The organism is Candidimonas humi (assembly GCF_019166065.1).
GTDB lineage: Bacteria > Pseudomonadota > Gammaproteobacteria > Burkholderiales > Burkholderiaceae_B > Candidimonas > Candidimonas humi.
This window is the reverse complement of record NZ_JAHTBN010000011.1, coordinates 56,004-111,918: the sequence shown is the minus strand read 5'-3', so window position 1 is coordinate 111,918 and position 55,915 is coordinate 56,004. Positions and strand designations below refer to the sequence as shown.

Annotated in this window: 50 protein-coding genes (1 of these 50 running past the window's edge); 22 read left to right on the top strand and 28 right to left on the bottom strand. The window is 66.2% G+C overall.

The features are described from left to right. Positions 1 to 268: 268 nt before the first annotated feature. Entirely contained in the window at positions 269 to 1,171 is a 903-nt protein-coding gene (locus tag KVP10_RS18760) for a LysR family transcriptional regulator (protein ID WP_217966265.1), read from the top strand. A 118-nt stretch (positions 1,172 to 1,289) separates the two neighbouring features. Here KVP10_RS18760 and KVP10_RS18755 read toward each other — a convergent pair whose 3' ends face one another. Continuing rightward, positions 1,290 to 2,273: a Bug family tripartite tricarboxylate transporter substrate binding protein gene (locus KVP10_RS18755; protein ID WP_217966264.1), complete on the bottom strand. Its 984-nt coding sequence runs from the start codon at positions 2,271 to 2,273 to the stop codon at positions 1,290 to 1,292. Between the two features lie 393 nt (positions 2,274 to 2,666). Here KVP10_RS18755 and KVP10_RS18750 point away from each other — a divergent pair, with 393 nt between their 5' ends. Next, a complete protein-coding gene (locus KVP10_RS18750; RefSeq protein WP_217966263.1) occupies positions 2,667 to 4,265 on the top strand; it encodes an AMP-binding protein in 1,599 nt (532 codons plus the stop codon). A 55-nt stretch (positions 4,266 to 4,320) separates the two neighbouring features. Here the strand turns inward: KVP10_RS18750 and KVP10_RS18745 are convergent, their stop codons facing one another. Further along, positions 4,321 to 5,214 carry a LysR family transcriptional regulator gene (locus tag KVP10_RS18745; RefSeq protein WP_217966262.1) on the bottom strand — a complete coding sequence of 298 codons (894 nt, stop codon included), beginning with the start codon at positions 5,212 to 5,214 and terminating at the stop codon, positions 4,321 to 4,323. Positions 5,215 to 5,317: 103 nt separating this feature from the next. Here KVP10_RS18745 and KVP10_RS18740 point away from each other — a divergent pair, with 103 nt between their 5' ends. Beyond that, complete coding sequence (locus KVP10_RS18740; protein ID WP_217966261.1) at positions 5,318 to 6,493, top strand: acyl-CoA dehydrogenase family protein; 1,176 nt, start codon at positions 5,318 to 5,320, stop codon at positions 6,491 to 6,493. Positions 6,494 to 6,496: 3 nt separating this feature from the next. On the opposite strand, the gene KVP10_RS18735 is transcribed toward KVP10_RS18740, so the two are convergent. The 4 genes from KVP10_RS18735 to KVP10_RS18720 form a co-directional block, all read right to left on the bottom strand. After that, complete coding sequence (locus KVP10_RS18735) at positions 6,497 to 7,219, bottom strand: GntR family transcriptional regulator (RefSeq protein WP_217966260.1); 723 nt, start codon at positions 7,217 to 7,219, stop codon at positions 6,497 to 6,499. 128 nt (positions 7,220 to 7,347) lie between these two features. After that, the gene (gene tcuA, locus KVP10_RS18730; RefSeq protein ID WP_217966259.1) at positions 7,348 to 8,847 is read right to left on the bottom strand and encodes an FAD-dependent tricarballylate dehydrogenase TcuA; all 1,500 of its coding nucleotides are present in this window, start codon (positions 8,845 to 8,847) and stop codon (positions 7,348 to 7,350) included. A gap of 10 nt (positions 8,848 to 8,857) precedes the next feature. Further along, positions 8,858 to 10,306 (bottom strand): MmgE/PrpD family protein, encoded by a 1,449-nt coding sequence (locus KVP10_RS18725; RefSeq protein WP_217966258.1) that lies wholly within the window; start codon positions 10,304 to 10,306, stop codon positions 8,858 to 8,860. Next, positions 10,303 to 11,313 (bottom strand): tripartite tricarboxylate transporter substrate binding protein, encoded by a 1,011-nt coding sequence (locus KVP10_RS18720; protein ID WP_217966257.1) that lies wholly within the window; start codon positions 11,311 to 11,313, stop codon positions 10,303 to 10,305. The genes KVP10_RS18725 and KVP10_RS18720 overlap by 4 nt, the downstream gene beginning before the upstream one ends. Positions 11,314 to 11,569: 256 nt before the next feature. On the opposite strand from KVP10_RS18720, the gene KVP10_RS18715 reads away from it, so the two are divergent. After that, the gene (locus KVP10_RS18715) at positions 11,570 to 12,973 is read left to right on the top strand and encodes an MmgE/PrpD family protein (RefSeq protein WP_217966256.1); all 1,404 of its coding nucleotides are present in this window, start codon (positions 11,570 to 11,572) and stop codon (positions 12,971 to 12,973) included. A 112-nt stretch (positions 12,974 to 13,085) separates the two neighbouring features. Then, a complete protein-coding gene (locus tag KVP10_RS18710) occupies positions 13,086 to 14,471 on the top strand; it encodes an MmgE/PrpD family protein (protein WP_217966255.1) in 1,386 nt (461 codons plus the stop codon). 134 nt (positions 14,472 to 14,605) lie between these two features. Here KVP10_RS18710 and KVP10_RS18705 read toward each other — a convergent pair whose 3' ends face one another. Continuing rightward, positions 14,606 to 15,571 (bottom strand): tripartite tricarboxylate transporter substrate binding protein, encoded by a 966-nt coding sequence (locus KVP10_RS18705; protein WP_217966254.1) that lies wholly within the window; start codon positions 15,569 to 15,571, stop codon positions 14,606 to 14,608. Between the two features lie 59 nt (positions 15,572 to 15,630). Further along, entirely contained in the window at positions 15,631 to 16,791 is a 1,161-nt protein-coding gene (locus KVP10_RS18700; protein ID WP_217966253.1) for a mandelate racemase/muconate lactonizing enzyme family protein, read from the bottom strand. Positions 16,792 to 16,960: 169 nt separating this feature from the next. Between KVP10_RS18700 and KVP10_RS18695 the strand changes: the two genes are divergently transcribed. Then, on the top strand, positions 16,961 to 17,893 hold the full coding sequence (locus KVP10_RS18695) for a LysR family transcriptional regulator (RefSeq protein ID WP_217966252.1): 933 nt from the start codon (positions 16,961 to 16,963) through the stop codon (positions 17,891 to 17,893). Between the two features lie 82 nt (positions 17,894 to 17,975). On the opposite strand, the gene KVP10_RS18690 is transcribed toward KVP10_RS18695, so the two are convergent. Further along, complete coding sequence (locus KVP10_RS18690; protein ID WP_217966251.1) at positions 17,976 to 19,376, bottom strand: MFS transporter; 1,401 nt, start codon at positions 19,374 to 19,376, stop codon at positions 17,976 to 17,978. 201 nt (positions 19,377 to 19,577) lie between these two features. Between KVP10_RS18690 and KVP10_RS18685 the strand changes: the two genes are divergently transcribed. Then, positions 19,578 to 22,082, top strand: a complete 2,505-nt coding sequence (locus tag KVP10_RS18685) for a heavy metal translocating P-type ATPase (protein ID WP_217966250.1) — start codon at positions 19,578 to 19,580, stop codon at positions 22,080 to 22,082. A gap of 21 nt (positions 22,083 to 22,103) precedes the next feature. After that, complete coding sequence (locus tag KVP10_RS18680) at positions 22,104 to 22,613, top strand: cupredoxin domain-containing protein (protein WP_217966249.1); 510 nt, start codon at positions 22,104 to 22,106, stop codon at positions 22,611 to 22,613. A gap of 35 nt (positions 22,614 to 22,648) precedes the next feature. Here the strand turns inward: KVP10_RS18680 and KVP10_RS18675 are convergent, their stop codons facing one another. Next, complete coding sequence (locus KVP10_RS18675; RefSeq protein ID WP_217966279.1) at positions 22,649 to 23,353, bottom strand: IclR family transcriptional regulator; 705 nt, start codon at positions 23,351 to 23,353, stop codon at positions 22,649 to 22,651. Between the two features lie 258 nt (positions 23,354 to 23,611). Here KVP10_RS18675 and KVP10_RS18670 point away from each other — a divergent pair, with 258 nt between their 5' ends. Continuing rightward, positions 23,612 to 24,577: a Bug family tripartite tricarboxylate transporter substrate binding protein gene (locus KVP10_RS18670; RefSeq protein WP_217966248.1), complete on the top strand. Its 966-nt coding sequence runs from the start codon at positions 23,612 to 23,614 to the stop codon at positions 24,575 to 24,577. 47 nt (positions 24,578 to 24,624) lie between these two features. On the opposite strand, the gene KVP10_RS18665 is transcribed toward KVP10_RS18670, so the two are convergent. The 6 genes from KVP10_RS18665 to KVP10_RS18640 all read right to left on the bottom strand — a co-directional run bounded on the left by KVP10_RS18665 (position 24,625) and on the right by KVP10_RS18640 (position 30,485). Next, on the bottom strand, positions 24,625 to 25,659 hold the full coding sequence (locus KVP10_RS18665; RefSeq protein WP_217966247.1) for an amidohydrolase family protein: 1,035 nt from the start codon (positions 25,657 to 25,659) through the stop codon (positions 24,625 to 24,627). Positions 25,660 to 25,856: 197 nt separating this feature from the next. Then, positions 25,857 to 26,813, bottom strand: coding sequence for a tripartite tricarboxylate transporter substrate binding protein (locus KVP10_RS18660; RefSeq protein WP_217966246.1), 957 nt, complete (start codon positions 26,811 to 26,813; stop codon positions 25,857 to 25,859). Positions 26,814 to 26,921: 108 nt separating this feature from the next. Then, positions 26,922 to 27,836, bottom strand: a complete 915-nt coding sequence (locus tag KVP10_RS18655; protein ID WP_217966245.1) for an SMP-30/gluconolactonase/LRE family protein — start codon at positions 27,834 to 27,836, stop codon at positions 26,922 to 26,924. 24 nt (positions 27,837 to 27,860) lie between these two features. Further along, the gene (locus KVP10_RS18650) at positions 27,861 to 28,781 is read right to left on the bottom strand and encodes a hydroxyacid dehydrogenase (protein ID WP_217966244.1); all 921 of its coding nucleotides are present in this window, start codon (positions 28,779 to 28,781) and stop codon (positions 27,861 to 27,863) included. Then, positions 28,778 to 29,467 (bottom strand): 4-carboxy-4-hydroxy-2-oxoadipate aldolase/oxaloacetate decarboxylase, encoded by a 690-nt coding sequence (locus KVP10_RS18645; protein ID WP_217966243.1) that lies wholly within the window; start codon positions 29,465 to 29,467, stop codon positions 28,778 to 28,780. The genes KVP10_RS18650 and KVP10_RS18645 overlap by 4 nt, the downstream gene beginning before the upstream one ends. A 43-nt stretch (positions 29,468 to 29,510) precedes the next feature. Next, positions 29,511 to 30,485, bottom strand: a complete 975-nt coding sequence (locus tag KVP10_RS18640) for a Bug family tripartite tricarboxylate transporter substrate binding protein (RefSeq protein WP_217966242.1) — start codon at positions 30,483 to 30,485, stop codon at positions 29,511 to 29,513. 223 nt (positions 30,486 to 30,708) lie between these two features. Here KVP10_RS18640 and KVP10_RS18635 point away from each other — a divergent pair, with 223 nt between their 5' ends. The 5 genes from KVP10_RS18635 (at position 30,709) to KVP10_RS18615 (ending at position 35,310) form a co-directional block, all read left to right on the top strand. Next, entirely contained in the window at positions 30,709 to 30,915 is a 207-nt protein-coding gene (locus KVP10_RS18635) for a SlyX family protein (RefSeq protein WP_217966241.1), read from the top strand. Positions 30,916 to 30,980: 65 nt separating this feature from the next. Further along, positions 30,981 to 32,138 carry an ATP-grasp domain-containing protein gene (locus KVP10_RS18630; RefSeq protein ID WP_217966240.1) on the top strand — a complete coding sequence of 386 codons (1,158 nt, stop codon included), beginning with the start codon at positions 30,981 to 30,983 and terminating at the stop codon, positions 32,136 to 32,138. A gap of 290 nt (positions 32,139 to 32,428) precedes the next feature. Continuing rightward, positions 32,429 to 33,337 carry a TauD/TfdA dioxygenase family protein gene (locus KVP10_RS18625; protein ID WP_217966239.1) on the top strand — a complete coding sequence of 303 codons (909 nt, stop codon included), beginning with the start codon at positions 32,429 to 32,431 and terminating at the stop codon, positions 33,335 to 33,337. A gap of 72 nt (positions 33,338 to 33,409) precedes the next feature. Next, complete coding sequence (locus KVP10_RS18620) at positions 33,410 to 34,381, top strand: tripartite tricarboxylate transporter substrate binding protein (RefSeq protein ID WP_217966238.1); 972 nt, start codon at positions 33,410 to 33,412, stop codon at positions 34,379 to 34,381. Between the two features lie 224 nt (positions 34,382 to 34,605). Next, a complete protein-coding gene (locus KVP10_RS18615) occupies positions 34,606 to 35,310 on the top strand; it encodes a GntR family transcriptional regulator (protein WP_217966237.1) in 705 nt (234 codons plus the stop codon). Between the two features lie 101 nt (positions 35,311 to 35,411). On the opposite strand, the gene panB is transcribed toward KVP10_RS18615, so the two are convergent. Further along, positions 35,412 to 36,233, bottom strand: coding sequence for a 3-methyl-2-oxobutanoate hydroxymethyltransferase (panB, locus tag KVP10_RS18610; RefSeq protein WP_217966236.1), 822 nt, complete (start codon positions 36,231 to 36,233; stop codon positions 35,412 to 35,414). A 174-nt stretch (positions 36,234 to 36,407) separates the two neighbouring features. On the opposite strand from panB, the gene KVP10_RS18605 reads away from it, so the two are divergent. Beyond that, positions 36,408 to 37,247, top strand: a complete 840-nt coding sequence (locus tag KVP10_RS18605; protein WP_217966235.1) for an aldo/keto reductase — start codon at positions 36,408 to 36,410, stop codon at positions 37,245 to 37,247. Between the two features lie 137 nt (positions 37,248 to 37,384). Then, positions 37,385 to 38,566 carry a 2-methylaconitate cis-trans isomerase PrpF gene (gene prpF / locus KVP10_RS18600; RefSeq protein WP_217966234.1) on the top strand — a complete coding sequence of 394 codons (1,182 nt, stop codon included), beginning with the start codon at positions 37,385 to 37,387 and terminating at the stop codon, positions 38,564 to 38,566. On the opposite strand, the gene KVP10_RS18595 is transcribed toward prpF, so the two are convergent. Beyond that, positions 38,563 to 38,859, bottom strand: a complete 297-nt coding sequence (locus KVP10_RS18595) for a type II toxin-antitoxin system RelE/ParE family toxin (protein ID WP_217966233.1) — start codon at positions 38,857 to 38,859, stop codon at positions 38,563 to 38,565. The two genes, prpF and KVP10_RS18595, sit on opposite strands and share 4 nt — an antisense overlap. Then, the gene (locus KVP10_RS18590) at positions 38,856 to 39,149 is read right to left on the bottom strand and encodes an antitoxin of toxin-antitoxin stability system (protein WP_217966232.1); all 294 of its coding nucleotides are present in this window, start codon (positions 39,147 to 39,149) and stop codon (positions 38,856 to 38,858) included. The genes KVP10_RS18595 and KVP10_RS18590 overlap by 4 nt, the downstream gene beginning before the upstream one ends. Before the next feature lie 199 nt (positions 39,150 to 39,348). Between KVP10_RS18590 and KVP10_RS18585 the strand changes: the two genes are divergently transcribed. The 3 genes from KVP10_RS18585 (at position 39,349) to KVP10_RS18575 (ending at position 43,137) form a co-directional block, all read left to right on the top strand. Further along, entirely contained in the window at positions 39,349 to 40,431 is a 1,083-nt protein-coding gene (locus KVP10_RS18585) for a LysR family transcriptional regulator (RefSeq protein WP_217966231.1), read from the top strand. After that, positions 40,428 to 41,852, top strand: a complete 1,425-nt coding sequence (locus tag KVP10_RS18580) for an NAD(P)-binding domain-containing protein (RefSeq protein ID WP_217966230.1) — start codon at positions 40,428 to 40,430, stop codon at positions 41,850 to 41,852. Before KVP10_RS18585 ends, KVP10_RS18580 begins: the two co-directional genes overlap by 4 nt. A 94-nt stretch (positions 41,853 to 41,946) precedes the next feature. Further along, the gene (locus KVP10_RS18575; RefSeq protein ID WP_217966229.1) at positions 41,947 to 43,137 is read left to right on the top strand and encodes a CMD domain-containing protein; all 1,191 of its coding nucleotides are present in this window, start codon (positions 41,947 to 41,949) and stop codon (positions 43,135 to 43,137) included. 109 nt (positions 43,138 to 43,246) lie between these two features. Here the strand turns inward: KVP10_RS18575 and KVP10_RS18570 are convergent, their stop codons facing one another. Continuing rightward, positions 43,247 to 44,239: a Bug family tripartite tricarboxylate transporter substrate binding protein gene (locus KVP10_RS18570; protein WP_217966228.1), complete on the bottom strand. Its 993-nt coding sequence runs from the start codon at positions 44,237 to 44,239 to the stop codon at positions 43,247 to 43,249. 310 nt (positions 44,240 to 44,549) lie between these two features. Here KVP10_RS18570 and KVP10_RS18565 point away from each other — a divergent pair, with 310 nt between their 5' ends. Beyond that, positions 44,550 to 46,070 (top strand): DNA recombination protein RmuC, encoded by a 1,521-nt coding sequence (locus KVP10_RS18565; protein WP_217966227.1) that lies wholly within the window; start codon positions 44,550 to 44,552, stop codon positions 46,068 to 46,070. A gap of 112 nt (positions 46,071 to 46,182) precedes the next feature. Here KVP10_RS18565 and KVP10_RS18560 read toward each other — a convergent pair whose 3' ends face one another. The 7 genes from KVP10_RS18560 to KVP10_RS18530 form a co-directional block, all read right to left on the bottom strand. After that, positions 46,183 to 46,890 carry a GntR family transcriptional regulator gene (locus KVP10_RS18560; protein ID WP_217966226.1) on the bottom strand — a complete coding sequence of 236 codons (708 nt, stop codon included), beginning with the start codon at positions 46,888 to 46,890 and terminating at the stop codon, positions 46,183 to 46,185. A gap of 1 nt (position 46,891) precedes the next feature. Further along, positions 46,892 to 48,586: a thiamine pyrophosphate-binding protein gene (locus KVP10_RS18555; RefSeq protein ID WP_217966225.1), complete on the bottom strand. Its 1,695-nt coding sequence runs from the start codon at positions 48,584 to 48,586 to the stop codon at positions 46,892 to 46,894. A 157-nt stretch (positions 48,587 to 48,743) separates the two neighbouring features. After that, on the bottom strand, positions 48,744 to 49,061 hold the full coding sequence (locus KVP10_RS18550) for an NIPSNAP family protein (protein ID WP_217966224.1): 318 nt from the start codon (positions 49,059 to 49,061) through the stop codon (positions 48,744 to 48,746). A gap of 80 nt (positions 49,062 to 49,141) precedes the next feature. After that, positions 49,142 to 50,095: a 2-hydroxyacid dehydrogenase gene (locus KVP10_RS18545; RefSeq protein ID WP_217966223.1), complete on the bottom strand. Its 954-nt coding sequence runs from the start codon at positions 50,093 to 50,095 to the stop codon at positions 49,142 to 49,144. Between the two features lie 10 nt (positions 50,096 to 50,105). Beyond that, on the bottom strand, positions 50,106 to 51,062 hold the full coding sequence (locus KVP10_RS18540) for a Bug family tripartite tricarboxylate transporter substrate binding protein (RefSeq protein ID WP_217966222.1): 957 nt from the start codon (positions 51,060 to 51,062) through the stop codon (positions 50,106 to 50,108). Positions 51,063 to 51,140: 78 nt separating this feature from the next. Continuing rightward, a complete protein-coding gene (locus KVP10_RS18535) occupies positions 51,141 to 52,040 on the bottom strand; it encodes an SMP-30/gluconolactonase/LRE family protein (protein ID WP_217966221.1) in 900 nt (299 codons plus the stop codon). 51 nt (positions 52,041 to 52,091) lie between these two features. Beyond that, positions 52,092 to 52,823, bottom strand: a complete 732-nt coding sequence (locus KVP10_RS18530; RefSeq protein WP_217966220.1) for an RraA family protein — start codon at positions 52,821 to 52,823, stop codon at positions 52,092 to 52,094. 204 nt (positions 52,824 to 53,027) lie between these two features. On the opposite strand from KVP10_RS18530, the gene KVP10_RS18525 reads away from it, so the two are divergent. Together KVP10_RS18525 and KVP10_RS18520 are read left to right on the top strand one after the other, a co-directional pair. After that, entirely contained in the window at positions 53,028 to 53,822 is a 795-nt protein-coding gene (locus tag KVP10_RS18525) for an IclR family transcriptional regulator (protein ID WP_217966219.1), read from the top strand. Between the two features lie 95 nt (positions 53,823 to 53,917). Then, entirely contained in the window at positions 53,918 to 55,159 is a 1,242-nt protein-coding gene (locus KVP10_RS18520) for an NAD(P)/FAD-dependent oxidoreductase (RefSeq protein WP_217966218.1), read from the top strand. 41 nt (positions 55,160 to 55,200) lie between these two features. Here the strand turns inward: KVP10_RS18520 and KVP10_RS18515 are convergent, their stop codons facing one another. After that, on the bottom strand, positions 55,201 to 55,915 hold the 3' portion of the coding sequence (locus tag KVP10_RS18515) for a sulfurtransferase (RefSeq protein ID WP_246600834.1). Its footprint extends 170 nt past the window's final position; only the last 715 of its 885 coding nucleotides appear in the window; the start codon falls outside the window, past its right edge; its stop codon occupies positions 55,201 to 55,203.

Genomic DNA, 55,915 nt, shown 5'->3' with positions numbered 1-55,915 from the left:
AAAAGAAGCAGGGCCCCGCCGCCATGCGGGGCGGCTGCAGGCGGCGCCGGCGCGCCTTGAATGAAGGCTGGCGTTGCGGCCGGCCTTCATGCATGGACCGCCGCTATCGGCCGCCGCGTCGGGGCCGCAAGCCCGCTACAGTAAAATGCCTGCACCTTTCGCGGCCGCGGTTCGGCAGTGTGCGGATGCCGCTGGCTTCCGCTGCGCGTCCGGCCCGCGGGATGGCGGGGCGGCTTTGCCGCTCTCTAGCGCCCGTACCGGGGCAGACATGAGAAACCTGATCCGAAGAATCGACCTGACGACACTGCGCCTGTTCGTGGCCGTCTGCCAGGAAAAGAACATCGCCCGGGCCGCCGAGCGCGAGTGCATCGCGCCCTCGGCGGTCAGCCGGCGCATCGCCGAGATCGAGCACAGCATAGGCCTGCCGGTGATCCATCGCGAGTCGCGCGGGATCTCGGTCACTCCCGTCGGGGAAACGGTGCTGCGCCACGCGCAGGACATCATCGCCAGCATCGAGCGCCTCACTGCCGAACTGACGCAGTTCGAGACCGGCGCCAAGGGGCGGGTGCAGATCGTCGGCAATCTGTCGTCCATCGTGCAGTTCCTGCCCGAGGACCTGGCCGCGTTCCAGCGGGTCTTTCCCGATGTCGACATCCAGCTCGAAGAGCAGACCAGCCACAATGTGTTGCGCTATGTGGAAGAGCAGGATTTCGACCTGGGCATCTGCAATATGATCCCCGGCGTCGAGCGCCACGAACACCTGCCTTATCGCACGGACCACCTGTTCCTGATGGTGCCGCGCCAACATCGCCTGGCGCAGATGCCGGCGGTGCGCATGGAGGATTTCCTGGGCGAGAGCTTCGTGGGCCTGGGCGACGAGGCGGCGCTCACCCGCCTACTGTCGCAGCAGGCCGAGGCGCGCGGCGCGACCTTGCACGTCAAGATACGCGTGGGCAGCCTGGATGCGCTCTGTCGCATGGTGCACGTGCGGCTGGGCATCGCCGTGGTGCCGCAGCACATCGGCGAGCTCTATATCAATACGCTGAATGTGCGGCTGGTGCCGATCCAGGAAGACTGGGCGGTGCGCCGGCTGGTGGTGATCTTCCGCCAGCGCGAACGCCTGTCGGCTGCCGCCGCGTCGCTGCTGAATTTCCTGACCAGCCGCGAGTAGCGACGGCGCTGCAGTCTGGCCCGGCGGCCAGGCCTGCCGCTGCCGGGCGGGCATGGGCCGGGCTTGCTGCGGGGCGTTCCGCGCCGGGCGCGGGCTCTTTTCGCCCCGGTGCCTGGGCTTATTTCTGCACCAGGTGCAGCGCCTGGATGATGGGGCCGTAGCGCTGCGCTTCTTCATCTATCATCTGGCGGAATTGCGCCGGCGTGCCGGGCAGCGGCCTGAACGACAGTTCGTGGAAGCGTTTCAGCACTTCGGGATCGTGCAGTGCCGTGTTGACCGATTTGTTGATTCTGTCGACGATGGGCTGCGGCGTGCCCTTGGGCACCGCGATTCCCGCCCAACTGCCGCTGTCGAAGCCCTTGTAGCCGAGTTCCGAGATGGTGGGCACGTCGGGCAGCGAGGGCGCGCGTTCCTTGCCGGTGACGGCCAGGGCGCGGATCTTGCCGGACTGGATGAAGGGCAGAGCCGGGCCCACCGCGACGATGCCTACGCCGATCTGGCCGCCGGCCAGGTCATTGAGCATATTGCTGCCGCCGCGATAGGGGATCTGCGTAGCCTGGAAGCCGAAGTGCTGGCGGACTTCCTCGAAGGTCAGGTGCATGGAGGTGCCCACGCCCGGGCTGCCGTAGCTGAGCTTGCCCGGATTGGCCTTGGCATAGGCCACCATGTCCTTGAATGTCTTTGCCGGCAAGGCCTTGCCGGCCAGGATGACGTGCGGCGCGATGCTGATCGCGGCGACCGGCACGAGGTCGGCGACCGGGTCATAGGAAAGATTGGGCGTCAGGTACTTGGCGATGGCGAAGTTGCCGCCATACTCCAGCAAGGTATAGCCGTCGGGCTTGGAGGCGGCGACCTTGGCGCCGCCCACGTTGCCGCCGGCGCCGCCGACGTTTTCCACGATGATGCTCTGGCCGAGGTTCTTGCTCATGGACTTGGCCATCAGCCGGGCCAGGAAATCGAACTGGCCGCCGGCGCTGAAGGGCACGACCAGGTGGATGGGCCTGGAAGGATAGGCGTCGTCCGCGGCCAGGGCGGGCGCTGCCGTGCACAGGCCGATCAGGCCGCACAAGGCGAGGCGCGAGGCTAGGGTTGGGATCTTCATATAGGGGTCTCCTGTGGTGTGGATGCGCTTCGACCCGGAGCGCTCAGGATCCGGTTTGTTGTTCGAGCGTACGGCCTTATTTTTAGCCCGGCTGGGCCGGGCGTCTGATTCCGCTGCGGCGCGACCCGATAACCGCGTGGCATGAGGACGCGAATATACGCGCAATCGACATGCGGCATGCCGGCCGCGCCGCCCGGGCCGTGCGATTTCGGGGCGGGAGGCTGTTGCTTGCGACAGGCCGGCGGCCGATCGCCTGTGGACCATGGCCTAGGATTCGTGGCTCGCCGCGCCGCCGATAACTTCGCGGCATAGGAATCGCCGAAAGCGTTATCCCGTCGGTGGCGGCCAGGCCGCACCATAGCATCCACATTCCCTAGCTCGAGGCCTGACTCCATGAATCAAGGACGCTTCATCAGCCGCAATGCGCGGTACTGGCGGGACCATACCGCCATCATCTTCAACGATATCCGTATCAGCTATGGCCAGCTCGACGCGCGCTCGAACCGGCTGGCCAGCGCCTTGCTGGGCCTGGGCCTGGCCAAGGGCGACCGCGTCGCCATCCAGGCCTGGAACCGGCCCGAGATCATCGAGCTGGAATGCGCGCTGTACAAGGCGGGCCTGGTCAAGGTGGCGCTCAATGCGCGGCTTGCGCCGGCCGAGCTGGTGGAGACCGTCAATAACGCGGATGCGCGCGTGCTGCTGATCGACCGCGCCCACATGGACAGCGTGATGGCCGTGGCCGGCGAGCTTCCCGGCATCGAACACATCGTCGTCATCGGCGCGGCCTACGGCCAGGACGAAGGCCGCGCGCAGCTTCCGGCGCTTGCCCCGGGCCGGCGATCATATTCGTATGAAGGCCTGCTGGCTGCGGCCGCCGACCACAATCCCGATGCCGAGATGCAGGCCGACGACCTGGCGGTGCTGCATTTCACCTCGGGTTCGACCGGCAAGCTCAAGGCCGCCATGCAGACGGTGGGCAACCGCCTGGCCTCGCTGCGCAAGGTGGTGATGGGCCGGATGCGGGCCGACCCGGGCGATGTGCTGGCCCTGGCCGGCCCCATCACCCACGCCAGCGGCATGTTCATGCAGCCGTTCCTGTTCCAGGGCGGCACCATCCTGCTGCACGAGCGTTTCGACCCCGAGCGTTTCCTGGCCGCCGCGCAACAGTACCGCGCCAAGTTCACGTTCATGGTGCCGACCATGGTCAATATGCTGATCACGCACCCGTCGCTGCATCGCTACGACCTGAGCGCGCTGCGCCAGATCTCGTACGGCGGGGCGCCGATGGCGCCGGCGCGCATCCGCGAGGCCTGGGAGGCCCTCGGGCCGGTGCTGGCGCAGGGCTATGGCGCGGGCGAGACGACCGGCGGCATGGTGATGCTGAGCAACGCCGATCACGGCCGCGCCATGCAGGCCAAGCCCGAGCTGCTGCAATCCTGCGGGCGGCCCTTCGGCGAGACCGAGGTGCGCCTGCTGGACGACCGGGGCGTGCCGGTGCCTGACGGCGAGATCGGCGAAATCGCCGTGCGCGGGCCCGACGTGTTCGCCGGCTACTGGCGCGAGCCGGAACTGAGCGCGCAGGCGCTGCGCGACGGCTGGTGCCATACCGGTGACCTGGCACGCAGCGACGAGGAAGGCTATCTGTACATCGTCGACCGCAAGAAAGACATGATCATTTCCGGCGGCTTCAACGTCTACCCCACGGAAGTCGAGCAGGCGCTGTACCAGCATCCCGCGGTCTTCGAGGCCTGCGTGTTCGGGGTGCCCGACGATATGTGGGGCGAGTCGGTCAAGGCCGCGGTGGTGCTCAAGCAAGGCGCCTCGGTCGACGCGGCGGCCCTGGCCGCCCATTGCAAGGCCTTGCTGGCGGACTTCAAGAAGCCCCGGTCCATCGAGATCCTGGACGAACTGCCCAAGAATTCCAACGGCAAGATATCCAGGAAAATGCTCAAGGACCCGTACTGGACCGGGCAGGACAGGCGCGTGGGTTGACGCCGGCGCCGGGCCGTCGGCCCCAGCAGGCAAGCCCGGCAGGCAGGCCCGCGGCCTAAAGTGCGGGCTTGTTCTGGTGCAGCATCTCGATGAAGCGCAGCGCCAGGGGCGACAGGTACGAGCCGCGGCGCGTGGTAATGCCCATGCGCCGCGGCCAGGATGCCTCGCGCAAGGGGATCACCCGCAGCCCGCGGCTTTCGGGGCGTTTCATGGACGATTCGGTGGCCACGGTCAGCAAGTCCGAGGCGCGCACCATGCTGACCATGGAAAAGCTGGTCGAGCTGGATTCCACCACTACATTGGGCGGCGGCAGGCCATGCTCGGTAAAGCGGGCGTCGATGTTGCGCCGCGCCACCACCTTGCGGCCGGGCAGCAGCCACGAGGCTTGCGCCAGGTCGGCCAATTGCAGCTTGGGCTGCAGGAACAGCGGGTGGCCTTCGCGCGCGATCACGTGCAGGTTGTCGGAAAACAGGGCCTGCTGATCGAAGTCGGGGTCCGACGGCGTCTGCTGGGCGCTGATGCACAAGTCCAGGTCGCCCAGGCGCAGGGCCGCGAACAGCCTGTCGTTCAGGCCTATCGTCACCAGCACGCGGGCCGCCGGGCGCTGTTGCAGCAGCAGGGCGCAGGTGGTGCCGAAGTAGTCGGCGTAATTGGGCGGCACGCCCACCCGCAGCATGCCGACCTTGCCCAGGTGCAGGTCGCTCGCTTCCCTGACTGCCTGGTCCATGGCGAACCTGACTTCGCGCGCCCTTTCGAAGAAGGCCTGGCCCACCGTGGTGAGCACCATGCCCTTGGGCGTGCGCTCGAACAATTGCAGGTTCAGTTCCCGTTCCAGCCGCTGCACGCCCTTGGTAAGCGCCGGCTGGGTCTGGCCCAGTTGTTCTGATGCGCGCCCCACATGCCCGGTTTCGGCAACGGCGAGAAAATAATTCAGGTCCTCCAGGCGCACGGCATTCCTCTGCGTTATCAGAATCTTCGCAAGAATAATCCGCCAATCGAAGCGGCCCTGTCAACATGGGGCCATTCGTACCGATCAATGTCCGAGGCGACTCATGAACCTTAATCACGCGGCCGCAGATGCGGAACTGCAGTCCATCCGGGAAAGGCTGCACCAGTACATCACCGAAGAGCTCATCCCTTTCGAACGCGCCAGCGGCTTCACCTACGAGGACCGCTATTCCAAGGAAACCGTGCGCACGGTCTGGCAGCGCTGCCGCGAGCTGGGTTTCTATGGCCTGCAGGTGCCGCCTGCGCTGGGCGGCAAGGGCCTGGGGGTGCAGGACTTGTGCGTGCTCAAGGACGACGTGGCGGCCTCGGGCGCCATCTTGTTTCCGCACATATTGGGCGACTGGGGCGGCCCGTCGCGCATCGGCAACCTCATCAAGTACGCCACGCCCGACCAGGTCGAGCGTTTCATCCTGCCGGTGGTGCGGGGCGAGATGGGCACGTGCTTTGCCATGACCGAGCCCGAATCGGGCTCGGACGCGGGCAGCATCCGCACCCGCGCGGTGCTCGACGGCGACGACTATGTGATCACCGGCCGCAAGCATTACATCAGCGCCTCGGCCTTTGCCGATTATGCGATCACCATGTGCGTGACCGATCCGGACAAGGGCACCGACGGTATCTCAGCCATCCTGGTCGAACTGGACCGGCCGGGCGTGTCGCTGACCTACGATTGCCTGCCCATGACCGGGCAGCATGTCGACGCCGATATCGAGTTCGACCATGTGCGCGTGCCGCGCGCCAATCTGCTGGGCAAGGAGGGCGAGGGTTTCAGGACGGCGATGGGCCGCATCAGCGTCAACCGCCTGCTGCATTGCCCGACCATGACGGGGCTGGCCCGCCAGGCCTACGAAATGGCGCTGGACTATGCAGGGCGCAGGCGCCAGTTCGGCGGCCCCATCAGCCGCTTCCAGGCCATCCAGCACATGCTGGCCGACATGGCCACCGGCCTGTATGCCTGCACCAGCATGATCATGGACGCCGCGCGCAAGGCCGACGCAGGGCAGGACATCCGCAAGGAGGCCTCGATGTGCAAGCTGTTCGTGTCGGAAAAGTGCTTCGAGATCGCCGACAAGGCCATGCAGATACACGGCAATGTGGGCGTGACCAAGAATCATCCGGTGGAATTCATCTTCCGCCGCTTGCGGCTGTACCGCATCGTGACCGGAACCAGCGAAATCCAGCGCAACACCATCGCCAAGGCGGTGCTGGCGCAGGCCTAGCCCTTATTGGTCTTCCGTCGCGTGGTCGATCGAGCGCAGGCGGCTGCGGCGCTGCACTTCTTCGCTCAGCAGCTCGTGCCGCAGCCGGGTGCGGGCGCGCAGCGCGTTGCGCACGTGGCGCACGGCGATTTCTTGCGCGGCATCGGCATCGCGGCGGGCGATCGCCTCGCTGAGCTCGCGGTGTTCGGCCACGACTTCCTCGCGGCGTTCCTTGATGACCAGGGTGGAAACATTGCGATAGGCGGCCAGCGTGTCCGCGGTCTGCAGCAGGAACTTGAGCAGCAACTGGTTGTGGGCGGCGTGATAGATGACGTTGTGGAAGCTGCGGTTGTGCTCGAACATGCGGCGCGGGTCGTCGCTGAATTCGGCTTCGGCCTGGCTCAGGTGCAGCAGCGTTTCGATTTCGGCATCGGTGGCGTGCTTGGCCGCCATGGCGGCGGCCCCGCCCTCGAGCAGTTGGCGCACTGCGTACAGTTCCTGCAGCGCGTTGTCGTCGATGGACGCGACCACCAGGCCGCGGCGCGGGTGCTGGCGCAGCAAGCCTTCGTTCTCGAGCCGGCGCAGGCCCTCGCGGGCCGGCGTGCGGCTGATGCCCAGCCACTCGGCGACCTTGTATTCCGATACGCGTTCGCCCGGCTTGAGCTCGTTGGCCAGGATGGCTTCCCGTACCGATTCGTAGGCGACGTCTCCCAATAGCAGGTTCGCGCCGCTCACTTTCTTTATCATTGATATGGATCCGCGTTATTGATCAGGGCCAGTGCCGGCACGAACCCGCGGCGGCCGCTGCGTCGTCCCGGCACTGGTATTTTACGCCGCCCCGGCGCCGCGGCCTCCCTGCGTATCGCAAATCCGTATCAGGCGCCGCCCATGGCCGCCTGCCCGGCCCCTTGCCCGGCGATGCGGCCGAACACCGCGCCCGAGACCAGGCCGGTGCCGCTGGGGTAGTTGAAATAGAACAGCCCGCCCACCATTTCGCCGGCGCAGTACAGGCCGGGCATGGGTACGAGGTCGACATCCAGCACCTGGCCCTTGTCCGGATCTATGCGCAGCCCGCCGAACGTGAAGGTGATGCCGCAGGTGGTGGCGTAGGCATGGTAGGGCGGGGTGTCGAGCGCCTGGGCCCAGTTCGACTTGGGCGGCTCTATGCCCTGCGTGCAGCGGCCGTCCTTGATGGCTGGATCGAACGGGACGTCGCTGCGTATCGAGGCGTTGTAGTCCTTGATGGTCTGCAGCGCTGCGCCGGAATCCACGCCTTCGAGGCGTTCGGCCAGCTCTTCCAGCGTATCGGCGGTGACTTTGGTGATCATCTTCACGCGGTATTCGGAGCGCAGCAGCTTGTTGATCTTGGAGTCGAACACCTGCCAGGCGAACTGGCCGGGCTGCTTGAGCAGCTCGCCGCCGTACTTGGCGTAGGTGAACGAGTGGAAATCCAGGCCTTCGTCCACGAAGCGCTTGCCCTTGGCATTGATCAGCAGCCCGAAGATGTAGCTGTGCTTCTGGAACTGGTCGCCGACGTTGACGTCGCCGAATTCGGGCGCGTTCAGGTCCCAGCCCGTGGCGTGGCAGCCCGACCAGTTGCCGTAGGGGGCGGCGCCCGCGTCCAGCGCCATCTTCAAGCCCTCGCCCTGGTTGAAGCGCGAGCCGCGCACCTTGGCCAGTTCCCAGCCCGTGCCCAGGTAGCGGGCGCGCATCTCGGGATTGGCCTCGAAGCCGCCGCAGGCCAGCACCACCGACTTGGCGCGAAAGACGACGGGGCGGCCGGCCTGGTTGGCGCGCAGGCCGACGATGCGTTCGTCTTCTATGATCAGCGAGCGGGCCCGCGTGTTGTAGTGGATGTCGATGCCGGCCTTGGCGGCGGCGCGATCCAGGAATTGCACCAGTCCGGCGCCGCCGCCGGACACTTCGATGGGCAGCCGGCCGAAGAACTTGCGCCGGCCGTCGACCAGCACCGATTGGCGGCCGTAATTGGGCACGAACTTGACCCCTTTCGAGCGCAGCCAGGTCATGGCCTGCAGGCTTTGCGTGACCAGGATTTCCGAGAGCTGGGGGTCGGTGCGGTAATTGGTCAGGCGGAACAGGTCGTCGAAGAATTCGTCGGTGGTATTGGTGAAGAAGTCGCTGGTGGCGACTTCTTCATCGGTCAGGTCGGTGACTTGTTTGAGGTCGTCCACCGATGAATACGCGAAGCGCATGACGCCGCCGGCAAAGCGGCTGTTGCCGCCCGATTCGTCTTCGTTCGCGGCTTCCAGCATGGCGACGCGGGCTCCAGTGTCCCGGGCGGCCAGCGCGGCGCACAGTGCCGCGTTGCCCTTGCCCACCACGATCACGTCGTACTGATGAGTCTGCTGTTCCAATTCAATTCCCTCATATTTCTATAGTTGCGCCGGCTATCAGCGCGGTGATCTCGCCCATGCGGGGCAGGGTGTGAAAATGCTCGATCGCCTGGACAATGCCGGCCACGGCTTGCGCGCGCAGCACGCCGTCCGCGCACAGGCGGAATTTCTCGCGCAGGCGCTCGGCGGGCAGCGGATTGGCCGAGGTGCGGCCCAGGGGCTGGTCGACTTGCGCGGCCAGCTTGCGGCCGTCGGCGAGGGTGACCTGGACCCAGCCGCCGAAATGATTGGCGGGCGCGAATCCGCCCACGCCTGTATGGTCGTAGGCCTGGACGTGGATGCGCGGCAGCAGCGCGCGCACCCGCGGCTGCAGGTATGCGCCGTCCTTGAAGTCAGCGACGCCGATATGGCCGTCGGCCAGCGCGCGCGCCAGCACATATTGCAGGCTGAACTTGGCGTCCAGTTCGCTGGCGGGGTCGGGACGGTTGGTGTGCTGCAGGCGGCGGCTGTGTATGGCGGCATCCACGCGGGCCACGGCTTCGGGCGCCAGCTTGTGGCGGCCGACCAGTTCCAGCATGGCGTCGATGGCGGGGTGAGTGCTGCCGCAGCACGGGTATTGCTTGATGGCGATGCCGGGTTCGATGATGTCCAGCGGATCGGCCCAGGCTTGCAGCGCGCGTTCGGTGTCATAGGTGCCGGGGCCGTTGAACACGTCGAGAAAGCCCTGCTTGTGCTCGAACACGGTGTCGGTGTTGGCGGTATAGCCGCTGGCCGCCAGGCGCGCCGCGTACAGGCCGTTGCGCGCGCAATGGCCTACGTGCAGCGGCTTGGTCATGGTGCCGAAGTTGGCCTTGATGCCTGATGCGAAAGAGGCCGCCAGCGCCAGCGCCGTCGCGGTTCTTTCGCCGTCCAGGCGCAGCAGCCGGGCGCAGGCGGCCGCGGCGCCGAAGGCGCCCAGCGTGGCGGTGGGGTGCCAGCCCTTGGTGTAGTGGTGAAAATTGACGGCCAGGCCCAGCTTGGTCTCGGTCTCGAAGCCGACTATATAGGCATGGGCGAATTCCAGGCCCGAGCTGCCGAGCTGTTCGGCCAGGGGCAATAGCGCCGACAACACCGGCGCGGAAGGGTGGCCGCCCATGGTGTTGTTGCAATCGTCGAAATCCAGCGCGTGCGAAGCGGCGCCGTTGATCAGCGCTGCGTCCAGCGTCGCGGTGCGGCGCGGCGTGCCCAGCACCAGGGCCGGGCCGCTGGCGCCTTCCAGCGATTTTTCGGCCAGCGCGGCGGCCGGCTCGTGGCTGCCGGCCAGGGTGACGCCCAGCGTGTCGAGCAGGCCTGTGCCGGCCCAGTGCAACGCTGCTACGGGCAGCGGCCGCGCGGGGAAGGCGGCGATGCGCTCGCCCAGTTCGCGCGCCAGGCCGGCAGGCTGCACGCCGCTTTCCTGCGGCGCGCTTTCCGTGCCGCGTTCTTGGTCCATGACTGTCATGTGTGGATCCCCAGCTGGGTGATGAGCTTGCGCCATTTCTCGACCTGGGTGCGGATATGGGTCGCGAATTGGGCCGGACTGCTGCCCACGGGCTCAGAGCCGTCGGTGCTCATGCGCGCGGCAATATCGGGCAGCTTCAGCGTGCGCACGATCTGGTGGTTGATTTTCTCGACGATGGCGGCGGGGGTATGGGCCGGGGCCAGCATGCCGTACCAGTCCGTGACTTCGAAGCCCGGCACGCCGGCCTGGCTCATGGTCGGCAGTTCGGGCGATGCGGCCGAGCGCTTGGCCGTGGACACCGCCAGCGGGCGCAGGCGCCCCGCGTGCAGCATGGCATTGGCCTGCAGCCGCGTGCTGAACAGCATGTCGATTTCGCCGCTGACCACTGCGGTCATGGCGGGCGAGCCGCCTTTGTACGGCACATGGGTAAGCGGGATCTTCGCCATCGACGAGAACAAGGCCCCCGACAGGTGGCTCAGGCCGCCTATGCCGGAAGAGCCGTAGGTCAGCGGCTTGGCCTTTTGCGCGGCGCGCTGGCGGGCCAGGGCGATCAGGTCGGCGACGTTCTTGACCGGCAGCTTGGGGTTGACCACCAGCAGATAGGGCTGCGCGGTGATCTGCGTGATGGGCGCGAAGTCGCGCAGCAGATCGTAGGGCAACTGGTGGCCCTGCAGGGTGACGTTGACGGTGGCGCTGGCGGTGATCATGCCCAGCGAATAGCCGTCCGGCTCGGACTTGGCGATGAGCGCCAGGCCTATGGTGCTGTTGGCGCCGGGGCGGTTCTCGGGAATGATCGATTGCTTCCAGGTCTCGGACAGTTTTTGCGCCACGGCCCTGCCGATGATGTCGGTGCCCCCGCCGGGCGCGAAAGGGATCACCAAACGTACCGGGTGCGAAGGGTAGTGCGCTGCGGCGTCGGCGGCGCGGGCGAATGCGGCCGGCGCGGCGCCGGCCAGCATGCCCAGGCCCATGCCGAGGCGGTTGAACTGTCTGCGGCTCTGATTCATAGGCTTGGTCTCCTCTATATGCCTGGCGAACCCCGTTGCGCGGGCAATGGCCCTGGCGACATTCGAATGCCTTGCTGCGGGTTCGCTGAAAAATAGAATACCATAGTATACTGTTTTGAAGCGAGCCTATTCCGGCGAGCCGGGCCCATACTGTTTGCGCGAGAATCGGCAGTTGCATGCGTACGCCGATGTGGGCCGGGCGCGGCCCGTCCGTTTTTTTATTCCCCGGGCAAATCCCTCAATTCCCGACCGAGCCATGACTGCACATACTTCGATTTCCGCCAATCCCTACACCCGCGGCATTGCCGAATTCGTTTCCGGCCTGCACTACGAAGCCATACCGTCGCAGGTGCTGGACCGCATCAAGCTGCTGATGCTCGACTCCCTGGGCTGCGCTCTTTACGGCGCCGATCTGCCGTGGACGCGCATCATGCAAAAAACGCTGGGGGCGGTCGATTCCACAGCCCGGCACGTGGTCTGGGGCACCGGCCTGAAACTGTCTTCGCCCCATGCGGCGCTGGCCAACGGCACGCAGGTGCAGTCCTTCGAACTGGACGACGTGCACCGCCAGGGCGTGCTGCACGTGGGTGCAGTAGTGCTGCCGGCACTGGTGGCCATCGCCGAGGGGCACCGCAAAATGGACGGGCGCGAATTCCTGGCCGCGGCCGTGGCGGGCTATGAAATCGGCCCCAGGGTGGGGCTGTGCATGGGGCCGGAACACATTGCCCAGGGCTGGCATTCCGGCGCCACGCTGGGCGTGTTCTCGGCGGCGGCCGGCGCCGCGCGCGGCCTGGGGCTGGACGCCGAGCGCACGGTGCACGCGCTGGGCATCGCCGGCACGCAGTCCAGCGGCCTGATGGCGGCGCAGTACGGTGCGATGGTCAAGCGTATGCACGCCGGGCGCGCATCGCAAAGCGGCCTGTACGGCGCGCTGCTGGCCGAGCAGGGCTTTACCGGCATCGTCAATGTGCTGGAAAGCGAGTACGGCGGCTTCTGCAGCACGTTCTCGCGTTCGCACGACCGCTACAAGCTGGACGAACTGACCGCCGGCCTGGGCCAGACCTGGCAGACCATGGGCGTTGCGCTCAAGTTCTATTCCTGCGTGGGCAGCAATCACAGCACGCTCGACGCGGTGCGCAACATCCAGGCGCAGCGCCCCTTCGGCGAGGCCGACATCGAGAAGATCGTGGTGCACGGCTCGCAGGTCACCATGGACCATGTAGGCTGGAAGTACGAGCCCCAGGGCCTGACTTCGGCGCAGCTCAACCTGCCGTATTGCGTGGCCACCTGGCTGCTGGACGGGGACTGCTTCGTCGACCAGTTCACCGAAGACAAGGTGGCCGATCCCGAGCGCATGCGCGTGGCGGAAAAAGTGCAGGTCATGCACGATGCCGAGATCACGTCCAAGGGCTCCAAGTACCGCCACATGGTGCGGGTCGAGGTGTTCTTCAAGGACGGCGCGCGGCTCGAGAGCACGGTCGAGGCCGGCCGCGGCAACGAGAGGAATTTCGCCAGCCAGGCCGACGTGGTCGAGAAATTCGACAAGCTGGCCTCGCATGTGCTGCCGCAAGACCGGGTCGAGCGCATCCGCGACTGGATGCTGAACCTGGAGCGCCAGGCCGACGCGGGCGAACTGGCAGGGCTGCTGGCCGGGCGTTGACGCCGAATCCGCGGGATCATGCACGTGCCCGCGGGCGCGTCATGGCCCCCGCTTCGATATTTCGGCTTGCTGTCCATTAAAGCCTGCTGTCCATTAAAAGGAGGGCTCTTGCTTGAGCACTGCCGCATCGAACACCGAAAAAGACGATACCGCCGCCCTGCGACTGGCGCGCTTCGCCGCCGGCTTGCGACTGGCGGACGTCCCTGCCGAAGTCCGAGCGCGCGCGCGGGCCTGCATTGCCGATGCGCTGGCCTGCGCCGTCTACGGCAGCCGGTTTCCCTGGAGCGCGGCGACGGCCGCCTATGCGCGCCGCTACGGCGGACAGGGGCCCTGCACATTACTGGATAGTGGGCCTTCCGGGTCGGCGCCGGGCGTCGCGGCCCCGGCCGCCGCTTTCGCCAACGCCTGCTCGGCCCATGCCTTCGAGCAGGACAGCCTGCGCTTCCCGGGGGCGGGCGTGCATCCCGGCGCGGTGCTGGTGCCGGCGCTGGCCGCTGCCTGCCAGGAAACCGGCGCGAGCGGCGAGCGCGCCTTGCTGGCCTTCGTCGCGGCCTGCGAAGTGCTGTTCCGCATCGGCGCGGCCAGCCGCCACAGCAGCGAGGCCCTGGGCTTTCATGCGCCGGGCCTGACCGGGCCTTATGGCGCGGCCGTCGCCGCCGGCCTGATCTATGGGCTCGACGCCGAACAACTGGCGCATGCCCTGGGCATCGCGGGCTCGATGTCGGGCGGCCTGCTGGCCTTCACCAAGGCGCGCCGCGGCGCCACGGTCAAGCGCCTGCACATGGGCCGGGCCAGCGAGGCCGGCATCGTCGCGGCGCGCCTGGCCTCGGAAGGCTATGGCGGGCCCGAAACCATCTTCGAAGGCCGCTACGGCTTCCTGGACGCCTATTGCCGCGAGGCCGCGCCGGCGCTATTGACCGACGGCCTGGGCAGCAACTGGGAAACCCTCAAGATCTGCATCAAGCGCTATCCCTGCCATGTCACCGCCCAGCCCACCATGCAGTGCCTGCGCGGGCTCATGGCCGAGCACGGCTTCGGCGGCGAGGACGTGGCGCGCCTGGAACTCGAATGCAGTCCCAAAGTGGCCAGCCACCACGACATACGCGAACCGGGCGATGTCATGAAGGCGCAGTACAGCGTGCCGTTCTGCGCGGCCCTGGCGCTGTATCGCGACCCCGAGAACCCCGATTCCTTCGACGAGTCCGCCTTGCGCGACCCGGGCATAGCCCGGCTGTGCCGGCAACTCGAGCTGCGCAGCGCCACGGACCTGCCCACGGCCTGGAGCGCCCGCATCGCTATCGAACTACGCGACGGCCGCCGCCTGCAGGCCCAGGCCGAAGGCTTCAAGGGCATGCCCGGCACGCCCTTGTCGGACGACGAACTGGAGCATCGCTTCCTGCTGCTGACACACTCCGCCCTCGGTGCGGAGCCGGCGGCCGGCTGGTACGCCAGGCTGGCCAAGCTGGAGGCGCAGCCGGGGTTTCCGATGCCGGCTTGAGCGCCGTTATGGTGTGCGGTGGCGCGGCGCAGGGTGCCGCCGCCACGAGGCCACATTCGCCTGCTACGCGCCGAGCCGACATGATCCCGGGCGCGGCTTGATCCTTGGCCCTTGGTGCCGGCCCGGGATTCGATTTACTTCTCCAGCCCGATATCCTTCAGGAACTTGCGCCGCGAAGCGACTTCCTCGGCGACATGGTGCTGCATCTGGTCCACGCTCAGGTGCAGCGGCGATTGGACGTTGCTCTTCATGAAGGCCTTCCAGGCTGGGTTGGCTTCGACCTTGTCCATGGCCGAGGTGAGCCTGTCGATCACGGGCTTGGGCGTCCCGGCCTTGACCATGACGCCGCGCCACAGGGTTTCGACTACGTCGTATCCCTGCTCCTTGAAGGTCGGGACATCGGGAAAGTAATCGTCGCGCCGCGGCGTGCTGATGGCCAGCAGGCGCAGGTCGCCGTTGCGCAACTGGGCCAGCGCCGAACTGGGCGTGATGACGGCGGCGTCCAGGACTCCGCCCATCAGGGCGAGCACGGCCTGGTTGCCGCCTTGAAAGGGAATCCAGACGCTCTTGAATCCCGCGGCCTGTTGCAGCTTGTAGAAGACGAACTGGTGGAAGCCGGCCGCCGCGTAGCCCCCCACATTGACCTTGCTGGACGGATTGCGCAGCGCCTTCACCAATTGCGCCAAGTTGTGGAACCTGCTGTCTTTACGGACGACGATGGCCGAAGGTTCTGCCTGCAGGCCCCGGATGAAAATAAAGTCGCGGGGAGTGAACTTGGATTTGCCCTCGGCCATGAGGAAAGAGGTGGAGCCGGTAGCCGAGACCACGGTGTAGCCGTCGGCCGGCATGCTCATCGCCGCGGCCATGCCCACGGCGCCGGTGCCGCCCGGCTTGTTCTCGACGATGACGGTCTGTTTCAGTTCGTCGCCCATGAACTTGGCCAGTGTGCGCATCATGAGGTCCAGGGGCGAGCCGGCGGCCGAGGTGCAGATGAAGTGTATGGGCCGATCGGGATAGCGGGCATAGCTGGGGGTGCTGTAGATCAACAGTGCGGTGGCCAGCAACAGTAATCGGGTAAGGGCAGCACGGAAATATTTCATGTTTGTCTCCTCGCGGATGGGGTTGATCCCGTGTTCGTGTGGCCGCACGGCGCCAGGATTCAGAATTCGCCCGCGGTCTCGTCTTCGCTCATGCGGAATGTGCGTGCCGGGTATTCCTGGCCGGGACGCGCCCGGACGGCCTCTTCGATGACGTCCAGCCCCAGGCCGGGCTCTTGCGGCAGGGTGATGTAGCCATTGACGGGAACCAGAGGGTTACGGGTCACGACGTGGCCGAATTCCTCGTAGGGCAGGAAGTATTCGGTCAGCGTGAAGTTGGGCATGCAGGCGGCCGCGTGCACGGTCGCCGACAGCGACAGGGTGGTGGAGTTGTAGTTGTGCGGCGATACCGCGACCATTTCCACCTCGGCCGCCGAGGCGATCTGCATCAGTTCCAGTATGCCGCCGCAGTTGGATACGTCGGGGTTGATGATGTCCACGGCCCGTTGCCTGAACAGGCGGCGGAAGTCGGCCCGGCCATACAGCGCTTCGCCGCTGACCACGGGAATGGGGCTGGCGGCGCGCACCTCGGCCAGTGCTTCCATGTTCTCGGCTTGGCAGGGCTCTTCGAACCAATAGGGCTCGAACTCGGCCAAGGCGCGGGATAGCGCTATGGCGTGCATGGGCGCCAAGCGCCGGTGGATATCCAGCAGCAGGTCTACATCCGGGCCCACCGCAACGCGCACCGCGCGCAGCACCTGCACCGCGTGCCGGATATGTTCCTTGGGCACGTAGGTGCGCCAGGGGCGCGGCAAGGGGTCGAATTTCATGGCAGTGAAGCCGGCCCGCACGACTTTTTCGGCGGCGCGGGCGAAATCCTCCGGCTTGTGCATCTTGTAGCTCCAGCCGTTCGCATAGACGCGGATCTTCTGGCGGCATGGCCCGCCCAGCAGGTTGTAGACCGGCTGGTTCGTCGCCTTGCCGGCCAGGTCCCAGAGCGCTTGTTCGATGCCCGACACTGCGCACCAGTATTCCAGCGATGCGCGACGCTGGGCATAGTCGTCGAAGGCGATCTGCACGAAATGGCGGATGTGGAAGGCGTCGCGCCCTACCAGGTACTGGCCCAGCGCTTCGACCTGGGCCGCGATGGCCCGGTCGCGGTCATACTGGCTATAGGCTTCTCCCCAGCCTACCAGGCCGTCTTCGGTTTCGATCCTGACGAAGACCAGGTTTTTCCTCCAGCCGGGGTGGACGACGAGGCATTCGACTTTGACGACTTTCATGGTTGCAGTGTCCTGGCTTTGATGTTGCAGGCCTTCGGATGAAGGGGCTCGAAGCCAATATATGCAGCGCAGGCAATGATGTAAATGAGATAATCCTGCTATAACTCGATGCCATATTTGATATATATAAGAGAGGTATCCCAGCGTGTCCGCCCCATCGGGAAAGCCCATGCAGCGACGCCACATCGAGGCCGTGGTCGCCATTGCCGATCATGGCTCGGTGCATCGCGCAGCCGCCGCGCTTGGCATGCCTCAGCCCGCGCTGTCGCGCCTGTTGGCCGAGGCGGAGGCGCGGCTGGGCGGGCGCCTGTTCGATCGCTCCGTGCATGGCAGCAAGCCGACATTGCAGGGCCGCACGGTATTGGCCCAGGCGCGCTTCGCGCTGCACAGCATGCAAAGACTGGATCACGCCATGGATGCCAGCGGGCCGGTTGTGAGGCTGGGCTGCATACCCAGGGCCATGCATACGCTGATGCCCCAGTTGCTGACTCGCCTGTATCGACCTGCGGCGCAGGATGCCGGGCGATACGGCCAGCGCGCCATGCGCATCAGTGTGGTGGAAGACAGCTCCATGCGGCTGTTTGCCGCGCTGCGCGAAGAAGCCCTGGATTTCGCCGTGATGCGCCATGAATCCGGCCCGTCCGGCATAGGCAAGGAATTTGCAGTCGAGCGCCTGTACGACGAGCGGCCGCTGATCGTATGCGGCCGGGCCAATACGGCGCTGGGGAACGGGCCGGTCGCGCTCGCAGACCTGGCCGATCACGAGTGGATCCTGCCTTCGTCGCAAACCACGTCGCGCGCCATGCTCGAGCGTTTCTGGGCCCGGCATCGGCTGCCGGCGCTGCGCTCGGTCATCGAGACCCGGACCTTCGAGTCCAATCTGGGGCTGGTAGCCGAAACACCTTTTATTTCCGTGGTTCCGGAATTCATCGCGCGCCGCTACGAGCGGCTCGGCCTGGTGCGAGTCCTGGACGTGCGGCCGGCCTTCCCGGCGAATCCGGTCATGCTGGTATGCAGCCACGAGGCGCGCGGCGACGAGGTATTGGATCTGTTCCGGCGCATGGTGCACGAGGCGGCGCGCGGAGCCCGCAAAAAGCCCTGAGAAGACGGCCGCACCCGGGTTCGATAGGGTCGGGAAGACCGTGGCGGCGCCCCAGGTCGCCGATGGCTCCGGCGCGGCCCGACTATGCCGGCTCGGTATCGCCCGCCATGGCGCCGCGGCGCCGCGACAGCCACGCCAGGATGGCGACGGCCAGCAGGTTGCAAGCGGCACTGGCCAGGATGGGGACGGCGTAGCTGTGGGTCAGGTCGTAGGCGTATCCGGCCGCGCTTGGGCCGATCAGGTTGCCGAAGGCGACGCTGGTGTACAGGATGCCGATCAGGCCGCTGATATTGCGCCCGCCGAATTCGTCCATGACCAGGGCCGGCAGCAGGGCTACATAGCCGCCGTAGCACACGCCGAACAGCAGGGCGAACAGGAACAACGCCCACATCGAGGTCGAGGCCAGCCATATGAGCAGGGCCAGCGCCATGCCGGCCAGCATGGCCAATAGCGCGGGGCGGCGGCCCATGCGATCGGCCACGCCGCCCAGGAAGAAGCGGCCGGCGGTGCTGCCCACGCCGATGGCGCCTATCAGCAATACCGCGGCCGATTGCGCGATGCCGTGGTCCTGGGCGTAGGGCACCAGGTGCACGAAGGGCACGAACAGGCCGAAGGAACTGAACAGGCAGGCGGCGTACAGGGCGATGAAGGGGCGGGACCGGAGCGCGTCGCGTATCGAGGCGCCCGGCACGATCGCGGCTGTCCGATGCGTTGCCGGTGCGCCATGGGTGGATGGGCCGGGATGATCGGAATGATCGCCGAGCGCGGAGTGATCGGCAGGCACTGAATGAACGGCCGGCGCGGAACGGGAGAGTGACGCTGCGGGCGGGACGGGTGTAGCGGCTGGCGGCGCCGGATCGCCATCGGGCTGCAGTCCGCGGCTTCGCGGCGAGTCTTCGATCAGCAGCGCCATGCCGGCCCCTAGCACCACGGCGATGACGGCCAGCACCATGTAGGCGCCGCGCCATCCCGTCAGGGGTATCAGCAGGGATACCAGCGGCGGCATCACCAGCGTGCCCACGCCTATGCCGCTGACCGCCAGCCCCGACGCAAAGCCGCGGCGCCTGACGAACCAGCGCTGCACGGTGCCCATGGCGGGCACATAGGCGCAGCCTACGCCCAGCCCCACTCCCAGGCCATAGCCGAGGTAGACCTGTGTCAGGCTGTGCGCCATGCCGGCCGCAGCCAGCCCCGCCGCGGTGAGCAGCATGCCCAATGCCGCCAGGCGCCGCGCGCCCCAGCGGTCGGCCAGCGGCCCGCTGATCATGCCGAAGCCGAAATACAGGAATCCCGCCAGCGCGAACACCAGCGACACCGAGCCGCGCGTGGCGTCGAAGTCGCGCTGCAAGGGCTCGACGAAGGCGCTGAACGAATAGGCGCAGCCGAATCCGACGAAGGTGACGGCAAAGCCGGCGGCGACCACCAGCCATCCGTAGAACAAGCGGGGCTGCGGTTGTGCTGCAGTGGGCGAGGGCTGGTGCATGCGGCGGCGCGGCGGCTATATGGGACGGCGATGAGGGAAATAAAGCAGGGGCTGGAGCAAATATAGCCCAGGCGGGGCCGCATGCGGACGGCCGGAGATTCCGGACAGCATGCAAGAAGGCTTGACCTTAACATTATGGGAAGCCTTACAGTATCTTCAATCATAGGCAAGCCGCGGGCCGTGGGCCCGCAAAATACCGAAATGACCCAAACTCCGAATATCGCCGCCGGCCACCTGGATGGACCGGATTCCGCGGCCCCCGGCACGGCCGCCAGTATCCCTGTGCTGGGCATGAGCTGCGCGTCCTGCGTGGGGCGCGTGGAGCGCGCGCTCGCGGCCGTGCCCGGGGTAGCGCGGGCCAGCGTCAATCTGGCGCGGGAACGCGCCGACGTCTCCTTGTCGGACGCCGCGCAGTTGCCCTCCGCCATTGCCGCTGTGGAGGCCGCGGGCTACGAAGTGCCGCGGCAGTCCATGGAACTGGCCGTCGCCGACATGAGCTGCGCGTCTTGCGTGGGGCGCGTCGAGCGGGCCTTGTCCGGGGTGCCCGGCGTGACCGGCGCCGCCGTCAACTTGGCGACCGGGCGGGCGCAATTGCAGGTGCTGCCCGGAACTCAGGCCGACGCATTGCTGCGGGCGGTGGCGCGCGCCGGCTACGAGGCGCGCGTGCTGGGCGATGCCCCCGGGCAGCAGGACGACACGCAGGCCCGGCGCGCGCGGGAACAGGCCGGGCTGCGGCGTGCGCTGATCCTGGCGATCGTGCTCGCGCTGCCGGTGTTCCTGGTCGAAATGGGCGGCCATCTCTTCCTTGCCTGGCATCATTTCATCGAGGCCACCATTGGACGCCAGGCGAGCTGGGTGGCGCAGTTCGTGCTGACCGGCCTGGTGCTGTTCGGCCCGGGCTGGCGCTTTTTCCGTCACGGGATTCCGGCCTTGCTGCGCGGAGCCCCGGACATGAATTCGCTGGTGGCCTCGGGCACCCTGGCGGCATTCCTGTATTCGTCGGTCGCCACCTTCGCGCCGGGTCTGCTGCCGGCCGGCACGGTGCATGTGTATTACGAATCGGCCGCCGTCATCGTCGCCTTGATCCTGCTCGGCCGCTACTTCGAAGCGCGCGCCAAGGGGCGCGCCTCGGCGGCGATCGAGCGCCTGCTGGACCTTCAACCGCGCACGGCCCGCGTGCTGCGCGACGGCGAGGCGCACGACGTGCCGATCGCCGAAGTGCGCAGCGGCGATCTCGTCCAGGTGCGCCCCGGCGAGCGGATCGCCGTGGACGGCGAGGTCGTGGAAGGCGCGAGTTTTGTCGATGAATCCATGATCAGCGGCGAGCCCATGCCGGTCGAGAAGGGCCCGGGCGCGACGCTGGTGGGCGGCACGATGAACCAGAACGGCGCCTTGGTTTTCCGGGCGACGCAGGTGGGAGGCTCCACCATGCTGGCGCAGATCATCCGCATGGTCGAACAGGCGCAGGGCTCCAAGCTGCCCATCCAGGCCTTGGTCGATCGCATCACCATGTGGTTCGTGCCGGCGGTGATGGCCGCGGCCTTGCTCACTTGCGTCGCGTGGCTGGCCTTCGGCCCCACGCCGTCGCTGGGCCTGGCGCTGGTCAATGCGGTGGCGGTATTGATCGTCGCATGCCCCTGCGCCATGGGCCTGGCTACTCCCACGTCCATCATGGTCGGCACCGGCAGGGCGGCGCAGCTCGGCGTGCTGTTCCGCAAGGGCGAGGCGCTGCAACTGCTGGAAAAGACCAGCGTGCTGGCGGTCGACAAGACGGGCACCTTGACCAAGGGCCGGCCCGAACTGACCGATCTGCTGCCCGCATCCGGCTTTGACCGGCAGCGGGTCCTGGCGCGGGTCGCGGCCGTGGAAGCGAAATCCGAGCATCCGATCGCCCGCGCCATCGTCGCCGCGGCCCGGGCCGAGGGCATTGCCGTGCCCGAGGCGCGCGATTTCGCGGCGGCTGCGGGCATGGGCGCGGGTGCGCAAGTGGATGGCGAGCGCGTGGATGTCGGCGCCGACCGCTACATGGCGCAGTTGGGCCTGGATGTGTCGGTCTTCGCCGAGGCGGCGCGAGGCCTTGGCGAGCAAGGCAGGACGCCGCTATACGCCGCCATCGGCGGCCGGCTGGCCGCGATGCTGGCGGTGGCCGACCCGCTCAGGGACACCACGGCGCAGGCCATACGCACGCTGCATGGCCTGGGCCTGAAGATCGCCATGGTCACGGGCGACAACCGGCGCACCGCGCAGGTAATTGCATCGCAGCTGGGCATCGACGAGGTGGTCGCCGAAGTGCTGCCCGCGGGCAAGGTGGATGCCGTGCTGCGTCTCAAGGCGGGGCACGGCGCGCTGGCCTATGTGGGCGACGGCATCAATGATGCGCCCGCGCTGGCCGCGGCGGACGTGGGCCTGGCCGTGGGCGGCGGCACCGATATCGCCATCGAGGCAGCCGATGTGGTGCTGATGTCGGGAGACCTTGACGGCGTGGCCGCCGCCATAGCGCTGTCCAGGGCCACCATGCGCAACATCCGGCAGAACCTGTTCTGGGCCTTTGCGTACAACGTGGCCCTGATCCCGGTGGCCGCGGGCGTGTTGTACCTCTTCGGCGGCCCGTTGCTGTCGCCGGTGTTCGCCGCCGCGGCCATGGCGCTTTCCAGCGTGTTCGTGCTCGGCAACGCATTGCGCCTGCGGCGTTTTTCTTTTCGATGATCGATGATGGGAGCTTGAACCATGCAAAAGACCTTGTCTATCCGAACCTTGGCAGCCTTGTCCCTGTTGCTGCTGGCGGGTGCGGCACAGGCCGCCGGCGGCGCGGCCCATGAAGCGGGGCCGGCGGCCAAGCCGGGCATGCACGAACATGCACACGAGTCCGGCGCCGGCCGGCCCGGCGATCCGGCGCGTGCGGACCGCACGATAGATATTGCGATGCGCGACAGCATGCGCTTCGTGCCATCCAGCCTGAGCGTCAGGCCCGGCGAAACCGTGCGCCTGCATGTCGTCAACGAAGGCAAGCTGCGCCACGAACTGGTGCTCGGCTCGATGCACGAATTGCAGGAGCATGCGGCGATGATGCGCAGCATGCCCGGCATGAAGCACGAAGAGCCCAATGCGCTGTCGCTTGCTCCCGGCAAGCAGGGCGATCTGGTGTGGCAGTTCGGCAAGGCCGGAACCGTGGATTTCGCCTGCCTGGAGCCGGGCCATATGGAAGCGGGCATGAAGGGCGCGATCAGCGTGCGTTAGGCACAGGCCGATCCCCCTTCCCTTGCCGGCGTCGCTCAGCGGGACAGGGTCACCGCGCGCTTGCCTCCCAGGGCTATGGATAGCTGGTTGGCCTTGCCGACCAGGGTTTCGGCAAAGGCCTCGAGTTTCTTCTTGGGCAGGCGGGCGATCGGGCCCGAGATGCTGATCGCGCCCAGCAACTGCCAATTGACCCCGTATACCGGCGCCGACACACTGGCTACATCGGTGTCGCGCTCACCCAGGGAAATGTAATAGCCCTTGCGCCTGATGCCGTCGAATTCGGCGCCCGGCGTGCCCGTGAAGGCGAGTATCACCTTGCCGGGCGAGCCCTTTTCCAGCGGCAGGACCTGCCCGACGCGTATGTGGAAGCGGATTGCCTGCGGCCCTTCGACGCGGTACAGGCATATGCGGGCATTGCCTTCGCGCACGAAGAACGTCGAGCTTTCGCCCGAGAGCTTGGACAGTTCCTGCAGGACGGGTTCGACCGAGGCCGTGACGTCGAAAGACGCCTGGTAGCGGGCGCCCAGCCATCCGGACGCGGGCCCCAGGCGCCACGCGCCGTCTTCGCGATAGACCAGGTATTGATGCGTCGCCAAAGTACGGGCGATGCGCAGCACGGTGGTCTTGTGCAGGCCGGTGCGGCGGCTGAGCTCGGCCAGCGGCAGGTAGCCGTCCTGTACGCCGAAGGCTTCCAGCAGCCCTATCGCCCTGTTGACCGAGATGACGCCCGTGTCTGCCATGTCTTGCGATTTGTCTTTCACGCCTTATTCCTTCGGCGGCTTGCGATGTCTACGAGCCATCGCGGCACCACGCGCAGTGTATTTCAACAGAAGAAACAGCATTGTATGCAGCAAAACATAATTTTATAGTCGTTCGCGGCGAATAAATAAAGCATGTTTGTGCGTCGCCTGGCCGCCTACGGCGCGCTCGCGTTACGCGCATGGCCGGGCGGCGGGTGTGCGCCGGAAGCTATAAATTTTCCTCAGGAGGAGTGTTTGATGAAATCGATATATCTCGCGGCCGCGTCGGCCCTGGTTCTGGCCGGGACGGCATACGCCGGCAACGCAAGTTATCCCGCCAACCCCGTGAAGGTCATAGTCGGCTTCAGTGCCGGAGGCCCCACCGACGTGGTGGCGCGCGCTTTTGCCAATTTCGCCAGCCAGCAGGCGGGGCAGAGCTTTATCGTCGAGAACAAGCCGGGCGCCAATTCGACGATTGCCGCCCAATATGTCAGCCAGGAAAAGCCGGACGGCTATACGCTGCTGCTGGCGGCGACCAATCTCACCACGACGCCCGCCCTGTACGGGAAAAGAATCAAGTTCGACGTCGAGAAATCGTTCGCCCCGATTTGCGCTTTTGCCAAGAGCCCTACCGTGCTGGTGGTGGGGCCCTCGCTGCCCGTCAATAGTTTGCGGGACGTAATCGCCCGGGCGAAAAAGAACCCGGGCAAGTATTCGGTGGCCTCGCCGGGGGTCGGCAGTTCGGGGCATTTCGCCATGGCCAAGTTCGAGGAAATCACCGGCACCAAATTCAATCACATCCCTTACAACGGCGCCGCGCCGGCGATTACGGCCCTGATGGGCGGACAGGTGGACATGTCGTTCGCCACCCTGGGGTCCGTGTTGTCCCAGTTGAAGTCCGGCAAGCTCAAGGTAGTGGCGGTGGCGTCGGCCAAGCGGCTGAAGTCCCTGCCCAAGGTGCCGACGTTTGCCGAAGAGGGCATCAAGAACTATTCCGAGGACGCATGGTACGGCCTGCTGGCCCCCGCAGGAGCCCCGCCGGCTGTATTGTCGACCTTGGAAAAATACGCCCGGGGATTCCAGGCCGATGCGCAGATGCGCCAGAAGCTGGATACGCTGGGCCTGCAGCCCGATGCCACCTGCGGCGCGAATTTCGCCGCCGAGATCAAGCAGGAGGTCTCGACATACAGCGGCGTGGCCCGCAAGCTCGGGCTGAAGAATTGATACGGGTTCGCGATCAAATAGATAAGAGTGCCGGGCGTGCCTCGGATTCAGGAAATATCCACGGCGTAAGTGCGTTGCGCGGTGTCGTGGAACAGGTCGGCGATTTCCTGCGGCGAGCAGCCCCGGCAGATTTTCTTGAAGGCGTTCCACAGCACATGGTACGAATACATGCCCTTGTCGACCGGGAAGTTGCTTTCGAACATGCAGCGCCGCGTGCCGTACAGGTCTATCAGCGTCTCGATATATGGGCGCCAGTCCGCGGCCAGCGCGTCCGACGAGGGCGCCACGTCCAGTTCGTGATGGCGGTGGCCCGAGATCTTCATTCCCATGCCTCCCAGCTTGACGCTGACGTTCGGCAAGGCGGATAGATCGCGCATGCCCGATTTCCAGTCCTGGAATACTTCGTCGCGCATGTCGGCATAAGGGCCCACGCCCAGCGGGCCGCCGATGTGGTCGACGATGATCGAAACATCGGGACAGGCCCAGGCCAGCTCGAGGACTTCCGGCAACTGCGTATGGTAGGCCCACACGTCCAGGCTCAGCCCATGCCGCGACAGGCGCTTTGCGCCGGCCTGGAAGCGCGGGTCCGCCAACAGGCCGGCAGGCGGCTGTATGGGGTTGCTCCGGACCTCGGGATGTGCGTGCCAGGCAGTCGAATTGCGTATGCCCCTGAGGCGGCCTCCGCCCGCGGGCAGCAGGCGCTCGATCACGGCGTCGACTTCGGCGCCGAGTGTCAGGTCCGCGCAGGCCACGATGCCGGCGCATCCGCGCCTGGGGCCATAAAGGCCGCTGGCAAAGCATGCCGCCACGCCGTTGGCGAATTCCACTTCGCCTACGGGCTTGTAGCGTTCTTCGCCAGCCTGCTTGTACATGCTGCGCGACTGGACGAAGACCGTCGCTTCCACCTTGTGGCCCGAGGAGATGTCCGCATTCAATTCGTCCAGCAGGTACCTGGACCCCGGCCTGTCCCACAGATGATGGTGCGGATCGATGATGGGCAGCTCGGGCCACAATATGTCTTCGCAGCGCGTGGCGAGCCAGTCGGCCCTGATGGGAATGTGTGGTGAGTTGCTGGTAGCCATGTTCATATGTCCCAAAGGAATTCCACGATTATGCAGGCGGGCCTGGCGTAGAGGCCATTGCGCGGCCTGCAAGCCGGCCCCGGCTCGGGGCGCTTGCCGTCTTGCCGCGCGGCTGGACGGAAAAAACCGGCAAGCAGCACAGGCCGCTTGCCGGATGATGAGGCCCTGCTATGGCCGTCGCGCGGCGCGGCGCACGATCATTGCACGGCGATATGTGCCTTGCTTACGACGTTCGCCCATTTCGAGAATTCCCCGGCCAGATATTTCTGGAAATCTTCCGGCGTGGAGGCCACGATGTCGGCGCCCAGCGAATCGAATTTGGCCTTGACGTCGGGTTCCTGCAGCACTTCCCGTATCGAGGCCTGGAGCTGTTGCGCGACTGCCTCGGGCGTGTCCTTGGGCACCAGCACGCCATTCCATTCGTATACCTGATAGCCCGCCAACCCGGACTCGGCCACCGTCGGGGTGTCGGGCAGCAGCGGGCTGCGCTTGGGCGAGGTAATGGCCAACGCCCTGAGCTTGCCTTGCTTGACCAGCGCCAGAGACGAAGAAATATTCGTGAACATCATGTTCACCTGGCCCGCCACCGTCGCCATGATGGCCGGGCCGCCGCTCTTGTAGGGCACGTGCAGCATGTCGATGCCCCAGCCCTGCCGGAAGAGTTCGCCCGCCATGAACTGCACCGTGCCCGTGCCGCCTGAAGTAAAGGTCAGCTTGCCCGGCTCGGCCTTGGCGGTTTTCACCACGTCGGCAACACTTTTCAGTTTCGAGCTTACAGGGACGACCAATATATTCGGCGTGACCGATACCAGCGTCAGGGGCATCAGATCCTTGGCCGGATCGAAGCTCATCTTGTGCAGCGCCGGGTTGATGGCCAGCGGGGTTGCGTCGTACAGCACCGTGTAGCCATCGGGCTTGGCGTGGGCCACGTAGGCCTCGCCGATCATGCCGCTGGCGCCGGACTTGTTCTCCACCACCACGCTCTGGTGCAGCTTTTGGCCCAAGTGCAGCGCAATCAGCCGGGCCAGGGAATCCGCCGTGCCGCCCGGCGCATAGGGCACGACGAGATCGATAGGCCGGTCGGGATAAGCGGCGGACGCCACGGCGGGCAGAATGGCGGCGGCGCAGAGCGCGCCGATAAGCAGTTTCTTCATGGTTGATCTCCAGGGTTCGTCTTTATCGGAATCTAACTTCTAGGAAAAGGAAATGCCTGGTCGCGGGCTTGCTCCCCGGGCGCAGGCTGTGTCGCGATATAAGGCGTGTCAGCGCGCAAGCGGCACCCCGGCGTGTTGCATCGGGATCGCCAGGATCGATCCGCTAGTCGATTCCGTGCAGTACAGCGTCTTGCCCTCGGGGCCGCCGAAGGCGATGTTGGTCAGCGACTTGCCCCGCGGGCTGCGCCAGATCTCGTCGGGTTCGGCCATTTCATTCAATACCCATACGCGGCCCAGGCCGGGGTTGGCGACGATCAGGCGGCCGGCCTGGTCGACGGCCAGGCCGTCGGGGCCGCTGGGGCCGTGGGACGTGAAGAACTGCCCCACCTTGGCGACGCTGCCGTCGGCCATCAGCGGCACGCGCCAGACGCAGTTGCCGCGGGTCACCGCGACGTACAGCACTTTTTCGTCGGGGCTCAGGGCGACGCCGTTGGGGCTGGGCACGTTGTGCAGCAACAGGTCGAGGCGGCCGTCGCGGGCCAGGCGGTATACCCGGCCGCTGGGGTCGTGCAGGCCCGACTGGCCCTGGTCCGTGAAATAGAGATTCCCGGCCGAATCGAAAATCAGGTCGTTGACCCCCTTGAATCTCTCGGTATTCCGGCGCGGCAGGTAAGGGCCGATCTCGCCCTTGGCCAGGTCCAGCCGCATCAGGCCGTTCTTGTAGTCGGCGATGATGAACTGGTCTTCGCCGAGGAACTTCATGCCATTGGGCTCGCCGTCGTATTCGACGACAAGTGTCCATTGCCGGTCGGGCGATATCTTGAAAATGCGGCCGTAGGGAATGTCGGTGACATACAGATTGCCTGCGGTGTCGAAGACGGGGCCTTCCAGAAAGGAGTCCACCGATGTCCCGCCGCGGTTGGCGTCGGCCCATTCCGAGGCCGCGCCGCTGCGCCGGTATCGATCGGGCATGGCGCTGTATATTTCCGCGTCGCGAATTTCCACGTCGTGGCTCAAGAACATGGCGTCTACTCCTTTCCGGGCGGGTCAGGCCAGATGGCTCAGCAGGTTGCGCGCGGCCGCCACGCCCATATTGACGTAGGCGTCTTGCGTGACCCCGCCGATATGCGGGCTGAGCAGGATGTTTTCCTCGGCGAAGAACGGATGCCCGGCGGGCGGCGGCTCTTGCTGGAAGCTGTCCAGGGCGGCCGCCCCGACGCGGCCGTCGCGCACCGCGGCCAGCAGAGCGTCTTCGTCGATCAGCCCGCCGCGCGCGGTGTTCACGATAATGACGCCGGGCTTGCACAAGCCCAGGGTCTGCGCGTTGATCAGATTGCGGTTTTCCGCCGTCAGGGGGCAGTGCAGGGATACGACGTCCGAGACGCGCCAGAGCTCCTCGAGATCCACCGTGCGCACGTAATCGGCAACGTTCTTCGCGTAAGGATCATAGGCAACAGTGCGCATGCCCATGGCGTGCGCGATCGATGCCGTGCGCGCGCCGATGGCGCCCAAGCCTATCAGGCCCAGCGTGCGCCCATGCAGCTCTATGCTCTTGTGGGTGGCCTTGTCCCAGTGCCCCGCGTGCATGCGGCTGTTCATCTTCACCACGGATTTGACGCAGGCCAGCATCAAGGCGATTGCGTGTTCCGCCACGGCGGGGGCGTTGACGCCGGTCGCCGCGCAAACCGCGACATTGCGCGATTTGGCCGCCTGGCTGTCTATCGTGTCGATGCCGCTGCCGTGCTTGGAAATGACTTTCAGCGAACGGCCCGCGTTGATTGCAGCGGCGCTGATTTTCCCGTAGCGCACGATGATGCCTACCGGATCGTGTTTTTCGATCAGGGCCACGATGTCGCTTTCCTGAGGCTTGGGTCCTGCGAACACCACGTCGAAGTCCTTGAGCAGGTCCAGCGCCTGCGGGGCGAGATCCGCTGCCGTCACGAGGACGGCCTGCTTGTTGCCGCTCATAGCGTCTCGCCGTCCTTCAGGACGCCGGCCTGGACCAGAGTTGCGAGCAGCCAGGGCGCGCCCAGGTCGCCGTTCTTGATGGCGGCGATCCGCCTGGCTTCGGCGTCCACCTTCTTTTGCGCCAGGCCCAGGATTTCCTCGACGTTTTCCTTGGGCACGACGACTACGCCGTCGGCATCGCCCACGATCAGGTCGCCGGGGTTCACCGTAGTGCCCGCCAGTGTGACGGGCCAGTTCACGCGGCCGCCCAGGGCCTTGGTCGGGCCGTTGGGGTTCGTGCCCACCGAAAAGACCGGGAAGGTTCCCTCGGTGAGTTCTTCCGAATCCCGGGCCGCGGCATCCAGCACGAAGCCGGCCAGGCCCTTGGCCTGGGCCTGCGTGGACATGATGGTGCCGCACAGGGCAGAGGACGTGTCGCCCTTGCCTTCGACGACGATCACGTCGCCCGGCTGCGCCAGAGCCAGGGCGGCATGGAACATCAGGTTGTCGCCGGGCCTGACCTCGACCGTGAAAGCCGGCCCCGCGACTTTCATGGAAGGATGCAGCGGCTTTATGCGCCCGCCCAGCGTGCCGCGGCGGCCGCCCACGTCGGCCAGGATAGCGGCCTGGAACTGGCTGGCGCGCTTGACCAGGTCGGCGGAAACGCGTTCGATGTCTTTGCGTATGAAAGGAAGGTTTTTCGTCATGGCGTGTATATCTCCGGATGTATTGCGGTCGATGCGCAGTGGCTCAGTGCGCAAGAGTGATGTGGGCTTTCTTGATGAGGTCGGCCCACATGTCGTAGTCGGTGTGCAACCGTTTCGTGAAATCGGCGGGCGAGCCGCCCAGGGTTGCGGCGCCCTGCGCATTCATTTGCTTCACGAAAGCGGGGTCCTTGACGGCCTTGTTGATGGCCGCATTCAGCGTCGCGCGGATGTTGGCGGGGGTCTTGGCGGGCACCAGAATGCCGAACCAGGTCGTTGCGTTGAAGCCCTTGTAGCCGGACTCGTCGATGGTGGGCACATCGGGCAGCACCGACACGCGGCTTTGCGAGGTCACGCCCAGCGCCTTGATCTGGCCGGCCTCGATGGAGCCCAGCAGCGTGGGGATCGACGATATATAGGCCTGGAGCTGGTTGCCTATCAGGGCCGGCAGGCCGTCGGACGCGCCTTTGTAGGGCACGTTGGTGACATCGATGCCGGCGGTGCGCTCGAACAGCACGGTGGTCAGGTGCGCCACGGTGCCTATGCCGGGCAGGCCGATATTCATGCTGTTGGCGGGCGCTGCGCGCACGGCCTTGGCGAATTCGGCGGCGTTGTTGTACTTGGCGGCCTTGGGCGCTACCAGGACCAGCGGCGATTCGGCCACCAGGCTGATGGGGGCGAAACTCTTGAAGGGGTCGTAGGGCAGGCCCTTGTGCAGCGTGGGATTGATGGCGAGATTGCTGGTCTGTCCCAGCACCCAGGTATAACCGTCGGGGTCTGCCTTGGCGGCAGTGGCCACGCCGATGTCGCCGCCGGCGCCCGCCCGGTTGTCGACGATGATGTTCCAGCCGTTCTGCTGGGCCAGCGTCTTGGCGAGGTCGCGGGCGATCAGGTCGGTGCCTCCGCCCGGCGGAAACGGCACGATCAGCTTGATGGGGTGGCTGGGGTAGCCCGCCGCCAGGGCCGAGGCCGACAGCAGCGCCGTGGCCAGCGTGCTCGACAGTTTTGCGAAGTATTTCATGTGCCCTCCTGAGGCTGTGTGGGTTTTTGTGCAGGGGTGATCGGGTCCGGGCATACTAGCCATAAATTTCGTAGTGCGCACTAGCGTTGCAACAGACGAAATTAATTCCGGACCAGAAAACAATCGGCTATGGGTGCGAGCGGGGACGGGCTGCACTGCGCCCCGGGCGGCGACGCCCGGCATTAGAATGTTTATTTCCCACTCTCCCTCAGGACCACGCATCATGACTGTCGAAGAGCGCTTGATCGAAATTGAAATCAAGCTCACGCGCCAGGAAGACCTGACGCAAGAGCTCAACCAGCTCGTGTACCAGCAGCAGAAGCAGATCGACGAACTCAAGGCGTTCTGCGCCTCGCTGGCCAGGCAGGCCGAAGACCTCGCCGACAGCGGGGCGGCGCCGTCGGCGAACGAAAGGCCGCCGCACTATTGATCCGTGGCACCGGAAGAAAGGGCCGGGCACGGCAAAGAATTCGAAACAGGAAGGGGCTGGATACGATGACGAGCGATTCCGCTAAAGGCGATACATGGCCGCCGGCCGGCCCGGTGGCAGTGCTTTACGAGTCCATCGAGGCGCCTGCCGTCGGTAATGTGCACAGGTCGGTCAAGCGCGGCGGCTACGCCGACAGCGGCGCCGACATCGCTTTCGCGTTGCGCGCCGCCGGTGTCGAGGTCCGCACGCCGGCGCCGGAACCGGCCGCCGGCGTGGATACGGACTGGGTCTATCCCGATTCGATCGAAGGCATACAGGCCGCGCTGGACGACGGCGCGCGCGTGTTGTGGGCCAACACGGTGCTGTTCAAGGGCCACCCGCTGGAATCGTTCCTGAAGCTCGCGCGCATCGTCGGCCAGTTGCCCGAGCGCGTGCAGTCCTACGACGACAAATGGGTCGCCAACGAACTGCTGCGCCGGCATGGCTTGCCGGTGGCGCCTTCGGTGCTGGTGGGCACCGACGACCCGCGCCAGACCTATTCCATCGACGCCGTGTCCGATTCTGAACTCGCCGCGCACGGGCTGCATTTCCCGCTGGTGGTCAAGCCGCTGCGCGGGCGCGGCAGCCAGGGCGTGTTTCGCGTCGATACGCTGGATTCCTTGCGCGCACGCTTCGAGCAGATCATGAAGGCGAGCGAGATCTTCCGGGGCGACCTGGTGCCGGTGTTCGACCGCTCGGTGATCGTCGAGCAATTCCTGCCGGGCGAAGAACTGGCCGTCGCCGTGATGCCGCCCGGCACCTACCGCATACAGGGCGAGCAGCAAACCATGGCTGCGCACTGGAGCCTGCCCGCCGTGCAGCGCTGCCGGCACGAAGACGGTGTAGCGCCATACGACGACGCCGAGCCGCTGGCTTCCAACAGCAAGCCCCTGGACCGCGACGCGCAACAGCAGCCCGCCTTGCGCAGGCTGCTGGACCACTGCGCGCGCGCCGCGGCCCTGGTCGATTCGCGCGCGCCCATACGCATCGACTGCCGGGCCGGCAAGGATGGCAAGTACTACCTGTTCGACCTGAACATGAAGCCCAACCTCACCGGCCCCGGCCGACCCGACCGCGACAATCGCGACAGCCTGATCGCCATGGCCGCCAGGGCGGCGGGCTGGTCATATACCGACTTGCTGCTGAACATGCTGGCCCAGTCCTGGACGCAGGGCCGCAAGTAGCCGCCCGCGGATTTCGGGCCTTTCATTCGCTTATTTGGGAGAGCGGCCGGCTCGACCGGACCGGGAGGGACCCTCGTGCGCCGGGTTTGATTTCCCTATTCTCCTTTTCTATAATGTCGACAATGTACAAAATACAAAAAACATAGAAGATGCGAAATGCGGAGGACAGCCGCTGCGGCGCCAGTGCTGTCCTCTGTGGAAAACGGCTGGTGTTCCCAGTCGCAGAGAGTTCTACGAACTCCCAACCCGGAGATAGCCGTCGTATGGGTCATAGCAAACAGGAGATTCAAATGAGCGAAATAAAGGTGGTCCCCCTGGGCTACGCGGCCGGGGCGGCTGTGCATGGGCTGGATTTGAGCCGGCCGCTGGCGCCGGCGCAGCAGGCCGCCGTGCAAGCGGCATGGAACAAGCACTTGGTGCTGGTCTTTCCGCAGCAGAAGCTGGATGCTCCGGGCCTGATCGCGTTCACCCGGAATTTCGGCGAGGTCGAGCGCAACGACAATGTGCCGTACTACCGGGACCCGGACTATCCCGAGGTGTTGCTGGTTTCGAACAAGCCGCGCAACGGCAAGCCTTCCGAAACGCGCAACACCGGCCGCAACTGGCACTCGGATCTCAGCTATACCACCCGGCCGGCCAAGGGATCGGTGCTGATGTGCAAGGAAAAGCCGGATGTGGGCGGGGACACGATGTTCGCCAATATGTACATGGCCTACGAGTCGCTCAGCGCGCCCATGCGAAAGTTCGTGGAAGACCTGCAGGCGATCCACGATATCAGCCTGATCAAGGGTTTCGAAAAGCGGGACCCCGAGCAGGTGGCCGCTCTCAAGCGCCGCAATCCGCCCATCGTGCATTCCGTGGTCCGGGTGCATCCGGAAACCGGCCGCAAGCTGCTGTTCGTGAGCGAACGCATACGCAGCTTCGTCGGCATGACGGAAGAAGAAAGCAAGCCGATTCTGGACTTTCTGAATCGCCACGCGACCTCGCCGGAGTTCGTCTATCGCCACAAGTGGAGCGTGGATGACGTGGTGATGTGGGACAACCGCTGCACCCTGCACATCGCGCTGGCCGATTTCGACCAGACCCAGCCCCGCCATATGATGCGCTGCTCGATGCTGGGCGAGGTCTCGGGGGCGGTACTCGAAGAGCAGCAAATGGATGCCCGCTCGCTGGGCAGCGCCATAGCGGCAATGTCCTGAGCAGGCAGCACAAGGAAGGCCCGGGGCCCATGCGGCCTGCGGGCGCCGAATTCATAGAACAAGGAGACAAACATGATCCAAGCACTCAAGAAACTGCTGTGCGTCGCAGCTCTCGGGCTGGGGCTCGCCCTGGCCTCGTCGCAGGCTGGCGCGCAGCAACCCGTCCGCCTGCTCGTGGGTTTCCCGCCCGGAGGAACCACGGATGTCCTGGCCAGGCTCGTGGCCCAGCACCTGACCGAAGTCACGGGCAGGTCGGTGATCGTCGAGAACCGGCCCGGCGCCAGCGGAAATATCGCCGCCGGCATGGTGGCCAAGGCTGATGGCGACGGAAATACTTTGCTGTTCGTCCCGAGCAGCCACGCCACCAATGCGTCGCTTTATTCCAACTTGCCTTTCGATACGCTCAAGAGTTTCCGCGCGGTGGGCATGGTGGCGGCGACGCCTTATGTGCTGGTCGTCAACCCTAAGGAGATCAAGGCCAGGACCGTGCCCGAGCTCGTCGCTTATCTGAAGAAATATCCCGGCAAGGTGGAATTCGCTTCGGCAGGCCCCGGAACAGGCCAGCATCTGGCGGGCGAGCTGTTCAAGATGCAGGCCAAAGTAGACATCATGCACGTGCCGTACAAGGGCAGTTCGGCGGCGTGGCCCGACCTGATAGCCGGCCGCGTTCCCATGATGTTCGACAATATTGCCGTCATCATGCCCCTGATCAAGAAGGGAACGCTGCGGCCGCTGGCCATCACTTCCCTGTCGCCTTCCAAGTTCCTGCCCGATGTCCCCACGGTTGCCGCCAGCGGCTTTCCGGGCTTCGAGGTGCTTGGGTGGTTCGCCTTATTGGCCCCGGCCAGTACCCCCGACGGTGTCATTCGGGAATACAGCGCGGCCCTGGGCAAGATCGAGTCCGATCCCAAGTTCGTCGCCACGCTGGGCCGGATCGGCGCCGAACCGTTCGTGCGCACGCCGCAGCAGTCGGATGCCTTCATCGGCCAGGAAGTGGCGAAGTGGCAGGGGGTAATCCGCAAGGCGCATATCAGCCTGAATTGACTGTCGTTGCCGCTGCGGGCCATCCGGTTGCCGAAAGCTTGCAGAGAGGGGCGCGGCGCTCGCGTGGGCGCCCTTCTTGCTTGCCGGGGACGCAAAGTGCCTGGAGGTCGATGGGATATACTAGGCCCGGCCATTTGCCGGGCCGATCCACGACACCGCATTACGCAGCGCAACGCTGCGGCGGGGATGCCGGGCCGCCCACTTCAAGCCGCGTGTGAACATCCATGAGCAATCGCCAGACTTCTTCCGCCAATGAGCGCCTGCCTCTGGGACGGGCGACGAAGTCTTTGCCGGAACAGGTCGCCGACCAGCTCGCCGAAATGATACACGGGGGGGAATGCGAACCCGGAGAACGCCTCAAAGAAGAGATGCTGGCCGAGCGTTTTGCGGTCAGCCGCACCACCATCCGCGAAGCCATCAACGCGCTCGAGCGGCGCGGAATGATAGAACGCATGCCGCGCTACGGAGCCCGCGTCAAGGTAATCGACGCGGCCGAAGTCGAAGAAATCTTCGGCATCCGCGCCCAGTTGTTGGGGCTTGCGGCGCGCATGGTGGCGGAAAAAGGCTCCGATGCCACATTAGCCCGTTTTGCCGGCCATATCGAACGGCTGTGCCAACTGGCCGAGAAAGAATCGACCGCGCCCGCCGCTTATGCCAAGGCCTCGATCGAGGCGCAGCACTTGCTGGTGTCGGACGCGGGATGGAAACAGTTGTCGACCATCTACGAAGGCCTGAGCAGCCAGGCTCTTTGGCGCATCTCGGTGCGCGGCAAGTCATTGAGCTTCAAGACCGTGCAACGCCGCAGAGAGTCCGCCGCGGATTGGCAGCGCATATGCGAAGCCGTTCTCGCGCGCGACCCGGACCAGGCCGAACTGCGAGCCAAGGCCTTGTTGCACGCATCCTACCTGGCGGCGCGCGAGTGGCTGTAAAGACTGCAGCTCCGTAGCCTGCAGTCACTCGCAGCCATAGCCTATCGACGCGGCTTGTGGATCGCTCGACAGGCCCATGGCACGGGCCGCCCGCCGGAATTTCACTTCTTCACGCCGAAGCAGTTTTCCAGCCCCGGGAAGCTGCCGTCGCGCACGCTGTTGGCATACTGTTCGACCGCACCGCGTATCACCGCGCCCACGTCGGCGAACTGGCGCGCGAACTTGGGGATGCGCGGGCCGCTCAGGCCGAGGATGTCCTCGGTGACCAGGATCTGCCCATCGCATGCGGGCGATGCGCCTATGCCTATGGTCAGGATGTCGAGTTCCTGGGTGATGCGCCGCGCCAGGGCTTCGGCCACCCCCTCGAGCACCACGCCGAAGGCGCCGGCCTGCTGGTGCGCCAGGACGTCCTGGAAGATTCGTTCGGCCGCGGCATCGTTCATGCCCTGGGCCTTGAAGCCGCCCATGGTGTGCACATACTGCGGCATGAGCCCCACGTGCGCCAGCACCGGCACGCCGCGCTCCACCAGGAAGCGCGTGGTCTCGGCCATGACCGCGCCGCCCTCCATCTTGACGCCGTCGGCGCCGCTGGCCGCCAGCGCCCGCGCCGCATTGGCGTAGGCCTGCTGCGGCGATTCCTGGTAGCTGCCGAAAGGCATGTCGACGATCACGCAGGCCTTGGAGGTCGAGCGCACTACCGCCGCCGCATGGGCGGCCATCTGCTCGATAGTGATCGACAATGTATCGGGCAGGCCGTAGCCCACCATGGCGGTGGAATCGCCTATCAATATCATGTCCAGATAATCGTCGAGCAGGCGCGCGAACGGCGCCGTGTAGGCGGTCAGGCAGGCGAGCCTGCGCTGCCCCTTGCATGCCGCCAACTGCGGCACGCTGATGCGTTTGACTTCGGCATGTACGCTCATTTTCCTGTGCTCCCTGTGCGTGTTGCGACGCGCTGCGGCCGCGGCGCCGGGTAGCGCATCGCGATATTGTGTGAGTTATTGTGCAACTGCAGCAAACGCTCTTTTAACATACGTATAATCAATCGACAGCCTCTTGGTTTCCACGCAGTCCGCAGCAAAGATCGGAGTCCCGCCATGCCTTTTACGCAGAACTCAGTCAAGTTTCATGATGGACACAGCGCGCCGCAGCTCGGGCTGGGCGTCTGGCAGGTCGAAGACGACATCACCGCCCAGGTGGTCGGCACGGCCCTGAAGGAAGGTTATCGCCTGGTCGATACCGCGGCCATCTACGGCAACGAGAAAGGGGTCGGGCTGGGCCTGGCGGGCTCGGGCATGGCGCGCGAAGACCTGTTCGTCACCACCAAGCTGTGGAATGACCGCCACGGACACGACAGCACGCCCGCGGCTTTCCAGGAAAGCTTGGACCGCCTGGGCCTGGATTACGTGGACCTGTATCTGATCCATTGGCCGGTGCCCGCGCAGGATCGCTACGTCCAGGCCTGGGAAGCCATGCTGGGCCTGCGCGACGAAGGCCGCGCGCGTTCCATCGGCGTGTCCAATTTCAATATCAGCCATTTGCAGCGCCTGCTGGACGAGACCGGCGTGTTGCCGGTGGTCAACCAGATCGAACTGCATCCGCGCTTCCAGCAGGCGGAGCTGCGCGAGTTCCATGCCGAGCACGGCATCCAGACCCAGGCCTGGAGCCCGCTGGGACGCGGCGCGCTATGGGAAGACCCCGTGCTCAAGGCTGTCGCGCTCAAGCACGAGCGTACGGTGGCGCAAGTGATGATCCGCTGGCACATCCAGTCGGGCAATATGGTGATCCCCAAATCGGTGACGCCCGCTCGCATCCGCGAAAACTTCCAGGTCTACGATTTTGCGCTGGACGACGAGGACATGGCGGCCATCGCCGAGCTGGACCGCGCCGACGGCCGCAGCGGTCCCGATCCGAAAACCTTCGGCGCCCCCAAGTAGCCGCCGCGGGGCCCGGCGCGCCGTGCCAGGGACACCCCGTGCCCGGCGCAACGACTTGCGGATCGGGGCGCCGGTGTTTTCTAATTAGCGACGGATTTCCCGTCTCTTCATACCTGCTTTCCAAGGACACCCGCGACATGACTGCGCAACGCCAGACCAGCATTCCCGCCCTGTACATGCGCGGGGGCACCAGCAAGGGCGTATTCTTCCTGCCCGAAGACCTGCCGCGCGACGCCGCCAGGCGCGACGCGGTGCTGCTGCGCGTGATGGGCAGCCCCGACCCGTACGAAAAACAGATCGACGGCATGGGGGGCGCGGTCTCCAGCACCAGCAAGGTGGTGATTGTCGGCAAGAGCGAGCGCCCCGGTTGCGACGTCGACTATCTGTTCGGGCAGGTGTCGATCGACAGGCCGCTGGTCGACTGGAGCGGCAACTGCGGCAATCTCACCTCGGCCGTCGGGCCGTTTGCCATACACCGCGGCCTGGTGCAGGCGCCGCGCGACGGCGTGGCCCGCATCACCATATGGCAGGCCAATATCGGCAAGAAGATCGTGGCACATGTGCCGATGCGCGACGGCGAGGTGCAGGAACTGGGCGACTTCGTGCTGGACGGCGTTACGTTCCCGGCGGCCGAGATCCCGCTGGAATTCCTCGACCCGGGCGCGGACGAGGGCGATGGCGACGGCTCGGGGTCGGCCACTTTTCCCACCGGCAAGCGGATCGACGAACTGGACGTGCCGGGCGTGGGCAAGGTGCGCGCGACGCTCATCAATGCGGGCAATCCGGGCGTATTTGTTGCGGCGGCGGACCTGGGCCTGACGGGCACCGAACTGCCGGCCGAACTGGCCAAGGATACGGCGCTGCTGGCGCGCCTGGAGGCCATCCGCGCCCATGGGGCGGTGGCCATGGGGCTGGCCGAAAGCGCCGAATTTGCCACCAGCCACAGGCAGCACACCCCGAAGGTGGCGTATTTCGCCGCGCCGGCGGCCTATACCGCCAGCAGCGGCAAGGCGGTGCGGGCCGAAGACATAGACTTGCTGGCGCGCATCATATCCATGGGCAAGCCGCACCACGCCATGACCGGCACCGGGGCGGTCGGCATCGCCGCGGCCGCCGCGATTCCCGGCACGGTCGTCAGCGAAGTGCTGGGCGCCACTCGCAGCGCCGTCTGCTTCGGCCATCCCTCCGGTGTGCTCAGGGTCGGGGCCGAAGCGCGCGAAGAGGGCGGCAACTGGGTCGTGACCAAAGTCGCCATGAGCCGCAGCGCCCGGCGCCTGATGGAAGGCCGGGTGTACGTCCCGCAGGAATTGCTGGACTAATTGCTTGCTCGCTCTGGAGGCCACTGACGCGCAGTGTGTACCAATGCCAGTATCCACACTGTGTCGTCGGCTTCTGCCAGCTCGTATATGAGTCGATAGCTTTCGTGCGGGACCAGCTCGCGGGTGCCTGGGATCCTTCCGGGGCGGCCGAGCATTGGAAATGCTCCGAGCTGTGCAGCGCAACTGAGGAATAGTTCGTCCATGTCTACAGCGGCGCGCGGACTATCGGCTGCGATGTAGTCCTGTATGTCTAGGCGATCCTGGTTGGCCTCCGGCGTCCAGACGACTCTCACGAATCGGCCTCATCGGCACGGCGCAGCAGCTCGGCTCGCCGGACAGCGGCTTCAGCCTCAAGCTGCTCTTGAGGCATGCCTTTGCCTGCCCGCATCGAGACGCGAGCGCGTTCGACCTTGTGGCGCAAGAACTCATCGTATTCCCGCGCATGCTTGCGTTGGCTGATGTAATCACGCATCAGCTCGCGAACGATTTGCGATGCGGGCCTGTCTTCAAGTGCGGCCTCGGACATAAGCTGGTCGCGCAGTTCCGGTTCCAGCTTCATCGTGAATACAGCCTCTTTGCTCATGACAGGTCTCCGCATAACCTTGGATACTAATAACGTCTATATATCGTTAGTATCCAGTATATAAATACTCTGCAGCTATGTGTAGTGGGCACGTTTGTGCCAGATTCGAGAGCTTGAAAGTTTCGGTATCCTTGCTTGCCAAAAAAATTCTAAAAATGCATAATTCATCAAATTAAATGCTATTTAAGAATACAAGACCATGGAAATCCGGCAACTCGAAGCCTTCGCCGCGGTACTGTCCACGGGCAGCGTGACCGCGGCCGGGCGCCTGCTCGACCGGTCCCAGCCTGTCATCAGCCGCCAGGTGCAGGAACTCGAGCATGAGCTCGGCTTCACGCTCTTCGAGCGTACGCGGCCGGCCGTCACGCTGACCGAACAAGGCCGCCAGTTCCATGAAGAAATGCAGCACGTGCTGGCCGGCCTGCAGCAGCTCGACCAGCGTTCGCGCGAGATCGCCCAGGGGCGGGGGCGCCCGCTGAAAATCGTTGCCACCTACGCGCTGGGCGCGGGGCTGCTGCCGGGCGCGCTGGCAGAGGCCGAATCGGCGGCGCGGGCCGGGGCCGCAGGGATGGCAGGGGCAGTCGGGGATACAGAAAGAAAAGATGCCACGCATGCCGCAGCGGCGTCCGGCTTCGGTGCAGCGCCCGGTTTCGTTTCCGGCCGCAAGATCCATGTCGACAGCCTGGCTCCGGAGCACGTGGCCAGGGCGGTTGCCACGGGGCAGGCGGCGCTGGGCCTGACCAGCCTGCCCATAGACTTGCGCCGCTGCCGGCTGCACTGGTCGGGCGAGGCGCCCTGCGTGCTGGCGCTGCCCGAATCGCATCCGCTGGCGGCGCGCCCCAGCGTGGCCATCGCGGAACTGCGCGACATGCCCGTCATCACCATGCCCAGCCGCAACCGCCTGCGCCATCGCCTGTCCACGGCCCTGTTCGGGCGCGGCGCAGCGCCGGTGCAGCGCCATATCGAAACCAATTCCACGCTCAATGCGCTGGCCCTGGTGCGCGCCGGCCTGGGCGTGGCGCTGGTCGAGCCGTTCACCGGCTACGGCATGCCGCTGCCCGGAGTGGTGCTGCGCCCCACGGACGCCGCCGTGCCCTTCGTCATGGGCGTCATCACGCATGAAGACCAGGCGCCGGACGCCGCCGTTGCGGCGCTCATCGAAACACTGCGCAACCAGGCCGAATCGCACATTCCCGGCTTCCGCCTGAACAGCGCGAGCCGCAACCGCGCGCTGCTGAACTCGCATTACGAATCCGCCATCGAGGACATCGCTCTCTTATGACCGCCAACCCCGTTTCCAATCTCCAGGCGCTCGAAGCGCGCCTGGCCCAGGATCTCTCCTGGCTCGAGCTGCCGGCCAAGCGCTGGGTGCCGCCCGCCGAATTCCATGGCCGTCCGGCGCTGGACGTGGCTATCATCGGCGGCGGCATGGCGGGCCTGGCGGCCGCCGTGGCGCTGAAGAACCTGGGCATCGGGGTCTGCAACTTCGACCAGGCGCCCAAGGGCTATGAAGGCCCCTGGGCCACCATCGCGCGCATGGAAACCCTGCGCTCGCCCAAGCAGCTCACGGGCCCCGCGCTGGGCCTGCCCGCGCTGACCTTCCGCGCCTGGTTCGAAGCGCAATTCGGCACGCAGGCCTGGGAAGAACTCGACAAGATTCCGCGCCTGCAATGGATGGACTACCTGCGCTGGTACCGGCGCGTGATGAACGTGGATATCCGCAACGAGCACCGCGTGCGCCAGATCCTGCCGCATGCGGACTATGTAGAGCTGCGCATCGATGCCCCCGAAGGCCCGCAGACCATATATGCGCGCCGCGTGGTGCTGGCCACCGGCCGCGCAGGCCTGGGCGGCGCCTATGTGCCGGCATTCATGCGCGATGTGCCGCGGCGCTACTGGGCGCATTCTTCCGACGACATGGACTACGGCCGCCTGCGCGGCTTGCGGGTGGGCGTGGTGGGCGCCGGCGCTTCGGCCATGGACAGCGCGGCCACCGCGCTGGAAAACGGCGCGGCCAGCGTCGACCTGCTGATACGCCGTGCCGACATCCCGCGCATCAACAAGGGCAAGGGCGCGGGCAGCCCGGGCTTCACCCATGGCTATGTCGCGCTGCCCGACGACTGGAAATGGCGCATCCGCCACTACATCAACGAACAGCAGGTGCCGCCTCCGCGCGGCAGCACGCTGCGCGTCTCGCGCCACGACAACGCCCGTTTCAACCTGGACAGCCCGGTACTGTCGGTACGGGAAGCCGACGGCCACCTGCAGGTGCGCACCCCTCGCAAGACCTTCGAGCTGGATTTCCTGATCCTGTCGACGGGTTTCATGATCGATCTGAACGGCCGGCCCGAATATGCCGCGATCGCGCCGCACATCCGCGTCTGGAGCGACCGCTACCAGCCGGCCGCCGGCCAGGAAGACGTGGAACTGATGAATTCCCCCGATGTGGGGCCCGCCTTCGAATTCCTGCCCAAGCCGGGGCACGACCTGCCGGGCCTGTCGCGTGTGCACTGTTTCTGCTATCCGGCCACCTTGGTCCATGGCCAGGTGTCGGGCGACATTCCCGCCATCAGCGATGGCGCCGAACGCCTGGGGCGCGGCATCGTCGGGCTGCTGTACCAGGAAAGCGTCCAGCAGCAGTACGAGACCATGCGGGCGTTCAGCGAGCCCGAGGTATACGGCGACGAATGGAAGGCCGCCTGACAGGGACGGGCCATCTACACCGGCATACGCGGATCAGGGGCCGGCGCGGCCCCGTTTGAAGTTTGAATAAAGAAGCTTGAATAAAGGAAGGAACATGGTGACTACGGAAAACCCACAGGCCGGCGCCGACGTGATCGACGGGATCGTCGGCCTGCAGCCGGGCACGGCGCTGCATGCGACGCGGCATGCGCGCGACAAGGTGGCGGTGGCCACGCAGAAAAGCTACGACTTGTTCTTCGGGCCCGAGCTCGGCGAGCTGTCCTTGCGGGACAGGCTGGCCGTGGCTTATTGCGCCTGCGTGCTGTCCAAGGCCGAGGCCCTGGGGGAGCATTATCGCCAGGCCCTGATCGCCCAGGAGGGCGGCGCCGCGCTGGCCGAAGCCTTGCAGGCCGGCCGCATCGATGCCATCGAACCGGCGCGGCTGCGCGCCATGCTGGTCTTTACCCGCAAGCTGATCGAAAAACCCGTCGAGGGCGACGCGGCCGCGCTCAAGGCGCTGCAGGCCGCCGGCATCGCCACGCCGGACATCGTGTCGCTGGCGCAGTTGGTGGCGTTCCTGTCGTACCAGTTGCGATCGGTCGCGGGCCTGCAGGCCATGCAGGCCGAAGAGCAGGGCGCCGCGACGAGCGCCGCTTCGGCAGCGGTGCCGCCCCAGGCGGATATTTCGCCCGTCGCGCCCCAGCGCGACGGCACCCCCGCCGGCAAGCCCGTCAAGAGCCATGGCTTCACCAACGAAACCCTGGAATGGAAGGCCTGGCTGGACGTGGTCGACCTGGATCGCGCCACCCCCGCGCAACTGGAAGTGCTGGAGATCAGCCATCCCAAGGCCAAGCAATCCGACTATTACCGTTTCCTGGCCCACCAGCCGGAAGTGCTCAAGCAGCGTTCCGAGGCCTATAACGCCATCATGTACGCGCCGGGCGGCCTGGCGCGGGCCGACCGCGAACTGGGCGCCCTGACGGTGTCGCGCATCAATGGCTGCGTCTATTGCGCCTCGGTGCACGCGCAGCGCTTCGAGCAACTGGCCAAGCGCAATGACACCGTGCAGCAGGTCTTCGACGATCCGCGCAGCGCCGGCACCACCGAGCGCGAGCGCGCCGTTGCGCACTTCGCCGTGCAGATGACCGAAAACCCGTCCGGCCTTGGGGCTCAGGCCATCCGGGCGCTGAAGGGCGTGGGCCTGAAAGATGCCGAGATCCTGGACCTGATCCACGCCGTGGCGATCTTCGGCTGGGCCAACCGCCTGATGCTGAACCTGGGCGAGCCGGTGTTCCCGGCGGCCTGACGAGGCGCAGGCCCGATAGCGCAAAACAAAGCCGGCGCTCCGAAAGGGGCGCTGGCTTTCTGCCGTCCGCGCGGGCCGCGGCCTGCGGCGTGCGCGGAGATGGCGGGCATTACTGGATCTGTATATGGGCCTCGGTCACGACCTTGTGCCACTTCTGCAGTTCCGCGGCCATGTGCTTGCTGAGGTCTTCGGGGGTGCCGCCCAGCGTGGAGGCGCCCATGGCGGCCAGCTTCTTCTTTACTTCCGGGTCTTTCAGGATTTCGTTGAGCGCCTTGTTGGTGCGCTCGATGATGTCCTTGGGCGTGCCCTTGGGGGCGAGCAGCGCGAACCAGGTGGAAGACAGCAGGTCGGGATAGCCCTGTTCGGCCATGGTGGGCACCTCGGGCAGCGAGGGCGAGCGCTGCGTGGACATCACGCCGATGGGACGCACCTTGTGGCCCTGGATCTGGCCGATGATGCCGGGGATCAACTGGAACATGCACTGGATCTGGCCGGAGATCAGGTCGGTGGTGCCCTGGCTGGGCGAATTGTAGGGCACATGGACCATCTTGGTGCCGGTCTCGCGCATGAAGAGTTCGCCCGCCAGGTGCATGGAGCTGCCGTTGCCGGTGGAGCCGAAGTTCACCTTGCCGGGATTGGCCTTGGCGTACTTGATGAAGTCGGCCAGGTTGTGGATGGGCAGTTCGTTGTTGACTACCAGGATGTTGGGCACGTCGGCCACCAGGCCGATGGGATCGAAGCTTTTCTGCGGGTCGTAGGGCAGCTTCTTGTACAGGCTGGGATTGACCGCCAGCGTGCCGGCCCAGGAGAACAGCAGCTTGCTGCCGTCGGGCGGCGCCGAGGCGGCCAGGCCCGCGCCGATGGAGCCATTGGCCCCGCCGTGGCTGTCGATGACGAAATTCCCGTGCAGCTTCTTGCCGAGCTGGTCGGCGATCAGGCGCGAGATGGTATCCGCGGTGCCGCCGCCCCCGGGCGCTGGCACGATGATGTACACGGGCTTGTGCGCCGATGGCCAGTCGCTGGCCTGGGCGCCGGAGGTATAGCCACAGGCCAGCGTCGCGGAAGCGAGCAGGCCGACGAAGGAACGACGCGTGATACGCATGATGGGATCCTGTTGTAGTTGGTTTGGTGTTTTACGGCTGAGCCGGCCTTTCAATTTATCATTCTGTGAGCTATGTAAGGGCCGTTTGATAGACGATAATTTCATATATATATGAAGCAATTCCCCTTGTCCATCAGAGCTATCGGCAACTTGCATCGCGGCATGCCGGCGGCGGCATTTTCCTTGCGCCCGACTACTATATGATAGGCACCAGACATCTCGCCGCTACGCATGCCGCGCGTTTCCGTGCCCAGGCATCTTTGCCGCACCCGGCGCAATGCCGCGCATGCGGCCGACCCAGGAAAACTGCATGAATCAAGACATTCCCGTGCTCACCGCCGCATTGCTGGCGCTGCTGGCCCTGCTCGTAGGGGCCGGCGTGGTAGCCCTGTACACGCGCCGCGCCCTGGCCGCCATGCGCGCACAACTGCTGCTGGCGCAGAGCTCGGCCTCCCAGCGCGACGAACAGCTTGCCGGCCTGCGTGCCGAACTGGAACAGGCGCGCGGCCGGTATGCCGAGCTCGACGGCGAGCGCCTGCGGATCGAGCGCCTGAGTGCCCGTTTCGAGACCGAGGCCGAGGGGCTGCGCCAGCGCCTGGACGAAACCCAGGCCAGCCTGGGCGCGCGGGAACAGGCCCTGCAGGCTGCTGGCGAGCGCGCCGCGGCGCTGGACAAGGAACTGGCCGAGTTGCGCGTCACGCACCAGGAAAAGCTCGCCGCGGTGGAAGACGGCCGCCGCTCGCTCGAGCAGGCGCGCCAGCAGCTCAAGACCGAATTCCAGAACCTGGCCAACCAGATCCTCGAAGAAAAAGGCCGCAGCTTCACGGCCAGCAGCCAACAGTCGCTGGACGCGCTGCTCAAGCCGTTTCGCGAGCAGATCCAGGGTTTCCAGCAGCGCGTCAACCAGGTGCACGACGAGGCGGTGCGGGGCAATGCCTCGCTGGGCGCGCAGATCCGGCAGGTGCTGGACATAGGCGTGCGCATGAGCACCGAGGCCAATACCCTGGCCAGCGCCCTGAAGGGCGACAAGAAGACCGCCGGCAACTGGGGCGAGATCCAGCTCGAGAACGCCTTGCAGCAGGCCGGCCTGGTCGAGGGCGACCACTACGAGGCGCAGCCTCGCTTCCAGGACCACGAGGGCCACGCACGCCAGCCCGATTTCATCGTCAAGCTGCCGGACCGCAAGCATATGGTGCTGGACAGCAAGGTGTCGCTGGTCGACTACGACCGCGCCATTGCCGCCGAAACCGAGCCTGAGCGCCAGGCCGCCCTCGAGGCCCACGTCAAGGCGGTGCGCAATCACATAGACGATCTCGGCAAGAAGGACTACAGCAACCTGATCGGCATGCGCAGCCCCAGCTTCGTGCTGATGTTCATGCCCATCGAACCCGCCTATATAGAAGCCCTGAAGCACAACAAAGAACTGTTCAACTACGGCTACCAGCGGAACGTCATCATGGTGTCCTACACCACGCTGATGCCCATCCTCAAGACCGTGGCGAATCTGTGGATGGTGGCGCGCAGCAACGAGCAGGCGCAAGAACTCAGCGGCCGCGCCGGCGAGATCTACAACCAGGTGGCCCTGGTGGCCGAGCGTCTCAAGCGCCTGGGCGCCACCCTGGGCACGGCCAGCCAGCACTACAACGACACCGTCACCGCGGTGGCCGGCCAGCAGGGCCTGTACGGCAAGGTCGTCCGGTTCGGCGAGCTCTCGGCCAAGGCGAACAAGGCCCTGCCGCAGCTCGAGCCCATGCATCGCGACTACGAGGCCGAGCGCCTGGATCTGGTGGTGGGCGAGCAGCCCGCCATTGCGCGCGACAAGAATTCCTAGGCCGCGCCGCGGGTCGCCGCGCTTTGCATGAATGCGCTGTTTGTCTGGCTGGCGGGCTTGAATCGGGGTGGGTGCGCATGGGTGCAACCATGCGGCCCAAGCAAGCAGGATACTAGGCCTGGTCGCCCAGGAAGATGCGGGCCAGGCCAGCGGTAATGGCTTCCTTGATCTGCAGCGTGCGCTGGGAAATGTGCTTGCGCATGCGCGCTTGCGCCGCTTCGAGATCCTTGCCGCGCAGCGCGGCGAGGATTTCCGCATGCTCGGCCTGGGTCTTGCCGCGCCCGATCTGTTCCATGCTGATCCAGCGTACGAAGCGGATGCGCGCGTTCAGTTCGTCGAGCATGCGCCGCAGCTCGCTGTTTCCCGACAGCTCGGCCAGCATGTCGTGGAATTGTTCGTCGAGCGCGACCAGGTCCAGCACGGGGCAGTCTTGCGGCGTTTCGCGGCTGCGGGCCAGGAACGCCTCGACCTCGTCCAGTTGCGCGGGCGTCGCGCGCTGCGCGGCCAGCCTGAGGCACTCGACTTCTATGGCCTCGCGCGCCTCGTATAGATCCAGGGTCTCTTTCAGGTTGAGCGAGCGGCGCACGTAGCCGCGTCCCGACTCTTCCAGGAAGCCGTCGCGGGCCAGCAGGTTCAGCGCATCGCGGATCGGCGTGCGGCTGACTTCCAGCTTCTCGGCCAGGGCGACCTCGTTGAGTCTTTCGCCGGGCTTGATGTCGTACAGGATCACCATTTCCCTGAGTTTTTCGTAAACCTGGGACGAGGTGCTGCGGCTGCGGCCGCTTGCGCGGCCGGCCGGGGCCGGGGTCGGGGCAGTCATTTCAACCCATCCACTGGCTGACGGGGGCGGCCGCATCCTGCAGGGGCTGGGCGATGATGTCCAGCAGCGCGGGGCCGCCATGGTCGAGCGCCGCCTTCAGGGCCGCGTCCAGTTGCGCCGGGTCTTCCACCCGCCAGGACTTGACTCCGTAGGCCTGAGCCACCAGTGCATGATCGGTGCGATTGAAGTCTACCGAGAAATAGCGCTGGTCGTAGCCGGCTTTCTGGCTGGCCTTGATCCAGCCGTACACGCTATTGGAAATCACGATCATCAGCAGCGGCACCTTGTAGCGGGTGATGGTTTCCAGTTCGCCCACCGTGAAGCCGAAGCTGCCGTCGCCCATGATGGCCGCCACCCGCGTGCCGGGGCGGCCTATGCTCGCGCCCACGCCCGCCGACATGGCGAAACCCAGCGCGCCGTGGGCCCGGTTGGTGATGAAATGCCGGCCCGGCTGCGATTGATTGAAGTAGGCCGAGAAATAAGGGCAGGGCGTGCCCGGATCGGCGACCACGATGGCGTCCGGCGGCAGCAGCCGGTTGAGCGCGTCCACGATCCGCTCGGGCCGGATCGGCGCGTCGGCGCAGTGCGCCAGCGGCTCGAACGCCGCCAGCTTCGCTTGCCTGGCGCGTGCCGCGGCCTGGTAGCCGTCGGCCGCATCGGCCGGACGATGGCTGATGCGCGCCTGGACCTCGTGGTTCAGCGCCCGCAGCGCCAGCAGCGCATCGCCCACCATGCCGACCTCGGTGCGGTAATTGGCGCCGACCACCATGGGATCCGAGTCGATGTGCAGTATGGTGGTGTCGGCGGAGGGGAAGCGCCACTGCTCGGTCGTGGTCGAGCCGGCCCGGCAGCCGATGAACAGCACCAGGTCCGCGCCCGACACCACGTCGCGCGTCGCCATGACCCCGCCGTTCGAACCCACCACCCCCGCATTCGCCGGATGGGTGTCGGCCAGGCTGCCCTGGCCGCTGACAGTGGTGCACACCGCGGCGCGCAGCATCCCGGCCAGGTCGGCGAGCTCCGCGCAGGCACCGGCGATGACCACCCCGCCCCCGCATATGATTACCGGCGCCCGCGACGCCACCAGCCTGTCCGCGGCGCGTTCCACCTCGGCGGGGTCGGGGGCCGCGCGCATGGCCGGGAAACGCCCGTGCTCGGGCTGGGCCCACAGGTCCTTGGCATCGACCTCGTGTTTTTGCACGTCATAAGGCAGGCACATATGCGCCGTGCCCGGACGGCCCGTGGTCATTGCGCGAAACGCCGTGCGCATCGCCCCGGGGATCTGGTCGGCGCGGTCTATGGTGGTGTTCCATTTGGTCAGGGGCCGGTACAGGCTTTGCTGGTCCAGCTCGGTCAGCGGATACTTGCCGCGGGCCCCCACGGACACGTCCGAGGTGATGCCCAGCACCGCGATGGAAGACTCATTCGCTTCCACCAGGCCCGGCAGCAGGTAGGTCGCGCCGCCGCCGCTGGGCCCTTCGCAGACCCCGACCTTGCCCGTGACCCGCGCGTAGCCGTCGGCCATATAGGCCGCGCTGCGCTCGTCGCGGGTCAGGATATGGCTCATGCCGTGGTCGAGCCGGGCCAGTGCGTCGTAGAACGGCAGGCTGGTATCGCCGCATAGCCCGAATATGTGCTTGACGCCGTTCAGCTCGAGCATGCGCACGACTGCTTCTGCGCCGGTCAACTTCGCCATGGTGTGTTCCTTGTCTGTCGCGCCGGCCTTGCGTGGCCTGGCCGGGGTTGTTGTAAACATCAATGTATACAACGATACATGCAAAAAACAAATCCCGACAGGAATGCGGGCTCGGGGATAACCCGCAGTTGCGAAGGCCGCCGCTGGCTCTTGCGCTTCAGACGTGTTGCGGGCAGAAAGGCGCGGCGCGCATGATCTTCACTTCCTGGGCTACGAAGGTGCCGCGGTTGATGCGCTTGAATTCGTGCCAGGCGGGGTCGGCGTCCAGCGCCGCGCGGCGCCGCTCGCGGTCGGCCATATCGTCGTAGACCCAGATGTGCAGCACCTGGTTCAGCGGCCCGATCTCGCTGACGAAAAACCCCAGCAGGCGGCCCAGGTGCTGCATCTGCAGCGGCAGGGCAAATTGTTCGTAGCGGGCCAGATAGCTTTCCATCTGGCCATGGGCGACGGTGTAGGTGCGGTGTTCGAAGATCATGAGTTGCGCGTGTCGGTGGGGGCGGGGCGCCGGCCTGCCGGATTGCCGGCCGTGACAGTCCGGGGGGTTGGATGGCCGGTTCAGGCCGGCGGGGTCAGCACCTTGCCGGTGGCGAAGTAGGCTTGCAGGTTGTCCAGTACCAGTTGTTCCATGGCGTTGCGGGTTTCGCGCGTGGTGGCCGCGACATGAGGCAGCACCACGACGTTGTCGCGGCCGAGCAGGCCTTCGTGAACCTGGGGTTCATGTTCGTAGACGTCCAGGCCCGCGCCGCCGATCTGTTCTTGGGCGATGGCCTGCGCCAGCGCCTGCTCGTCGACCACGCTGCCGCGTGCGATATTGATCAGGAAGCCCTGCGGCCCCAGCGCGCGCAGCACGGGGGCGTTGATCAGGTGGCGGGTCTCGGCGCCGCCGCGGCAGGCCACGACCAGGAAGTCGGCCCAGCGCGCCAGTTCGATCAGGCCGGGTTCGTAGCCATAGGGCGCCTCGGGTTGCGGCTTGCGGCCGTGATAGCGCACCGGCATGTCGAAGCCCGAGGCGCGCCGGGCGATGGCCGCGCCGATGCGGCCCAGGCCGACGATGCCCAGGTGCTTGCCGCTGACGCGGGTCGCCAGGGGAAACGGGCCGGCGGGCCAGCGGCCCTGCTGCACATGGCGGTCGGCGGCCACCAGCCCGCGGGCGCTGGCCAGGATCAGGCCGAACGCGCAGTCGGCCACGCAATCGTTGAGCACGTCGGGCGTGGTACTGACCTGCACGCCATGCCGCGCGGCGGCTTGCAGGTCGAGGCCCTCGAAGCCTACGCCGAAGCAGGCGACCACCCCTTTGCCCAGCGATTCGAAAATATCGGCCGTGCATCCATGGCGCGACATGGTGACCGCGCCGTCGAAGCTGCCTGCCGTGCGCGCCAGGAAGGCGCTGCGGTCGGGCTCTTGCCAGAGCGGATGCACTTGGTAGCGCTGCTGCAGCGCCGTTTCAAGCCCGGCGGGCAATGGGCCTATCTGCAGCAGGCGGCGTGCGGTGGCTGGCGTGGTCGGCATGGTCATCAGTTCAGTTGGTGTGGATGCCCATTTTCTTGAGCCAGGGCAGCCATCGATCGAAATCGCTCGCCAGCATGGCCTTGAAGGGCGCGGCTCCCATCGGGTCGGTGAAGCCCGCGGCGGCCAGTTTGGCGGCAACGTCCGGTTGATGCACGACCTTGGCCAGGGCATCTTCGATCTTCTTGCGCGTCGCGGCCGGGGTGCCCGCGGGCGCGAGCACGCCGTACCAGTTGCTCATCTGCAGCCCGGGCATGCCGGCTTCGACCGCGTCGGGGATGTCGGGCAGCAGCGAAGACCGTTTGGTGTCATAGATGACCAGGCCCTTGATGCGGCCCTGCTTGATGTAGGGCAGCAGCACCGGTACGTCGGCATTGACCAGGTCTACCTGCCCGCCCATCAGCGCCACCAGCGCCGGCGCCGCGCCGCGATACGGGATATGCACTAGCGGCACATGCGCCGCATGGCGGAAGAGTTCGGCGCCGATCTGCATGGTGCCGCCCACGCCCGTGGAGCCGTAATTCAGCCCCTTGGGCGTCGCCTTGGCCTTGGCGACCAGTTCGGCCAGCGTGTTCACGCCCAGCGAGGGGCGCACCGCCAGCATGGTCTGTACCTTGCCCAGCAGATAAATGGGGTCGAAGGCCGTGCGCGGGTTGTAGGGCAGGTTGGGCGTGGTGCCGGCCGTGATCACCAGGCTGGAAGTCGTCAGCAGCAGGGTGTTGCCGTCGGCCGGCGCCTTGGCCGCGAGCGCATCGCCGATGACGCCGCCGGCGCCGCCGCGGTTATCGACAATCACGTTCTTGCCCAGCGCGTCGCTAAGGCCAGGCGCGATGATGCGGGCGATCTGGTCGGTGGGGCCGCCGGCCGAAAAAGGCACGATCAGCTTGACGGTTTCGGCGGCGTGCGCGGCGGGGCCGATGGCCAGGGCCGCGCAGGCGCCCAGCAGGGAGCGCAGGATGAGTTTATGCATGATGAGTGGTCTCCGTCCTTGTTTTGTAGTGTGGCCGTCGATGCCAGGCCGAGGGGGCGCGCATCGCGGCCGGGTTCTTCAGCCGCCGTAGCGCGGTTCGGGCAGGCCCCGCACGCCGACCTGCAGCGCCAGCAGCGCGCCGGCCAGGGGCTCGCGGGCCTGCTGTTCCGCGGAAAAGCGTTGTGAATGGCTGGTGATGTACAGGGTGTCGAGTCCGGGGCCGCCGAACGCGGGGCAGGTGGGGTTGGTCACCGGCAACTGGATGACGCGATCCACGCGGCCGTCCGGCGCCAGGCGCACCAGGTGGCCGGTGGCCACCATGCAGTTCCAGACGTAGCCTTCGGCGTCTACCGTCGCGCCGTCCGGGCGTCCGGCCTGGTGGGTCCAGTCCTTGAAGACGCGCCGGTTGCTGATGGCGCCGTCGTCGATGTCGTAGTCGAACACCCAGATCACTTGGTTGTGGGTGTCGGCGAAATACATGTGGCGATCGTCCGGGCTCCAGGAAATGGCATTGGGCAGGACGAAGCCGTCGAGCATGGCGCGGCAGCCGTGGTCGGGGTCGAGACGGTACAGCGTGCCCAGGGGTTCGCGCTTCGTGTCGTGCATGCTGCCGACCCAGAACCTGCCGCGCCGGTCGCACTTGCCGTCGTTCAGGCGCATGCCGGGCTTGCCTTCTTCGGGGTGGGCAATGCGCAGCGCCGGCTCGCCGCTGGCGGGATCGTACAGATAGATGCCCGAGCCCGTAGCCAGCACGAAACCGCCAGCCTCGCGCAGGGCGATGGACCCCACGGTGTCCAGGCCGGGGTAGAGGCGCTGCGCGGCATGCCGGCCGCTTGCGGGTTCATAGTGCTGCAGGGCGGGGCGGCGCACGTCCACCCACCACAGGCGCTGGCTGCGTTCGCACCACAAAGGCACTTCGCCGAGGATGTCGGCGCTGTGCGCGACAGTATCGATGGAGACGTGGGTTTCTATCTGCATGTCGGGTCTTCCCGGGGCTGTCGATGACGGTAGGGGTGTTCGATCGGCTTGCTACTTGTAGCGGGTCGCCGCGAGGGTGGCAAGGTCGACGCCGGAGGCGATGTCCGTCTTCTGGCGGCGGTCGCCGGAGTCGATTTTCTCGGCCTCGGCCAGCACGGCTTCGGCGTGGGCGTAAGGCACGAATACGATGCCGGCCTCGTCGGCGGCGACCAGGTCGCCCGCGTCCACCGATATGCCGGCGATGCGCACCCGGCCGTTGATTTCCACGGTTTGCAGGCGCCACTTGCCGGTAATGGGCGTGACCCCGCGCGACCAGATGGGGAAGCCCAGCCCGCGCGAGGCGTCCGGGTCGCGGAACGAGCCGTCTATGACGGCCCCGGCGCAGCCGCTGCGGTGCGCCAGGGTGGCGGACTGGCCGCCCATATTGGAAATGCCCGCCAGGCCTTCGATGACCACGACGTCGCCGGGCTCGGACAGGTTGTAGGCTTCATGTTCGCCCATGCGGCCCTTGCCCGAGGCGGCGGCGTGCATGGGGGTTTCGCTGCGCTCGACATTGCGCACGGTGACGGCCTGGCCAACCATGCGCTTGCCCGGCAGCGTGGGCGCCAGTACGCAAGCCGGGATGGCGCCGCACAGGCCGAGATTGTCCATGGCGTCCGACAGGGCGCCGGTCAGGTCGTCTATGCGGGCATAGCGCTGCAATAGTTCCGGCTGCAGCCGCGGCAAATCCATGCGGCGTATGGCCTCCGGCGGCACTCGGCCCGTGAGTTTTTTATTGGTCATGGCTTACCTGGAACACAGGATAGATATTGCGGTGGTTGTAAGAAAGAGAATAATATCCCATTATATAGGTAATGTAAATTATCCTGATAAATGGGATTATCCATTAGAATTAGAAAAAGAACGCCCAGCCGTGCATGGGTTCCCGATGTGCGGATCCGCGCATGACCCTATACAATTCCCAGGGTAGCCACAAAACAGCCGTCCATGACACCAGCTCCCAGAGAGTCTTCTTCCACCCTCAGCCGAGCGCTGGACATCCTCGGGATGTTTTCCATCGCCGTGCCGCTGGTGGCCGTCGAAGACATCATGGCGCACATGGGCTACACGCGTTCCACCGCCTACCGCTATATCAAGGAATTGTGCGATGCCGGCCTGGTGGCGCCCGCCTCGACGGGCACCTACAGCCTGGGCCCGCGCATCGTCGAACTCGAGCGCCTGATGGAACTCACCGATCCGCTCTATCGCGCGGGGCGCAAGGTGCTGGACGGCGAGCGTTCGGAAAGCAGCGCGCTGCTGCTGCACAATCTCTACGACGACAAGGTCCTGTGCATCTACAAGGTCGGGCCGGACGTGCTGCAGCACGGCAGCCAGCACATGACCATACGGCGCGCGCGCGGCATACCTTTTTCGTTGTTCCAGGGCGCGGCGTCGCTGGCCATGCTGCCCTACCTCTCGGCGCACCGCATCCGCCAGACCTACCTGCGCTCGGCCAAGGATATCGAGGCTGCGGGGCTGGGCGCGAGCTGGGACGAATTCCGCCAAAAGATGGCGGCGATACGCCGCACGGGCTTTGCCACCAGCCGCGGCCAGATCACGCCCTTCGTGATGGGCGTGGGCGTGCCGATATTGCTGCCCGAAGAAAAACGCCTCATCGGCAGCCTGGCGCGGGCCTTTCCGGCGGCAGCCATGCCCGAAGAGCGCGAGGCCGAATGCGCCGCGAACTTGCACGTGCTGGCCGCGCGCATCGCGGACGAATACGCCGCGGTGGCGCATCGCTGAACCGCCGCGCAGGCCCGGACTACAATAAATTCGCGGCCGCGGCGCCCCGGCACGACCGCCTCATTTCTTTCCGGGCGTTTCCCGAGGAAACAGCCATGCAGCGCATACTCGTATTGGGTGCCGGCTTCGCCGGCTTATGGAGCGCCCTGGGCGCGGCCCGCGAACTGGACGAACTGGGGGCGGCCGCGCGGGCCGAGGTCATGGTCGTCAATGCCACCGGCTATCACTCCATACGCGTGCGCAACTATGAAGCCGACCTCGACGTGACCCGCGTGCCTCTTGGCGAAGTGCTGGACCCGGCGGGCGTGCGCTGGATCGTCGGCGCCGTGCAGGACATCGACACTGCTGCCCGCGAGGTCGAAGTGCAAGAGAATGGCGCGCGGCGCAAACTGCGGTACGACCGCCTGGTGCTGGCCTTGGGCAGCCGCCTCGTGCACCCGCCCATACCGGGGCTGGCCGATTACGCCTTCGACGTGGATACATACGAAGGCGCCCGGCGCCTGGAACGGCACCTGGCCGGGCTGGCCGAGCGTGCCGATGAACCCGGCGCCTGGACGGTGCTGGTGGTCGGGGCGGGCCTGACGGGCATAGAACTGGCCTGCGAACTGCCGGGCCGCCTGCGCAAGATCGCCGGCGCGGCCCACGCCGACAAAGTGCGGGTGCTGCTGGCCGATCGCAGCGCCGTGATCGCCCAGGCCATGGGCGGCGCCCAGCCTGTCATCGCGCAGGCGCTGGGCGCGCTGGGGGTGGAAACATTGCCGGGCACCAGCGTGCTCGAGGCCGATGCCCAGGGCGTGCGGCTTACCGACGGCCGCCGCATCGAGGCCGCGACGCTGGCTTGGTGCGGCGGCATGCGGGCGCATCCCCTGATGGAAAAAATCCCTGCGCCGCGCGATGCGCTGGGCCGCGTACAGGTGGATGAATTCATGCGCGTGCAAGGCGTGCCCGGCGTGTTCGCGGCCGGCGACTGCGCCCATGCGCTGGTCGACGGCGCGCACGAGTCCGTGATGTCTTGCCAGCACGGCCGGCCCATGGGCCGCTATGCGGGGCACAATGCGGCGGCAGACCTGATGGGGGCGCCGCTGCTGCCCTTGCGCATCGATTGGTACACCACGATATTGGACCTGGGCCCGTGGGGCGCGGTGTACACCGAAGGCTGGGACCGCAAGCTGGCCGACCAGGGCCAGTCGGCCAAGCGCACCAAACGGCTCATCAACGGCCAGCGCATCTATCCGCCGCGCAACGGCAACCGCGCCGATATCTATGCCGCGGCCGCGCCCGTCATCCAGGCGCCGCCGCCCATGCTGGCCGGCAGCGCCGAAGTCGCGGATGCGTAGACGCCATAACGCGTGGTGTGCTGCCTTGGTGTCGACAGGCCCTAGTCTGTTCCGGTGGCAACGGGCATGCCGGGCTTGCGGCACCATTGGCTCCACGATCCCGGATAAAGGGCCGCGCCCGCAATGCCCGCGACTTCCATGGCGAGCAGGTTGTGGCATGCGGTCACGCCCGAGCCGCATTGGCTGACGACCTCGTCGGCGGCGCGCCCTTGCATCAGGGCGGAAAACTCCGCCACTAATTGCTTGGGTTCTTTGAACAGGCCGTCGGCAGTCAGATTGTCCTTGAAGTGGCGGTTGTGCGCCCCGGGGATGTGGCCCCCGACGGGGTCTATTGTTTCGTTCTCGCCTCGATAGCGGTCGGGGCTGCGGGCGTCGATGACCAGGCGTGCTTTCGAGCCGATATTCTCCAGCACTTGCTCGTGGCTTACGACCGTCGTCAATGGCGGCTTGGCCTGCAACCGGCCTTGGGGCCGGGCCGGCGGCGGGTTGGCGCTGGTGCCATGGCCGCCCGCCCGCCATGCCTGCAGGCCACCGTCCAGCACCTGTACCTTGCCGTGGCCTATCCATCGCAGCAGCCACCAGAGCCTTGCGGCGAACATGCCGTCGCCGGCGTCGTAGGCAACGATCAGGGTGGAGTCATTGGCTCCGATGCCTCGCATGGTTCGCGCAAAAGTTTCGCGGTCCGGCAATGGATGGCGCCCCTGGTCCGGTGCGCCCAGATCGCTCAGGTCCGTGTTCAGGTCCATATAGTGCGCG

Coding starts and splice junctions, on each gene's coding strand:
- KVP10_RS18760 (WP_217966265.1), top strand. CDS start 269: ATGAGAAACCTGATCCGAAGAATCGACCTGACGACACTGCGCCTGTTC.
- KVP10_RS18755 (WP_217966264.1), bottom strand. CDS start 2,273: ATGAAGATCCCAACCCTAGCCTCGCGCCTCGCCTTGTGCGGCCTGATC.
- KVP10_RS18750 (WP_217966263.1), top strand. CDS start 2,667: ATGAATCAAGGACGCTTCATCAGCCGCAATGCGCGGTACTGGCGGGAC.
- KVP10_RS18740 (WP_217966261.1), top strand. CDS start 5,318: ATGAACCTTAATCACGCGGCCGCAGATGCGGAACTGCAGTCCATCCGG.
- KVP10_RS18735 (WP_217966260.1), bottom strand. CDS start 7,219: ATGATAAAGAAAGTGAGCGGCGCGAACCTGCTATTGGGAGACGTCGCC.
- KVP10_RS18725 (WP_217966258.1), bottom strand. CDS start 10,306: ATGACAGTCATGGACCAAGAACGCGGCACGGAAAGCGCGCCGCAGGAA.
- KVP10_RS18720 (WP_217966257.1), bottom strand. CDS start 11,313: ATGAATCAGAGCCGCAGACAGTTCAACCGCCTCGGCATGGGCCTGGGC.
- KVP10_RS18715 (WP_217966256.1), top strand. CDS start 11,570: ATGACTGCACATACTTCGATTTCCGCCAATCCCTACACCCGCGGCATT.
- KVP10_RS18705 (WP_217966254.1), bottom strand. CDS start 15,571: ATGAAATATTTCCGTGCTGCCCTTACCCGATTACTGTTGCTGGCCACC.
- KVP10_RS18700 (WP_217966253.1), bottom strand. CDS start 16,791: ATGAAAGTCGTCAAAGTCGAATGCCTCGTCGTCCACCCCGGCTGGAGG.
- KVP10_RS18695 (WP_217966252.1), top strand. CDS start 16,961: ATGCAGCGACGCCACATCGAGGCCGTGGTCGCCATTGCCGATCATGGC.
- KVP10_RS18690 (WP_217966251.1), bottom strand. CDS start 19,376: ATGCACCAGCCCTCGCCCACTGCAGCACAACCGCAGCCCCGCTTGTTC.
- KVP10_RS18685 (WP_217966250.1), top strand. CDS start 19,578: ATGACCCAAACTCCGAATATCGCCGCCGGCCACCTGGATGGACCGGAT.
- KVP10_RS18680 (WP_217966249.1), top strand. CDS start 22,104: ATGCAAAAGACCTTGTCTATCCGAACCTTGGCAGCCTTGTCCCTGTTG.
- KVP10_RS18675 (WP_217966279.1), bottom strand. CDS start 23,353: ATGGCAGACACGGGCGTCATCTCGGTCAACAGGGCGATAGGGCTGCTG.
- KVP10_RS18670 (WP_217966248.1), top strand. CDS start 23,612: ATGAAATCGATATATCTCGCGGCCGCGTCGGCCCTGGTTCTGGCCGGG.
- KVP10_RS18665 (WP_217966247.1), bottom strand. CDS start 25,659: ATGGCTACCAGCAACTCACCACACATTCCCATCAGGGCCGACTGGCTC.
- KVP10_RS18660 (WP_217966246.1), bottom strand. CDS start 26,813: ATGAAGAAACTGCTTATCGGCGCGCTCTGCGCCGCCGCCATTCTGCCC.
- KVP10_RS18655 (WP_217966245.1), bottom strand. CDS start 27,836: ATGTTCTTGAGCCACGACGTGGAAATTCGCGACGCGGAAATATACAGC.
- KVP10_RS18650 (WP_217966244.1), bottom strand. CDS start 28,781: ATGAGCGGCAACAAGCAGGCCGTCCTCGTGACGGCAGCGGATCTCGCC.
- KVP10_RS18645 (WP_217966243.1), bottom strand. CDS start 29,467: ATGACGAAAAACCTTCCTTTCATACGCAAAGACATCGAACGCGTTTCC.
- KVP10_RS18640 (WP_217966242.1), bottom strand. CDS start 30,485: ATGAAATACTTCGCAAAACTGTCGAGCACGCTGGCCACGGCGCTGCTG.
- KVP10_RS18635 (WP_217966241.1), top strand. CDS start 30,709: ATGACTGTCGAAGAGCGCTTGATCGAAATTGAAATCAAGCTCACGCGC.
- KVP10_RS18630 (WP_217966240.1), top strand. CDS start 30,981: ATGACGAGCGATTCCGCTAAAGGCGATACATGGCCGCCGGCCGGCCCG.
- KVP10_RS18625 (WP_217966239.1), top strand. CDS start 32,429: ATGAGCGAAATAAAGGTGGTCCCCCTGGGCTACGCGGCCGGGGCGGCT.
- KVP10_RS18620 (WP_217966238.1), top strand. CDS start 33,410: ATGATCCAAGCACTCAAGAAACTGCTGTGCGTCGCAGCTCTCGGGCTG.
- KVP10_RS18615 (WP_217966237.1), top strand. CDS start 34,606: ATGAGCAATCGCCAGACTTCTTCCGCCAATGAGCGCCTGCCTCTGGGA.
- panB (WP_217966236.1), bottom strand. CDS start 36,233: ATGAGCGTACATGCCGAAGTCAAACGCATCAGCGTGCCGCAGTTGGCG.
- KVP10_RS18605 (WP_217966235.1), top strand. CDS start 36,408: ATGCCTTTTACGCAGAACTCAGTCAAGTTTCATGATGGACACAGCGCG.
- prpF (WP_217966234.1), top strand. CDS start 37,385: ATGACTGCGCAACGCCAGACCAGCATTCCCGCCCTGTACATGCGCGGG.
- KVP10_RS18590 (WP_217966232.1), bottom strand. CDS start 39,149: ATGAGCAAAGAGGCTGTATTCACGATGAAGCTGGAACCGGAACTGCGC.
- KVP10_RS18585 (WP_217966231.1), top strand. CDS start 39,349: ATGGAAATCCGGCAACTCGAAGCCTTCGCCGCGGTACTGTCCACGGGC.
- KVP10_RS18580 (WP_217966230.1), top strand. CDS start 40,428: ATGACCGCCAACCCCGTTTCCAATCTCCAGGCGCTCGAAGCGCGCCTG.
- KVP10_RS18575 (WP_217966229.1), top strand. CDS start 41,947: ATGGTGACTACGGAAAACCCACAGGCCGGCGCCGACGTGATCGACGGG.
- KVP10_RS18570 (WP_217966228.1), bottom strand. CDS start 44,239: ATGCGTATCACGCGTCGTTCCTTCGTCGGCCTGCTCGCTTCCGCGACG.
- KVP10_RS18565 (WP_217966227.1), top strand. CDS start 44,550: ATGAATCAAGACATTCCCGTGCTCACCGCCGCATTGCTGGCGCTGCTG.
- KVP10_RS18560 (WP_217966226.1), bottom strand. CDS start 46,890: ATGACTGCCCCGACCCCGGCCCCGGCCGGCCGCGCAAGCGGCCGCAGC.
- KVP10_RS18555 (WP_217966225.1), bottom strand. CDS start 48,586: ATGGCGAAGTTGACCGGCGCAGAAGCAGTCGTGCGCATGCTCGAGCTG.
- KVP10_RS18550 (WP_217966224.1), bottom strand. CDS start 49,061: ATGATCTTCGAACACCGCACCTACACCGTCGCCCATGGCCAGATGGAA.
- KVP10_RS18545 (WP_217966223.1), bottom strand. CDS start 50,095: ATGCCGACCACGCCAGCCACCGCACGCCGCCTGCTGCAGATAGGCCCA.
- KVP10_RS18540 (WP_217966222.1), bottom strand. CDS start 51,062: ATGCATAAACTCATCCTGCGCTCCCTGCTGGGCGCCTGCGCGGCCCTG.
- KVP10_RS18535 (WP_217966221.1), bottom strand. CDS start 52,040: ATGCAGATAGAAACCCACGTCTCCATCGATACTGTCGCGCACAGCGCC.
- KVP10_RS18530 (WP_217966220.1), bottom strand. CDS start 52,823: ATGACCAATAAAAAACTCACGGGCCGAGTGCCGCCGGAGGCCATACGC.
- KVP10_RS18525 (WP_217966219.1), top strand. CDS start 53,028: ATGACACCAGCTCCCAGAGAGTCTTCTTCCACCCTCAGCCGAGCGCTG.
- KVP10_RS18520 (WP_217966218.1), top strand. CDS start 53,918: ATGCAGCGCATACTCGTATTGGGTGCCGGCTTCGCCGGCTTATGGAGC.